The 57,671-nt window shown below is 39.0% G+C and carries 44 protein-coding genes and 1 tRNA gene (1 of these 45 running past the window's edge); 20 read left to right on the top strand and 25 right to left on the bottom strand.

The genetic code is table 11. The annotated features are described in order from the left end of the window. The 10 genes from BMY50_RS14635 to BMY50_RS14590 form a co-directional block, all read right to left on the bottom strand. Positions 1 to 742, bottom strand: the 5' portion of a protein-coding gene (locus tag BMY50_RS14635; protein ID WP_093326004.1) for a succinate dehydrogenase cytochrome b subunit. 32 nt of this gene lie to the left of the window's left edge; only the first 742 of its 774 coding nucleotides appear in the window; its start codon is at positions 740 to 742; its stop codon lies off the left edge, out of view. A 210-nt stretch (positions 743 to 952) separates the two neighbouring features. Further along, the gene (locus BMY50_RS14630; protein WP_093326001.1) at positions 953 to 2,509 is read right to left on the bottom strand and encodes a Do family serine endopeptidase; all 1,557 of its coding nucleotides are present in this window, start codon (positions 2,507 to 2,509) and stop codon (positions 953 to 955) included. 311 nt (positions 2,510 to 2,820) lie between these two features. Beyond that, positions 2,821 to 3,390 carry a DUF3109 family protein gene (locus tag BMY50_RS14625; protein WP_093326497.1) on the bottom strand — a complete coding sequence of 190 codons (570 nt, stop codon included), beginning with the start codon at positions 3,388 to 3,390 and terminating at the stop codon, positions 2,821 to 2,823. A 65-nt stretch (positions 3,391 to 3,455) separates the two neighbouring features. Then, a complete protein-coding gene (locus BMY50_RS14620; protein ID WP_093325998.1) occupies positions 3,456 to 4,235 on the bottom strand; it encodes a DUF3108 domain-containing protein in 780 nt (259 codons plus the stop codon). A 45-nt stretch (positions 4,236 to 4,280) separates the two neighbouring features. Beyond that, positions 4,281 to 4,796 carry a DUF2480 family protein gene (locus BMY50_RS14615; RefSeq protein WP_093326496.1) on the bottom strand — a complete coding sequence of 172 codons (516 nt, stop codon included), beginning with the start codon at positions 4,794 to 4,796 and terminating at the stop codon, positions 4,281 to 4,283. Between the two features lie 82 nt (positions 4,797 to 4,878). Beyond that, entirely contained in the window at positions 4,879 to 6,984 is a 2,106-nt protein-coding gene (locus BMY50_RS14610; RefSeq protein WP_093325995.1) for a peptidylprolyl isomerase, read from the bottom strand. Between the two features lie 139 nt (positions 6,985 to 7,123). Beyond that, the gene (gene lptC, locus BMY50_RS14605) at positions 7,124 to 7,729 is read right to left on the bottom strand and encodes an LPS export ABC transporter periplasmic protein LptC (RefSeq protein WP_093325992.1); all 606 of its coding nucleotides are present in this window, start codon (positions 7,727 to 7,729) and stop codon (positions 7,124 to 7,126) included. A 10-nt stretch (positions 7,730 to 7,739) separates the two neighbouring features. Then, positions 7,740 to 9,062, bottom strand: a complete 1,323-nt coding sequence (locus BMY50_RS14600; protein ID WP_093325989.1) for an outer membrane protein transport protein — start codon at positions 9,060 to 9,062, stop codon at positions 7,740 to 7,742. Positions 9,063 to 9,177: 115 nt separating this feature from the next. Next, positions 9,178 to 10,158 carry a DUF6427 family protein gene (locus tag BMY50_RS14595; protein WP_093325986.1) on the bottom strand — a complete coding sequence of 327 codons (981 nt, stop codon included), beginning with the start codon at positions 10,156 to 10,158 and terminating at the stop codon, positions 9,178 to 9,180. Between the two features lie 192 nt (positions 10,159 to 10,350). Further along, positions 10,351 to 11,199: a UDP-2,3-diacylglucosamine diphosphatase gene (locus BMY50_RS14590; RefSeq protein WP_093325983.1), complete on the bottom strand. Its 849-nt coding sequence runs from the start codon at positions 11,197 to 11,199 to the stop codon at positions 10,351 to 10,353. A gap of 409 nt (positions 11,200 to 11,608) precedes the next feature. On the opposite strand from BMY50_RS14590, the gene trhO reads away from it, so the two are divergent. The 9 genes from trhO to BMY50_RS14545 all read left to right on the top strand — a co-directional run bounded on the left by trhO (position 11,609) and on the right by BMY50_RS14545 (position 27,683). After that, the gene (trhO, locus tag BMY50_RS14585; RefSeq protein ID WP_093325980.1) at positions 11,609 to 12,574 is read left to right on the top strand and encodes an oxygen-dependent tRNA uridine(34) hydroxylase TrhO; all 966 of its coding nucleotides are present in this window, start codon (positions 11,609 to 11,611) and stop codon (positions 12,572 to 12,574) included. Positions 12,575 to 12,581: 7 nt separating this feature from the next. Next, positions 12,582 to 15,512 (top strand): ligand-binding sensor domain-containing protein, encoded by a 2,931-nt coding sequence (locus BMY50_RS14580; protein WP_238383777.1) that lies wholly within the window; start codon positions 12,582 to 12,584, stop codon positions 15,510 to 15,512. A 470-nt stretch (positions 15,513 to 15,982) separates the two neighbouring features. Continuing rightward, positions 15,983 to 19,009 carry a SusC/RagA family TonB-linked outer membrane protein gene (locus BMY50_RS14575; protein WP_093325977.1) on the top strand — a complete coding sequence of 1,009 codons (3,027 nt, stop codon included), beginning with the start codon at positions 15,983 to 15,985 and terminating at the stop codon, positions 19,007 to 19,009. Positions 19,010 to 19,013: 4 nt separating this feature from the next. Further along, entirely contained in the window at positions 19,014 to 20,537 is a 1,524-nt protein-coding gene (locus BMY50_RS14570) for a RagB/SusD family nutrient uptake outer membrane protein (RefSeq protein WP_093325975.1), read from the top strand. Between the two features lie 151 nt (positions 20,538 to 20,688). Continuing rightward, the gene (locus BMY50_RS14565) at positions 20,689 to 22,053 is read left to right on the top strand and encodes a glucoamylase family protein (RefSeq protein WP_093325973.1); all 1,365 of its coding nucleotides are present in this window, start codon (positions 20,689 to 20,691) and stop codon (positions 22,051 to 22,053) included. 38 nt (positions 22,054 to 22,091) lie between these two features. Next, positions 22,092 to 22,481, top strand: coding sequence for a hypothetical protein (locus BMY50_RS14560; RefSeq protein ID WP_093325970.1), 390 nt, complete (start codon positions 22,092 to 22,094; stop codon positions 22,479 to 22,481). A gap of 162 nt (positions 22,482 to 22,643) precedes the next feature. Continuing rightward, complete coding sequence (locus BMY50_RS14555; protein WP_238383776.1) at positions 22,644 to 24,254, top strand: family 43 glycosylhydrolase; 1,611 nt, start codon at positions 22,644 to 22,646, stop codon at positions 24,252 to 24,254. A gap of 169 nt (positions 24,255 to 24,423) precedes the next feature. After that, on the top strand, positions 24,424 to 26,748 hold the full coding sequence (bglX, locus tag BMY50_RS14550) for a beta-glucosidase BglX (protein WP_238383775.1): 2,325 nt from the start codon (positions 24,424 to 24,426) through the stop codon (positions 26,746 to 26,748). 221 nt (positions 26,749 to 26,969) lie between these two features. Beyond that, positions 26,970 to 27,683: a DUF4397 domain-containing protein gene (locus BMY50_RS14545; RefSeq protein WP_162276601.1), complete on the top strand. Its 714-nt coding sequence runs from the start codon at positions 26,970 to 26,972 to the stop codon at positions 27,681 to 27,683. 14 nt (positions 27,684 to 27,697) lie between these two features. On the opposite strand, the gene BMY50_RS28165 is transcribed toward BMY50_RS14545, so the two are convergent. The 3 genes from BMY50_RS28165 to BMY50_RS14535 all read right to left on the bottom strand — a co-directional run bounded on the left by BMY50_RS28165 (position 27,698) and on the right by BMY50_RS14535 (position 29,325). Continuing rightward, positions 27,698 to 27,850 carry a hypothetical protein gene (locus BMY50_RS28165; protein WP_162276600.1) on the bottom strand — a complete coding sequence of 51 codons (153 nt, stop codon included), beginning with the start codon at positions 27,848 to 27,850 and terminating at the stop codon, positions 27,698 to 27,700. 23 nt (positions 27,851 to 27,873) lie between these two features. Next, positions 27,874 to 28,278, bottom strand: coding sequence for a DoxX family protein (locus BMY50_RS14540; protein WP_093325964.1), 405 nt, complete (start codon positions 28,276 to 28,278; stop codon positions 27,874 to 27,876). Between the two features lie 150 nt (positions 28,279 to 28,428). Beyond that, positions 28,429 to 29,325, bottom strand: coding sequence for a S66 peptidase family protein (locus BMY50_RS14535; RefSeq protein WP_093325962.1), 897 nt, complete (start codon positions 29,323 to 29,325; stop codon positions 28,429 to 28,431). 124 nt (positions 29,326 to 29,449) lie between these two features. Between BMY50_RS14535 and metG the strand changes: the two genes are divergently transcribed. After that, positions 29,450 to 31,519, top strand: coding sequence for a methionine--tRNA ligase (gene metG / locus BMY50_RS14530; RefSeq protein WP_093325959.1), 2,070 nt, complete (start codon positions 29,450 to 29,452; stop codon positions 31,517 to 31,519). A 61-nt stretch (positions 31,520 to 31,580) separates the two neighbouring features. On the opposite strand, the gene thrC is transcribed toward metG, so the two are convergent. The 3 genes from thrC to thrA form a co-directional block, all read right to left on the bottom strand. Continuing rightward, positions 31,581 to 32,897, bottom strand: coding sequence for a threonine synthase (gene thrC / locus BMY50_RS14525; protein WP_093325957.1), 1,317 nt, complete (start codon positions 32,895 to 32,897; stop codon positions 31,581 to 31,583). Positions 32,898 to 33,095: 198 nt separating this feature from the next. Beyond that, positions 33,096 to 34,073: a homoserine kinase gene (locus tag BMY50_RS14520; protein WP_093325955.1), complete on the bottom strand. Its 978-nt coding sequence runs from the start codon at positions 34,071 to 34,073 to the stop codon at positions 33,096 to 33,098. Between the two features lie 117 nt (positions 34,074 to 34,190). Then, on the bottom strand, positions 34,191 to 36,638 hold the full coding sequence (gene thrA, locus BMY50_RS14515) for a bifunctional aspartate kinase/homoserine dehydrogenase I (protein WP_093325953.1): 2,448 nt from the start codon (positions 36,636 to 36,638) through the stop codon (positions 34,191 to 34,193). A 494-nt stretch (positions 36,639 to 37,132) separates the two neighbouring features. Here thrA and frr point away from each other — a divergent pair, with 494 nt between their 5' ends. Then, a complete protein-coding gene (frr, locus tag BMY50_RS14510; protein ID WP_093325950.1) occupies positions 37,133 to 37,696 on the top strand; it encodes a ribosome recycling factor in 564 nt (187 codons plus the stop codon). Positions 37,697 to 37,947: 251 nt separating this feature from the next. Next, complete coding sequence (locus tag BMY50_RS14505; RefSeq protein ID WP_093325948.1) at positions 37,948 to 40,317, top strand: S9 family peptidase; 2,370 nt, start codon at positions 37,948 to 37,950, stop codon at positions 40,315 to 40,317. Between the two features lie 63 nt (positions 40,318 to 40,380). On the opposite strand, the gene BMY50_RS28160 is transcribed toward BMY50_RS14505, so the two are convergent. From BMY50_RS28160 to gltX, 3 genes are all read right to left on the bottom strand, one after another. Beyond that, positions 40,381 to 40,533, bottom strand: coding sequence for a hypothetical protein (locus tag BMY50_RS28160; RefSeq protein ID WP_162276599.1), 153 nt, complete (start codon positions 40,531 to 40,533; stop codon positions 40,381 to 40,383). A gap of 178 nt (positions 40,534 to 40,711) precedes the next feature. Beyond that, entirely contained in the window at positions 40,712 to 41,632 is a 921-nt protein-coding gene (gene rsgA, locus BMY50_RS14500; protein ID WP_093325946.1) for a ribosome small subunit-dependent GTPase A, read from the bottom strand. A 6-nt stretch (positions 41,633 to 41,638) separates the two neighbouring features. After that, positions 41,639 to 43,162, bottom strand: coding sequence for a glutamate--tRNA ligase (gene gltX, locus BMY50_RS14495; RefSeq protein WP_093325944.1), 1,524 nt, complete (start codon positions 43,160 to 43,162; stop codon positions 41,639 to 41,641). 197 nt (positions 43,163 to 43,359) lie between these two features. Between gltX and BMY50_RS14490 the strand changes: the two genes are divergently transcribed. The 8 genes from BMY50_RS14490 (at position 43,360) to BMY50_RS14455 (ending at position 53,045) form a co-directional block, all read left to right on the top strand. Continuing rightward, positions 43,360 to 44,592: a sensor histidine kinase gene (locus tag BMY50_RS14490; protein WP_093325941.1), complete on the top strand. Its 1,233-nt coding sequence runs from the start codon at positions 43,360 to 43,362 to the stop codon at positions 44,590 to 44,592. Then, positions 44,573 to 45,091: a DinB family protein gene (locus BMY50_RS14485; RefSeq protein ID WP_093325937.1), complete on the top strand. Its 519-nt coding sequence runs from the start codon at positions 44,573 to 44,575 to the stop codon at positions 45,089 to 45,091. The genes BMY50_RS14490 and BMY50_RS14485 overlap by 20 nt, the downstream gene beginning before the upstream one ends. Next, on the top strand, positions 45,088 to 45,513 hold the full coding sequence (locus BMY50_RS14480) for a hotdog fold thioesterase (RefSeq protein ID WP_093325934.1): 426 nt from the start codon (positions 45,088 to 45,090) through the stop codon (positions 45,511 to 45,513). Before BMY50_RS14485 ends, BMY50_RS14480 begins: the two co-directional genes overlap by 4 nt. Positions 45,514 to 45,871: 358 nt before the next feature. Next, positions 45,872 to 47,146, top strand: a complete 1,275-nt coding sequence (locus BMY50_RS14475) for a sugar MFS transporter (RefSeq protein WP_093325931.1) — start codon at positions 45,872 to 45,874, stop codon at positions 47,144 to 47,146. A gap of 68 nt (positions 47,147 to 47,214) precedes the next feature. Continuing rightward, the gene (locus BMY50_RS14470) at positions 47,215 to 48,960 is read left to right on the top strand and encodes a DUF4091 domain-containing protein (RefSeq protein ID WP_093325929.1); all 1,746 of its coding nucleotides are present in this window, start codon (positions 47,215 to 47,217) and stop codon (positions 48,958 to 48,960) included. A 212-nt stretch (positions 48,961 to 49,172) separates the two neighbouring features. Then, the gene (locus BMY50_RS14465) at positions 49,173 to 50,024 is read left to right on the top strand and encodes a DUF2911 domain-containing protein (RefSeq protein WP_093325926.1); all 852 of its coding nucleotides are present in this window, start codon (positions 49,173 to 49,175) and stop codon (positions 50,022 to 50,024) included. A 45-nt stretch (positions 50,025 to 50,069) separates the two neighbouring features. Continuing rightward, positions 50,070 to 51,410 carry a signal recognition particle protein gene (gene ffh / locus BMY50_RS14460; RefSeq protein WP_093325924.1) on the top strand — a complete coding sequence of 447 codons (1,341 nt, stop codon included), beginning with the start codon at positions 50,070 to 50,072 and terminating at the stop codon, positions 51,408 to 51,410. Between the two features lie 96 nt (positions 51,411 to 51,506). Next, positions 51,507 to 53,045 (top strand): YifB family Mg chelatase-like AAA ATPase, encoded by a 1,539-nt coding sequence (locus BMY50_RS14455; protein WP_093325922.1) that lies wholly within the window; start codon positions 51,507 to 51,509, stop codon positions 53,043 to 53,045. A 163-nt stretch (positions 53,046 to 53,208) separates the two neighbouring features. Here the strand turns inward: BMY50_RS14455 and tsf are convergent, their stop codons facing one another. The 6 genes from tsf to BMY50_RS14425 form a co-directional block, all read right to left on the bottom strand. Beyond that, positions 53,209 to 54,048, bottom strand: coding sequence for a translation elongation factor Ts (gene tsf, locus BMY50_RS14450; RefSeq protein WP_093325920.1), 840 nt, complete (start codon positions 54,046 to 54,048; stop codon positions 53,209 to 53,211). 116 nt (positions 54,049 to 54,164) lie between these two features. Next, positions 54,165 to 54,989 (bottom strand): 30S ribosomal protein S2, encoded by an 825-nt coding sequence (gene rpsB / locus BMY50_RS14445; RefSeq protein ID WP_093325917.1) that lies wholly within the window; start codon positions 54,987 to 54,989, stop codon positions 54,165 to 54,167. Between the two features lie 18 nt (positions 54,990 to 55,007). Then, positions 55,008 to 55,394 (bottom strand): 30S ribosomal protein S9, encoded by a 387-nt coding sequence (gene rpsI / locus BMY50_RS14440; protein WP_093325914.1) that lies wholly within the window; start codon positions 55,392 to 55,394, stop codon positions 55,008 to 55,010. Between the two features lie 11 nt (positions 55,395 to 55,405). Further along, on the bottom strand, positions 55,406 to 55,849 hold the full coding sequence (rplM, locus tag BMY50_RS14435) for a 50S ribosomal protein L13 (protein WP_093325911.1): 444 nt from the start codon (positions 55,847 to 55,849) through the stop codon (positions 55,406 to 55,408). A gap of 214 nt (positions 55,850 to 56,063) precedes the next feature. Next, positions 56,064 to 57,404, bottom strand: a complete 1,341-nt coding sequence (locus tag BMY50_RS14430; protein ID WP_093325908.1) for an MATE family efflux transporter — start codon at positions 57,402 to 57,404, stop codon at positions 56,064 to 56,066. A gap of 174 nt (positions 57,405 to 57,578) precedes the next feature. Continuing rightward, a tRNA-Asp gene (locus tag BMY50_RS14425) sits at positions 57,579 to 57,652 on the bottom strand. Positions 57,653 to 57,671 lie beyond the last annotated feature (19 nt).

Below are 57,671 nucleotides of genomic sequence, written 5' to 3'. Positions count from 1 at the left end.
CAGCGAAAGCAATAGGAATGATAATTCCGAAGATCCATACAGCTAAGAACCGGATGATCGGTACATATTTTTTATGATCAAATCCCAGTGTTTGAAAAGCACTTCTAAATCCATGAATCAAATGGAAAGACAAGGCTGCCATCGCTAGCACATAAAAGGCAACCAATAAAGGATTTTGAAAAGCGTAAGACACTTGCTTATAAAGGTCACGTGCTTTTGTTATTTCCTCACCATCTTGCGTAAATTTCTGATAATCTATAAAATCACCCGCACTGATCTCTGTTGCTTGCGTTTCCAATGTACTTAGATCCGTCCTATATTCAATATAAGGAACTTGATCATTGTGGAATTTCCACCAGAAGTTTGCCATATGTGTTGCAATAAAAACTAAGAGCACCGTGCCTAAGATGCCCATGTTTCTTGAGTTCCATGTACTGTTTTTGTTCCCTGCATAGCTCGCATAAGCTACTGGACGAGCCTTCTTATTATATATGGTCAAGATCAAGGCATAAATAGCGTGGATTATAATGGATGCATACAGAAGATAAGATACCGCTTTAATAGGCGGGAAATGGGTCATGAAATAGGCATAGTCATTAAATGCCTTACCTGCATCATCCTTAAATAGTTGGAGGTTACCAATCAAATGTACTATCAGGAATGTGCATAAAAACAAACCCGTTAAACTCATGATCAGCTTCTTTCCTAATGTGGAAGTTAATGCTCGATTAAAACTACTCATTTTTGCGTTATTTTTTAATAATGGTAGGCAAAGCTATTTATTTGATTTTAGAATGACATAAAATATTGTGCTAATTAATCAATTTAGAATGGTTCTAATCTCGCCCTATAAAAACGCATTACGTATTCCTAAAGCGCATTTCTTTAAATCAAAAAAGGATTCCTATGTATAGGAACCCTTCTTTCGTTTAAAGGTTATTGTAAGGATTGTTTACTTTAAAGGAAAAGCAGATTTATATCGTACTCCATCTTGTGTGATACCACTTATTTGTACCATTTCATTTTTACTACTTCCCAAGGCGCTTTCTACGTCATCAACGTTATTCACCGGCCGACCATTTATAGAAGTGATGATCGATCCCTTTGGAACATCATAAGCGGCGAACAACCCGTCTTTCCGTACATCAGATACTACAACACCAGAAGAAATATTAAATTTCTTTTTAATTTGAGCATTCGCAGGGATAAATCCTGCACCGAGTTTATTGTAAAGTTCTGCTGTGCTTCGGTCGCTTCCGCCATTAGGCTTTTCTGATTTGTTCGCATCATCACCCTTTAGGGTTACCGTAACTTCTTTCTCTTTGCCTTCACGTTTATATGTTAATTTGACTTTATCACCAGGGCGTAATCTTGCCACACGTTCTTGCAGGTCAGGACTTGAATAAATTACATTGCCATCTATTTTGGTAATAATATCTCCCTTTTTAAGTCCCGCAGCGGCACCACCTCCATTAGGTAGTACACTGTTCACATATAATCCGTTAATATCGGTTACATTTAGCCCTTTAGCTACTTCTGCATTTAGCTCTTGGAAGGTTACGCCTACGTAACCTCTTTTGACGCTTCCAAATTTTACAAAATCATCCGCTATCTTTTTGACCAAATTCACCGGGATAGCAAATCCGTAACCAGCATAATAGCCACTCTGCGACATGATTGCTGCATTGATGCCAACCAATTCTCCATTTGCATTTACAAGTGCTCCGCCGCTGTTACCTTTATTGATTACGGCGTCTGTTTGAATAAAAGATTCCACTGCAGAGCTTGCAGGAACATTATTCGGATCTCCGCCATCCTGTCTCCATTGCTGATAAAGTTCTTGACGTTGTTGATCTGCTAAAATACCGATAGCGCGGCCCTTAGCACTGACAATACCCGCCGTTACGGTCGATTGTAAGCCTAAAGGATAACCAACTGCCAATACCCACTCTCCAATATTTACGTTATCTGAATTACCTAACTTTACAATTGGTAAGCTCGTAGCATTCACTTTAATTAAAGCCAGATCTGTATTTGGGTCTCTTCCAATGATTTTAGCATCATATACTTTTTTGTTCGTTAACTCTACAGAAATTTTATCAGCACCTTCAACCACATGATTATTTGTTACAATGTATCCATCGTTTGAAATAATAACACCTGAGCCTGAAGCCTGTGCAGGTTGTGACTGTTGTCTTTGACGTCCACGTGGCGCGCCGAAGAACTCCTCAAACATATCTTGGAAGGGGTCTTCTCCTCTTGAATTCGACGATCGCTCATAAGTAGTTTTGATGTGAACTACTGCCGGTGCGACAGCCGCCGCGGCTTGTGTAAAATCTAAATTTCCAGTAGAAGCGCTGATACTGCTAGGATTGCTAGCATAGTGAAGTTGTTGTCTTTCTTCAAAAGACAACTGAGCGCTTTGTTTTTTTTCCAATAATTTATAACCTCCAACAGCCACCGCTCCACCAATTAGGGCTGTTAGTAATGTTAATCCAATCTTCTTCATTTTTTTATTTCTAAATTTAGCGGTTGTTTAATACTTTAAGTGCCGTTTATAAAAACCTCATCTGGCTATATTATTTTCTAGTACTTTTTCTTCTCGAAAAGAATATTCGTCAAAAGAAAATCGCCCGTCTTAATAAGCGTTTTTAAACATACCCTCGTTTTGTTTTAATCTAAGTCTGCAAACGTTGTATTGACTATTTCAAAAGTAATACCATTTGTAGGTCAAAGCCAAATTTTTGGCTTGTCATTTCTGTTAAAAAATGTTAAAGAAAACTTAAAAAACAGGATTTATATGAAAATATTACAAAGGGCTTATATAAGAGGTGTTTTAACTGATTCTTCCAGTTCCCGGTACCATGCTTCTCCGTATTTTCTTATCAACGGATCTTTTAGAAAACTATAAACAGGCACTTTCAGCTCTCTACCTAAGGTGCAGGCGTCATGGCAGATGTGCCATTTGTCATAATTTAATACATCAAATTCAGGATATTTTGTAATTCTTATCGGATAAAGATGACAGGAGATTGGCTTCTTCCATGCAATCTTTCCTTGTTCGAAAGCTATTTCAATAGCACATTTTGTTATACCATTTTCCCATGTCACATAAGCACACTCTTCATTGCCATTCACACATGGTGTAGTTAAATCGCCATCTTCATCTATTACGTGCGTACCAACCTGCTCAATCGTTTCGATTCCCTTTTCGGTCATATAGGGCTTTACACTGGGGTAAATTTCTGCTAATACAGCTAATTCATCGCGATCAAGTGGTGCACCAGAATCACCCTCGACACAGCAGGCTCCTTTGCATTTATGAAGATTGCAGATAAAGCTTTCTTTTATTATCTCTTCATTAACCAGCACCTCTCCTATTTCTATCATCATGGTTTTTACTTTTAACTTTTTATTACGACAACTTGTCGTTTTTTGTGACAACTTGTCGGCTTTTATTTGACTTTCTTTAACGGATATTTCAATCCCTTAACTCCCGTGAGCTCCAAGGTTACCGCTCCTATTAGAATATCTACCTGGGCTTTGACTGGAATCCTGTTTTCGTCATCTGTTACCCATAAATGAAGTTTGCTGTCTTTTTTGAATACTCTCCCAGGTTCAAGCGATGGACTGAATCGAAGACACCGTAATGTTCCAAGAGGAGTTTTGATGTTTTCTTTTCCTAAATAAGTTATATATAAGTAGGATAGCGTATCTTTAAGAAAATAAGACAGTTTAAATGATTCACCTTCTTTAACTCCTGAAAGATCTAAGGTTCTGGAAAAATAATAAGCAGATAACAGATCAAAGGTTTGTGACTCCTTGGCATCAAAGTTACCTCTTGTGGCTTCAATTTTTTTCTTTTCCTGATAGAAACGTATTTTATCATTTCGTCGATATTTTCCTTCTTTTATGTTTTCACTAAAAAAATAAGGTAAATATGTTTTTTGATCTATATACGAATCATATTGATCTCTTATATTATAGAAGACGCTAAATGCTTTAGAAGTCTTTCCAACAGCATTTAAATGATAAGTTGGTTTATTATCAAAAACAAGATCAGATGGTAACACCTTCAATACTCCTTCGGCGGCAGAAATAAATCCATATCTTAATCGATAGGTAAGTTCCTCACCAGGTTCAAAAACGCCATTTTTTAAATAAGGCACCGTTTGTGAAAAAGCAACGTATTGCTGAGCGATTATTAATAGGAAGATGAAAGCTGTTTTTTTCATGCTGTTATATTGCCCTAATCTATCATCGATACATGAGCCGGTAAATTACGTTTTGCGTTTAAAAATTGGCACAGTAGAACAAGGCTCACCATACATGATGCTCTTTGCAACCTTCGATAATTTATAGGTAAAGTTCACAAAAGCGGACGTTGGAATTTTTACATCACCACAGCCTTTGACAACAACGCGTTGATCTCGAAACCTTTCTAGGTCGAGCTTTGCTAATGCTCTTTCAAATAAAATATCTTCAAAGGTACCCTCGTCCCCAAAAAATAGTTCATTCGCAAAAGGTTCTAACTTGTTTGCAAGTAACATGTAAGCCCAGGTTGGTATAATCGCATCAGCGCTACAGGTAATTAATACATTCTTCCCCTGATAACTCGACCAATCTTTTTCTTTAACAAAGTCTCTGAAATCTTTCTCACGTAATATAAGCCCTTGAAACAGGTTATCTTTTATATCGTAAATTGATATTGTTGCATTAGATTTCAATGTTGCCAAATCAAAGCTTAATAAACCACTGTTGGCCACCTTATTTATAATGTTCTCTTGGATTTCCATACCGCTTTCCATATCCTATTTAACAAAAAAATCCGGATAGGGTTTAAACCTTATCCGGATACAAAGGTATAAATAAATAACTTTAATAGAATCTCACCCGATTGTCAGTAATTTCCGCCTTATCTAATAAAGCTTGAAAAGCTTGGTTCGCCGCGCGTTGTTTTACCTGTTGCGAAACCTGTTGTTTTTGGCGGTTAATATCTGTTAGTGCCGGCGGGTTTACAAAGTCTGTTGCCTCCACTACATATACACCTTGAGTTCCCTCAATTGGTTTGGAAAGCTGCTTTGGTTGTAGCCCAAAAACAGTACCTACTACTTTGTTTTCTTGTGCTACTCCTGGTAAAACTGGATTGGCAAAAACAATATTTTGCTCTGCTTTAGCTGTCTTTCCAACTTTTTGGGCAACTTCATTGATAGACTTTGCACCCTTTAAAGCGCCATTTAATTTTTGCTCCAATTGCGCGGCTTTCACTTTATTTAATACTGCCGGCTCAATTTCCTTTTTTACATCTGCTAAAGATAATTGTCCTTTTGGACGTATGCTGGTTAATTTAGCCACAACGTATTGGTTGTCCAATTCATAAACCTTGTCCGTTAAGTCTCCCTTATCTGCTTTGAAAGCCCATTTAATTAATTCCCTTGGTGACTCCAGATTTTGAATGGAAGGTTGCATCGGTGCAATATTCTCTGCGTGATCAACTGTTAGGCCTGCTTTTTTTGCTGCTTCATTAAAATCTTTACCGTTAGCCTTTCCAAAGAAATCAGAGGCTTTGCTGTATGCTGCTCTTAACGTTTCATTGCTACTGGTAACACTCTTGTCAATTATAGCAGCTTTTACCACCTTTGACATTCCTTTCTGTGCATCTACTTTGATGATATGCACGCCATATTGCGTGTTCAAAACAAAAACATCTCCAGGTTTAGCATTAAAAACAGCGTCTTCAAATGCTGGGATCATACTGCCGCGTGCAAAGGTCCCCAATTCTCCACCATTATCCTTTGTTCCATCTGTACCAAATTCAACTGCCAACGCCGCAAAATTTCCGCCATTTACAATAAGGTTTTTTATAGAATCGGCTTTAGCTTTGGCCTTGTCAATACCACCTTCTGTAGCTGGATTGAGTAATATATGACGAGCTGTTACAGAATCTGGACTATTGCGCACATCAAGCACTTTAGCAGATTCATATACACCATTTGTATAAACGGGGCCTACTGTCGTTCCGGCCGCAGCGCTAAAAACTAATGAATCTAAAGCGGGGCTCAGTGTTCCTTTTTTAATGTAGGCTACTGGGCGTTTTTGTTCAGAGTTGGACGCAGCGAATAAAGAATCGTTCGTACTGGTGGCCAGCTCTTTAGTAAGTTTAGTAACGGTTTCTTTGGCCAAAACAGTATCTTGAGCGGTAGGTTTTGCATTAAATACTACATACTCAAATGATCGTGTTTCCGCCTCATTTTTGAAAGAAGTTTTATGTTCATCGTAGAACTTTTGATAATCCGCGTCACTTGGCTTTACGTCTTTATCTGGCAAAGATGCGTAATCTAACAGAACATAACTGAAATTGGCAATTTTGTTTCGTTGGTTGTAATCCTCATTGGCTTCTAGCGAAGTAACGTACACACTGTTCTGTATAAGGTTGTTGTATTTCTGCTGAAGTTTACCTTCTTTCATAGCCTTTAAGAAACCTTCCCATTGGTTGCCTAGCTCGCTATTAGCCGGTTCCTTCGCTACGTTAGATAAAAATTGATTCAACTGGGCCATATCCACTTGGCCTGTCTGTGGATTGCCGAAATTCTGTACAATCATGGGTGAAGGGTTTTTACCGGTCACCATATCTTGCAGTTCATTTTTTCCAACACTTAAACCAATGCGTTCAAGTTCTTTGTTCAACAACAGACGTCTTAAATTTTGATTCCAAGCGTCTTCCACTGCATAGGCGCTCATCTGTGGGCTCATATTACCGCCCATTTGCTGACGCATATTGTTTGTACTTTGTTCCACTTGATTGTTGAAATCCTGATAGGATATCGATTCACCATCTATACTTCCTACTTCATTTTGATGCGAAGCCCAGAAAGGTGTTCCAAAACGAATAACATCTCCTAACAAAAATGCTACAATTGCTAAACCGATAATTACCACTATGATTATTCCCGCACGGTTCCGCAAAAAGGTCATTAATCCCATATGCTCTTTATACTAATTGATTGAAGGTTTTAAGTTCTATATTTATTTGCTTCTTAAGTATTTAAAAAAATAACAAATTTTTTAAATGAGGGCGCAAGATACAATTTTTACTGATAAAAAAGATATTTATGATAGCAAACTAAAATACATCTTCGTCCTTCGGATTATATACCCCTCTTAACCCGTTTATTTTTCTGTCTTCAAAACTTTCATCTGATTCAAAATAATTTCCCTGGAAGACGTCCTTATTAGGTGTAGTGATTGTTAATGGCATCGTATTATAGAAAATACGTTTATCATTATCCCAAAACAGCTCTTCTGATTTAAAGATGGTGCCATCGGCCATCGTAACTATTACGTTATGTCTCAGTTCTACTAAATTTTTCTTTTCAAAATACAAGCCATAGTTAGCTGTTACCCGCCGTTCTTCTTTTTTATTCTTATCAAAAAAAATCAATAGAATGTCTTTCGGGAACTCATAAAACGGACTATCAACATTATGTTTAATCATCTTTGTGGAGATGAGTTTTGCTTTCACCACGGCAGAATCGCTGTAAATAACCGTAACGCCGTAGGAGATGTCTACAGGTTCTTCTGCATTTATATTGGCTATACGTTCAACGTCCTTTAAATCATTTTCACATGCACTCAATAAAAATAAGGCACAAAACAATCCAACCATAACCTTTTTAAAAGTTATGGTTGGAATTTTATTTATAATATGCGTAATGACATTACCCGCCATTTAATTACTACTAATCATATCTATACCGCATAAACCAGCGGTCGTTTAACATGAAGGAAACCGTGAAATTGATATAATTTTCTTTTACCAAAGAATTGGACAGCGTGCCCCGTTGCCCATATTCAGCTGAAAGATTTATCTTATAATAAGCGTTAATTCCCTGTTGCGCACGGATAGGAAGACCAAGGCCGATGCTAACAGCCATGTCTTTTATATTTTGGTTATTAATATTTAGATACGTTTTGTCGTATCTTAAACCAAATCGGTAATCTACTAAATTCAAATAATTTAGAGAGGTAATATCTGGTGTCCATTGACCGCCAATACTTGCGCCATAACTATTATCAAATTTATATTCAGCAGTGTTAATAGTGGCGTTACCGCTTGATTTGAAGTCCGACCAAGTAGCATAACGAACATCGGCTCCCAAAAGCCATTTATTTGCTCTATTAATGCTAATACCAAAACTATGACGCATAGGAAGAGTTAGTTTTTCTTCACTTCCTTCATAAGAATAAACAGAATCGAGTATTGAATTAATCGTTCCATCACTAACATTGCTGGAAATGCGGGTAACGACCTGCGATTCTATCGAGTTGAGTTTTGTTCCAAGGCTATTGGTATAACCAACAGTTAACAACGTTTTATCGTTTAGCGCAGTATGATATTGTACACCCAAGTCATAGTTGAAACCGTATATGTCACGTTTGTTTTCAATCCGGGTATTTGCTGTTCCTAACTGATTTGGAAATTCAATACCGCTGATATTGTTCAGTTTTCCAAATAGGTAAGAAATGTTAGCCCCAACACTGAAATTCTTGGCTACCTGAATACCATAGCCAATATATGCTTTGCTGATTCCTCCCTCACCTGCAAAAGCTCTATTTGCTTTAGCTGTATCTGCTGCACCAAAAGACATAGGTGTAGAATAATTATATCCCATATCTGAAAAAGGCATCAAACCAAAGCTGAATGCTGACTTTGGTGTAATGGGAATGGCAAAGTTAATATGGTTTAATGCGAAGTTTCCACTGGCCTCAGTTTTTCCGTCTCGCTTCAAGATGGTCCTATTCATATAGGCACCTATATCGAAGGTTGTCAAATGTATATTGGAATAAGATGCAGGATTTGCAATATTAATGTTACTATATCCTCCTAAACCTCGTACGCCGGCAGAGATCCCTCCCATCGATTTAAATTGTGGAAGCTGGTCTCCTCTTAAAAGGCCTAAGCCAAAAGCTGAATAGGGTGAACTACTATTTGATTGTGCACTAGCTGTTGCACTAATGCAAATGCCAACGATATAAAGGTATTTCTTAATGTTCAATCTCATGCGGATGTACAATTCATGCAGTATATGCTACTTTAAGTCTGCAAAGCTATTTATTTTTTAGTTGTGAAGCGCGGTGTTTTTGTTAAAAAAGGTTAAAAGACACTGTTTTAATCGCTTAGAAAAGTTGGAAATATAAAATGGCGATGAGTAATAGTGCATAAACGCTTTCATAAAACCATCGTATTCTAGCAAAGTTGAAATAATAAGCCATATAAATAGATATTGGTGGAGCACACATCAGAAAGTGAAATTCTGGCGTGTCGGTTTTCAAATAGAAGGAAATAATGCCAAATATAAACATGAAGAAAAGCAGTTGAAAAGACTTCCTTACATGTACTACGCTTTTATAAAAATTTTCCCGTAGTGTATTAAGAAATAAGGCCAATACCAACGCCAACGGTAATAATACCCAGTAGTCATAAATGTCTATATTAAAAGAAGTTGGAAAAGGCTTGGTTAAGGGAGTCCAAATGGCATAAAACTCATTTAGTTTATTATTCCAAAGATAGATGACACCCAAAATAAAATAAATTGTAGCAAATCCTAGTAAGCCCGAGATCCATTCACGCCAATCAAAGGGCCTGAAAATTATCAGCGCGATCCATAATAATGGAAACATAATAATGAATGGAAAGTAGAATAAGGTTCCGACAGCCACTAACATTCCCAAATCGAAAAGTGTTGATTTAACTTCCTTTCTATGGTAAGTTTTTAGAAGTTTATCTATCATCCATATCAGAAAGAAGTTACACAATAAGGTAGGCGTAAGTGCTAAGAAAGGTAAAAGTAAACTTGCTGTGGTAACATACATTAATGCTGGTAGAAAGGTTGGCCTCCCAAGAAGGTTATGGTTATCAACAATTCTATTTAATACCAATGCCTGCGTAACAGTAAGGAACAGTGTGATTAGCACATTTGACTGTGGAGTTAAGGTAACGGATTCAAAATTACCTAGAAAAGAGGTAATGGCTGGTTCAAATAATATTGGATGGAAAGCATTTGGCAGATGGATGAATGCCCCGATACAAAGAATCAGTGCTATGGCAATTAAAAAAGCCAGATTGGCGGGCGTAAACCTCCTAAATAAATTAATCATGCAAGGATGCTTTCCTCTATTTGTTAAAAAGTACAATATTAACACAAATGCTTGGAGAATGGAAATTTTGATGACTGGATAGGAGATATCTTTCCTAAATCTTTACAGGAGACTTTTGGAATACAGCCGAGCCATTACTATTTACATAAAAGAGTTGAGCGTGAATCGTATTATGTGTGCCTTAAATTACTATTAAGTCTCCGTTTTTAAGAGCTCGAGGAGTTTATTAATATTAAGTTTATCATTTAGATCTTCGTTTTCCAAAGGATCGAGCTCATCATTTTCGTCCTGAAGGGCTTCTTGATGGTTGTATCTGTATATACTCCAAGTATTATTAGCGTATTCTAGTGCGGTTAAATTTTCTACCCAATCACCTGAATTAAGATACGTAACTTTCCCTTTATCTGTAACGATCTCTTTAATTTCAGGCTGATGTATGTGACCACAGATTACATATTGGTATCCTTTATCAATAGCTAAATCGGCACAAGTAGTTTCAAAGTTATTGATAAATTTAACAGCATCTTTAAAGCTTGCCTTTATTTTTTTTGAAAAACTCATCTTTCCTCGTCCGAGTTTTGCTAAACACCAGTTGACAAAACTGTTTAGTAAAATTAGGGTATCATAGCCAATAGCACCCAAGCGGGCTAGCCATTTAGAATGCTGCATCGTGACGTCAAAAATATCTCCATGAAAAATCCAAGCCTTCCCCTTTGGCAAGGGAAGTACAAGTTTATTAAGAAGCTGTAAGGAGCCTAAATTAAAATCAGCAAATTTACGAAGCATCTCATCGTGATTACCTGTTAGGTAGTATACCGGCGTGCCTTCTGCAATAAATTTTAACAACTTTCGTACAACCTTCATATGGCTTTCGGGCCAATAACGCTTGCTAAATTGCCAGATATCGATGATATCTCCATTTAAGATAATCTTTTCAGGTTTAATGCTCTTAAGATAAGTCAAGAGTTCCTTGGCGTGGCATCCGTAGGTCCCTAAATGGACATCCGATATAACAACTAATTCTACGGGACGTTTTGACATCAAAGTTCAAACTTTGTACACAAAGTAAACTATTTGTTGTTAATTGATTGTTAAGTAGTTGTTATTTTTACTGCGCCTTTTCTATCCCTATATTTCGTGTTGAATTTATAGAAATATCTTTCACAGCGTGCCCTTTTTTATAGCTGTTCATACTATTAAAGATGACAACTGGCCTGAGGTTCCGTACCTTTACCATCTATAAGGACTGATTACTGTTGTAATGATACGAGCAATTGAAAGAAGAAACGTTTTGAGGGTTATAACGCACCTTGCCACAGGGAACTTAATGAAGCCAATTTTATGTAAATCATTTAAAGCTTCTTGTTAAGATGGCAAAGCTGTATTAAATTTTTTTATCTTTGTACCTTTTATAGCATTAAACGCCGTTTGCAGCGGTATCAATGAAAATATGAAAGCATATCAAACATTGCTATACTATTGTTATAGCCCTATCGAAAACGCAGAAGAATTTGCTGAAAAACACTTAGCGTTTTGTAAATCTTTGGAATTAGTTGGCAGGATCATTGTGGCCAATGAAGGTTTAAATGGAACGGTTTCAGGAACTAGAGAGGCCTGTGATGCATATATGCAAGCGGTTCATGCCGATCAACGTTTTGCAAAAACTGATTTTAAAATAGATGAGGTAGATGAACCTTCTTTTATTAAAATGCATTGTCGGTATAAAGCCGAAATTGTGCATTCTGGCTTAAGGGACCCTCAAATTATTGACCCTAATAAACGTACGGGGATACATTTGGAGCCCCAAGAGTTTATGGAAATGAAAGATCGAGACGATGTCGTCATACTAGATGTTCGTTCTGACTATGAACATAATGTAGGCCATTTTAAAAATGCCGTACGTTTGGATATTGAAAATTTCCGGGAATTTCCAGAGAGGATTAATGAGTTAGCGCAGTATAAAGATAAGAAAATACTTACCTATTGCACTGGCGGAATAAAATGCGAAAAAGCTTCTGCTCTTTTGCTGCATGAAGGGTTTGAGAACGTTTATCAATTACATGGCGGCATTATAAAGTATGGCAAAGAAGCTGGCGGAAAAGATTTCGAAGGCAAATGTTACGTGTTTGATAACCGCGTTTCCGTAGAAGTTAACAATGTAAACCCTTCGGTGGTCTCCACTTGTTTTAACTGCGGTGCTACAACAAGTAAAATGATTAATTGTGCAAATCCTGTCTGCAATGAGCACTTTACACAATGTGATGAATGTGGATGGAAAATGGACGGTTGTTGTTCAGAAAACTGTAAATCTCATCCCCGTAAAAGACCCTATGATGGTACCGGTTACTATGTGAAAATCCCACAAGCTGTTAACCTTAGTAAGCGTAAGTCTAAGAAGTTTGCTGTAAAGAACTAAACAAGGGATGCGCAGTAAACCGATCATAATACTGGGCTTTTTTATAACCTTGGTTTTTGTTTCGATGCCTGCGCATGCCAAGCTTGCGAACCCCTCAAACATCGCTTTTAATCAAGAAGGAACATCTTCCGCTCAAGAAAACATTCAATTTGCGGGCGCACCGTTGGTACAGAACTTTACTAAATCAGCATATGAGGCAGGCAATCAAAATTGGTCTGCAAGTTGCGGCTATAACGGTTCCATGTACTTTGCTAATAGTGATGGTTTACTATCATTTGATGGACAGCATTGGCAGTTGTCTACTATGCCGCGGAAAATTATTGTGAGAGCTGTTGCAGCTGGAAAAAAAGGTGGAATTTATTCAGGCGGATTCGGAGAATTTGGTGTTTGGGATAAGAATAAATTTGGGCAATTGGCATACCGCTCGTTAAGTGATCAGTTATCCGATAAAGATAAGCTTCATGATGAGATCTGGAAGATTTATGCGGATGATGAAAAAGTTTTATTCCAATCGTTCTCCGCTATTTATACGTACCAAAATGGTAAGATAAGCGTATTAAAAACAAAAGATCCTTTTCTTTTCCTTTATCAGGTGAATGGGAGGTACCTCATAGAAGTTATATCAAAAGGGCTTTTTGAATTTAGCAAAGGCAAGCTTATAAAGTTGGCAGATAAAGAGCAATATGGCAGTTCCATTATACTTTCTATTTTGCCGTTTGGCGCTAAAGGTCTCCTTATTGGCACCGCTCAAAAAGGACTCTTTGTCTTAGAAAATAAACAGGTAACGCCATGGGCCAATGAGGCGAATAATGAGCTTCAACAGTTTCAACTGAACAATGGACTAAAAGTTTTAGGTAATCATTATGCCTTTGGTACTATCCTGAACGGCGTTTACTTACTTAACGAGGAAGGTAAGCTGGTTCAGCATCTAAATAAAAGTAACGGGTTACAGAACAATACCGTTTTAAGTTTACAAAGTGATAAATTTCAAAATATTTGGGTCGGCCTCGATAATGGGATTGATCGTATCGAAATTAACTCCCCCATTTATTACTATGACGATAGAGCCGGTATTTTAGGGACAGTTTATACCTCGAAAATTTATAAAGGCAACATTTATATTGGCACTAATCAAGGTTTATACTATAGTAGTTGGCCGGCTACTCACAACCGATTTAACTTTCGTTTAATGGAAGGATCGCAAGGACAGGTATGGGATTTGTTTCAGGTAGGCGATGAACTGCTTTGCGGACATAATAATGGAACCTTTAGAATCAACGGTAGCAAGCTTGAGTGGCTGTCAACCGTTACAGGTGGGTATTCACTGCGCCCTATGCAAGATAGAGATGACCGCTTGATACAGGGAACTTATACGGGTTTAGCCATATTCAATAAGGTCCAAAAAGGATGGCAATTTGATAAAAAGATAGGCAATTTCAATGAGCCGGTGCAATATTTGGAACAATTAGCCGGAAATAGGTTATGGGTGAGTGGTTATAAAGGCCTTTTTTGGTTGCAACTTAATGCGCAGCAAGATAGCGTTAGGCAACAAAAGAAATATACAGAGAAGGAAGGTTTACCCAATAGTCCTTATATTAACGTGTTCGACCTCGCAGGGAGAACCGTGTTTGCAACCGATTCGGGATTCTATCTACACGATGAAATCGCAGATCGGTTTCATGCTTATACACAGCTCAATGAGCGATTGGGGACCTTTGCGAATGCAAATAAGGTAGTTGAAACGGGTGACGGAAAATATTGGTTTATAAGAAAGGGACATATTGCGCTTGTTAATTTTGGAGAAGGCGGAAAAGTGGCTATTGATTCTACGCGCTTCAAAGCTCTGAGTAATCGCATGTTGAGCTTCTATGAAAATGTGAACAGGCTAACACCCAATTTATCATTAATTAGTTTGGATGATGGTTTTGCCTTATATCGAAAAACTACTATACAAAATCAAGTTAAATTGGCCGACCCTTACATTCGGCGGTTTGAAGATATAGCAGACAGTACTGCCAGGTTGATTGCTTTTAACACGGCAGAAGAACTAATTTTAGAAGCCAAACAAAATAATATTCGTATTACTTATGCTTTGCCCTATTTCTCTAATAATGATGTACAGTTTCAATATCTATTAGCGGGCAATTCAAAGAATTGGTCTGCCTGGAGCACCCTCACCCAAAAGGAATTTACTAATCTGGATCCAGGGAAATACATTTTCAAAGTGCGCGCCAGTATTAATGGGCATGTCACGCCAGTGAATGAATTAACATTTGAAATTGCTGCTCCTTGGTATAGGAGTGTTTTGGCTTGGGTCATATATACAATATTAGCTTTAACAGCTTTATATGGTTTACGACGGTATTATCTCTATAAATTGAAAAGGCATCGTGATGATGTCCATCAAAAAACGTTGCACGAGCAAGAAGAGCGGTTACAGAAAGAAATGTTTGAAAATGAGCAGCGTTTGTTTAAACTGAAAAATAGCCAATTGGAGAAAGAATTAGCCAGTAAAAACAGGGAGCTGGCTAACTCAGCGATGAACATTGTGTATAAAAATGAATTGCTTAATAATGTACATGATGAGCTGCTACAGCTGAAGGATAATGAAGGGCGAAAATTATCTGGCGACCAATTAAAAAGAATAAGCAAAATCATTGACGATGCCAGAAGTGATGAGCGCGATTGGAATCTTTTTGAAGAAAGTTTTAATGAGGCACACGAGAATTTTTTTAAAAAACTGAAAAATAATCACCCTGAATTAGTACCTAATGATCTTAAACTTTGCGCATATTTACGGATGAACATGTCTAGTAAAGAGATTGCATCCCTCCTTAACATTACTACCCGCGGTGTTGAAATTAGAAGATATAGACTTCGGAAAAAACTAAACCTTGAACACGACCAAAATTTAACCGAATTTTTAATAGAGCTGTAGTGTAAATGTAGCATGGGTTGAATATTAATCCCGAAAGCGGATCAGCAAAGTTGTCGAAGTCAGTCTGAAAGTAAAACATCTATCACGCACCCTTTTTTCTCAATCATCCGTTCCTTTATTGAAAGGCTTTTTTCCTGTTGATTGAAAAATGACAGGAAAAATTACTACATCATTACCTCACTTTCAGGTATGTGTACTTAGTACACATATGATTCCTAAAATGAGAGGTTTTAATGTTTATCAACTATTTGTTTTACAGATTGTTATGGTTTTTTCTGTTTTTAATGAGCAGGTGTTTTGATAGATGATGTATAGATGTATAGGTTGTTTTTTTCTGTTTTTTAAAACAATAGAACACCTTTGCTCTGTTAACCATAACAAAGTGAGGGTGTACTCACTAACAGAAAACACAAACACACGGGATGTGTTAAAACTATATTAAAAATTTATAACCAATCAAACAAATTGCTATGAGGTACAAATTTACGTACTGCCTGATGGTTTTATTTATGTTCTTTGCTGCTGCATCCTTTGCACAGCAAGAAATAACCATACAAGGTAAGGTGGTTGACTCGCTCGATGGAAAAGGAATTCCGGGGGTGAGTGTTTTAGTAAAAGGAACCACCAAAGGAACGCAAACGGATGCGGAAGGTAATTACCGAATTGTCGCCCCATCGAATGCCACCTTAACATTTAGCTTTATAAGCTATACCCGTCAAGAGAAGCCCGTAGGCGGTCAGGCGATCATCAATGTAACACTTGCAAGCGCTAATGAACAGTTGGACCAAGTGGTGGTGGTAGGGTATGGAACACAGAAGAGAAGCCAGATTGTTGGTTCAGTAAGTTCTGTGAAATCAGAGGAAATAACCAAACAACCCGTGTTGACAGCGGCCCAAGGTCTACAAGGTAAAGCCTCCGGTGTACAGATTAATGCATCCGGCCAACCGGGTTCGCAACCGCAAGTGCGTATTCGGGGTGTGGGATCCGTTACAGGAAATCAAAATCCGATTTATGTTGTAGATGGTGTAATTACGGATGATATTACGAATATCAATAACTCCGATATCGAATCTGTCGAGGTTCTGAAGGACGCTTCAGCCCAAGCTATTTATGGTAGTAGGGCTGGTAATGGGGTGATCTTGGTTACAACGAAATCCGGCAAGACGGGGAAAATGAGTATTAACGTTAATAGTTATGCAGGTTTTCGTAGTATGACTAATAGTGTAGATCTGGCAGATGGACGATCACATGCTATATATACAAATGAGGCCATTACCAATACCAATCGACTAACTGGTCAAAGTGATCCGGTAGTTTTCGACCCGAATAACCTACCTACACAAACAACCGATTGGATGGATGAGATTACGCGACAAGGTCTGGTTCAAAATTATGACGTAAGTGTTAGTGGCGGAACAGAAAAGACAAACTATTATTTTAGTGGAGGTTACTTCGGAGACCAAGGAATATTAAATGGTGCCAAATACGATCGCATAACGGCAAGAATAAACAATGAGTATAAAATTGCTCCATACTTGTCTGTTGGGCATAATTTGACTGTGACGCATAATAAGAATGAGAACAAACCAACTAGCACATTCTCTTCTGCTTATCGGATGTCCCCATCAGCCCCTGTACGTAATGCGGATGGTTCATATGGTTATCTTAGTGCCCTTAACGTAGGCAATCCGGTGGCAGCCATTGATTATACGAACGATTTCTCTAATAGTACGCGTCTGCAAGGTAATGCATATGTGAATGTTAGGCCACTTGAAGGACTTACTTTACGAGGAGATTTCAATTTTGATAAGACGGATGGAAGTGGCAAAATATATGCTCCAGTGTATAGTGTGTTTAGTGCGCAACAAAACAATCGGTCTTCCTTAAATGTGATTAATCAGAACCGCTTTTATTATATCATGAACATGCAGGCGACATATTCGAAAACTTTCGCCGAGAAGCACGAACTTAATGCTACGGCGGGCTATTCGTTCGAAAGAGATCGTGCGGACCGGTCTAATCTCCGGATTTCGGATGTTCCTAATCAACGGAATTTGTGGTATTTAAATCAAGGAGATCCTAGTACATTAGTAATTGTTGAACCGGAAGCTAATACCGCCAATGGGGGAGATTTAATTAGAAGAGTATCGTACTTTGGTAGAATGACATATACTTATGATAACCGGTATAACATAAGTGGATCGCTAAGAAGAGATGGGTCTAGCTCGTTTCCGGTGAATAATAAATGGGGTACCTTTTATTCCATTGGTGGCTCGTGGAATATAACCAACGAGAGTTTTATGAAAGATCAAAATCTATTTGACAATTTAAGGCTGCGTGTTGGCTACGGACAAGTGGGTAATGATATCTCCATTGCCAATAACAATTTGGCAGTTTTACAAGGGCTGGCCCAAACAGGCTATTATGGCTTTAGTTATCCCGATTTTCCAATTTCATTGGGTCAAACATTTAATCAAAGCCGAGATGCGTTGGCATCATGGGAAACCACCAAAGGAATAGATGCAGGACTGGAGTTTGGGATGTTGGATGGTCGCTTATCCGGAAGCTTTGGTTATTACAATAAACTAACAGAGGCTTATATTCCAATCCGACTACCTGCCCTCGCTGGGGACGCAGATAATACGCTTTATTCTCAAGGAGCAAAGGTCAGGAATAAGGGCTTTGAGGCTGCATTAAATTGGGAAGAAAGAAAGAGTGATGACTTTTCTTACCGTCTTGGCTTTAATGTGACCTTCAACAAAAATATTGTCGATGAGGTAACTGGAAACTTTCAATTAAGAGGCGGTAGTCTTGGGAATGGAGAAATTACAACGCTTTCTAAAGTTGGTGAACCAATTGGAAGTTTCTGGGTGTATGAAACGGATGGATTTGATGAAAATGGTAATTTCCAATACAAAGATGTAAACGGTGATGGACAAATAACCGAAAGCGATCGCGTATTTGTCGGTTCTTATCAGCCCAAGACTTATTTCGGGTTCAATGCGGGAGTAAACTACAAAAAGTTCGATTTATCATTTGATCTTTATGGCAATCTAGGGAATAAAATTTTCAACGGAAAGCGTGCTGTTCGTTTCGGTAATGAAAACGTTGAAAATGAAGTTTTTGAAGGCAGGTGGACTCCAACTAATACAAATGCTTCACATCCCGCTGCTCTAAATACTATACCTAGACCTTCTACCTATTATGTTGAGTCAGGAAACTTCTTAAGAATAAATAACATCACACTAGGATATACATTCGATAATCAGAAGCTAGCTTTCTTGAAAGATAGCAAATTGCGGGTGTTCGCTACGGCGCAAAATCCATTCGTATTTACATCGTATAGTGGATACACGCCTGAAATAGCTGGTGCAGCCTCAAGCAATTCACCTCAAGGCTCAATCGCTACGTCTGGTTCAGCGATAAACTCCGGGATTGAGCTAAATGTTTATCCTATCTATTCGACCTACATGTTTGGTTTAAATTTGACATTCTAGTATCATGAAAAAAAATATTTTTGTTATTAATATAATAGCTGTTTTAGCGGTAATGATTATCGCTTCCTCCTGCAATAAGGAATGGCTAAATCCAGATCCGGAGAATATTGCTTCTGGTGAAGATTCAACCTATGCAGACCCAGCAAATGCGGCGCGCTTTGTAACAGCCGCTTATACTAATTTGCTCACGTGGGAGCAAAGCTCATTCGCGTGGATCGGTACTACGAGTATCATCTCTGATGACGCGGATAAAGGCAGCTCGCCGGGAGATTTAGGGACAGACAAAGACCAATTGGATAATTTTACTTTTACTGCTACCACACCATCATTTAAGGACGGCTGGAATAGTAATTTTTTAGGAATAAGTTACTGTAACCAAGCACTGGCAAATGTGCCATTATTTACTATTGAGGATGCGCTTAAAAACAGATATTACGCTGAAGTACGATATCTAAGAGCATTTTATTACTTCAATTTAGTCAGAATGTACGGAAATGTTCCTAAGCTTGATAAAGTTGTATCCGATGACGACGCTCAATCACCGGAGTTATTTAAACAATTGCCTCCCGACTCGATTTATGCGTTCATCAAAAGTGATCTTGAATTTGCGTTAAAAACATTACCGAAAAATACGGAATACGAACCAGGAAATATTGGACGAGCAACGCAAGGTGCAGCGGCCGCATTATTAGCGAAGGTCTCTATGTATCGCAAAGAATGGGAGAGGGCTTATTCTTTAACTGATAGCATCGTCAATGGAGCAGTTGGCAGTTACGCACTAGTAAACGACTACCGTACTATTTGGCGAGAAGTTGGAGAAAATTCATCGGAGTCGCTTTTCGAAATCCAAAGTACAGGGCAGCAGAATGGAAGCGTGCGGCAATATTCACAAGTACAAGGGATCAAAGAGGGGCAATTCAATGTTCCAACAAGTCAAGTGTTTCAGGGATGGGGATTTAATACACCGAGCGCTGATCTGTATAATGCTTACAGCGAGGGCGACGTGAGACGCGATGCCACCATCATCAGTGTGGGTAATACACTTTTTGACGGTGTGGTTGTGAATTCAGCATTCAACCCACGGTATAACTACAAGGCCTATGTTAGTATAAGACAGGAGACACAGGGTGGAAGTACAGACTTTAGTAATAAGAACATCCGGATTTTGCGAATGGGTGAGATTTATCTAATCCGTGCGGAGGCTGCAAATGAGTTAGGAATGTCAGCCGAAGCTTTAAATTCGCTAAATGCCATTAGAACACGGGCGAGAGGTGATAACCCCAATGCTGTTCCTAATATTACTCTTACAGATCAAGGACAGTTGAGACAGCTCATTTGGAATGAACGCCGCTTAGAACTGGGCATGGAACATGATCGCTTTTTCGACCTTGTAAGAACAGGTCGCGCAGGAGAGGTGTTGCGCGCACATGGGAAAAATTTTGTGGACGGAAAAAATGAAATTTTCCCAATTCCACAGGATGAAATTGCAGCCAGTGGAGGTGTTTTGGTGCAAAATCCAGGCTATTAATAATTCAAACAAGTCCTAGAAAGTCTAGATCGATCCTGGACTTGTTTTTTACGCTTCATATCAGATACAATGAAACTTGCATGAGCTTCCGTAAAAATCTAAATAAAGCACGGCTCATGCAAGCTACATTACCGCTAAAACAATTATTCGAATGAAAATTTATTCTTACATATTATTATCATTATTTTCTGCATGCATATTCTTCTCCTGCTCACGTTCTGCTTCTAATGGAGAAAATCAGCAAACCGAACAGCAAAAAGACACCCTCTCGAATGATTCTTTACTTACCCTTGTACAACAGCAAACCTTTCAATATTTCTGGGAAGGAGCGGAAAAAACGTCGGGATTAGCCAGAGAACGTATCCATATGGACGGCGTTTATCCCGAAAATGATCAGGATGTAGTAACTATCGGCGGGGGTGGTTTTGGTGTGATGAACATTCTGGTAGGCATCGAAAGAGGTTTTATTACGCGTCAGGAAGGAGCTCAACGACTAGAACAAGTTGTTAATTACTTAGAGAAGGCCGATCGTTTTCATGGTGCCTGGCCACATTGGTTACACGGACCATCTGGGAAGGTGAAACCCTTCGGTACAAAAGATAATGGTGGGGACTTAGTAGAAACAGCCTTTATGGCGCAAAGTTTACTGTGCGTTCGTCAATATTTTGCCGAAGGTAACGATCAGGAAAAAGCAGTTGCAGCAAAAGCGGATAAGTTGTGGAAAGATATCGATTGGAACTGGTACCGTAATGGTGGTCAGAATGTCTTGTATTGGCATTGGAGCCCTGAATATGGCTGGGAAATGAACTTTCCCGTTACCGGTTACAATGAATGCTTGATTATGTATGTGTTAGCTGCAGCTTCACCAACACATGGAGTTCCTGCCGAAGTATATCATGAAGGTTGGGCCAAGAAAGGGGCGATTAAATCTAGTGCAGAACAATATGGCTATCCTGTAGTACTTAATTTCAACGGAAATGAAGGTACCGTTGGTCCGATGTTTTGGGCGCATTATTCTTATCTCGGGTTGGATCCACGCGAGTTGAAAGATGAATATGCCGATTATTGGGAGTTGAATAAAAACCAAACATTGATTCAAAGACAGTATTGCATTGAAAACCCAAAACACTTTAAAGGCTATGGCGAAAATGCTTGGGGTTTAACGGCGAGCTACTCGGTGAAGGGTTATGCTGGGCATAGCCCAAAAGAAGATTTTGGTGTAATCAGTCCAACAGCAGCACTATCCTCTTATCCTTATACGCCTGAATATAGTATGCAGGTAATTCATTACCTCTATAACCAATTGGGTGATAAAGTATGGGGTAAGTACGGGTTTTATGACGCTTATAGTGAAACGGAGGATTGGTTCCCCAAGCGGTATTTGGCTATTGATCAGGGACCGATTCCGATCATGATCGAAAATCAACGTTCAGGATTGCTCTGGAATTTATTCATGAGTGCTCCAGAGGTAAAGGGAGGATTGAAGAAGCTGGGTTTTTCAAGCCCCAAGATCTAGAATGTTTGACCATGTATATAAACTTAAAAATTTGAATTATGAAAAATTTCAATCTGTTTATTTGTTTAGTATTTTTTATACTTACTTGTCCTACCGCCAATGCAAATAATATCGGTAAGATCAGCAAACAAGAAGACCTTGTGTCTATAAGGGGAAACAATTCTACTTCTGTTAATGTCAACGTTTTTTTAAGAAATGCAGTTACAGGGCAAAGCTATTCTTTTGTTGTGCCGGCTAACAGCTCAAACGTTGTACTTGGAGAACTACCTAAAAGCAATGATTATTATGACATTAATATGTGGTCATCGACTGCAGTACGGATGCGATTTTATTGGGCCGATTCGATAACGGCAACAACTGGTTTGATTGCAGAAGATGTTCCCGTGGCATCCTGCGATTCATGTCCAACTATCTACATAGGAAATTAATCTTACATGGTCAGGCATTTAAAAAAAATATTAAGTAATAAGAGGTATATAAAAAAGTCTCATTATATCGTATTTGTATTTCTTCTATTTAGTGTGATCACCGTTCAGTCCGTGTATGGGCAAATTACCTACTGCAACCCGCTAAATCTAGATTATACATACATGATTTATAATGCACATGACGATATCTCTTATCGTTCTGGAGCGGATCCTGCTGTTGTTAAATTTCGCGGAGAATATTATATGTTCGTTACCCGCTCAATGGGCTATTGGCATTCAACAGATTTAACACATTGGGATTTCATAGCGCCTGAAAAATGGTATTTCCAGGGGTCTAATGCGCCGGCGGCGCATAACTATAAAGATTCAGTGCTCTACGTTACGGGAGACCCCTCCGGGTCCATGAGTGTACTTTATACAGATAATCCAAAAAAAGGAGATTGGAAAGCCGTTCCAGCAATATTGAATGACTTGCAAGACCCTGATTTATTTATTGATGATGATGGCCAGGCCTATATGTTCTGGGGATCTTCTAATAAGTTTCCAATACGAGCTAAAAAGCTGGATAGGAATAAGCGGTTCCGTCCTTCAGAGAAAACATATGAGTTGTTTAATTTAGACGCTGCCAAGCATGGTTGGGAGCGTTTTGGCGAAAACCATTCGGATACCGTCCTTGGAGGCTATATAGAAGGGCCTTGGTTAACCAAGCATAAAAATAAATATTATATGCAGTATGCTGCGCCAGGAACAGAATTTAATGTATATGGTGATGGTGTATATGTAAGTGACCATCCATTGGGGCCCTACCACTACGCCCCTAATAATCCTATTTCCTATAAACCAGGGGGCTTTGCTAATGGAGCGGGGCATGGGAGTACCGTGCAAGGTCCGGCAGAGAAATTCTGGCACTTTGGCTCCATGGCGGTTTCTGTAAATGTGGGTTGGGAAAGACGTATATGTATGTTTCCAACGTATTTTGATAAAGATGATCTGATGTATACCGATACTTATTTCGGTGATTACCCGCATTACGCTCCTTCTTCAGATGAAACGAGTGGTCAATTTACCGGATGGATGTTGTTATCTTATGAAAAGCCTGTAACGGTTTCCTCTCAGGTAAAAGAATATTCCGCAGAAAATCTGGTAGATGAAAGCATTAAGACATTTTGGCTCGCTGAAGAAAATAACGATAAGCAATGGATTTCCATTGATCTGTTAAAACCAGCTGATGTACATGCCATTCAAATTAACTATCACGATTACAAATCGGATATGTATGGACGAATACCAGGTTTATACCACCAATATATTATCGAGGGTTCTATGGATGGGAAACAGTGGAAAGTCCTAATTGATAAAAATAGTAGCGATAAAGATACCCCAAACGACTATGTGGCCTTAGCTAATCCACAAACGGCACGGTATATAAGATATAAAAACAAGCATGTACCTACTCCTCATCTCGCAATTTCGGGACTTCGCATTTTCGGATTGGGATCCGGTAAGAAACCCCAAAAGGTTAAACAATTTGCAATAGACAGAAAAATCGATAGTAGAGATAGTCATATCTCTTGGGAAAGCCAAAAAAATGTGCAGGGTTATAATATACTGTGGGGTATTGCTCCAGATAAATTGTATAGCTCATGGATGGTATATGGTAAAAATGAACTGGAAGTAAAAAGTTTAACAGTAGGACAAACATATTATTTTGCAATAGAAGCATTTAACGAAAATGGTGTTTCTGAACGTACAAAGGCTCAAGAAGTAAAATAAAGATATGCAACACGAACAGTAAGGCATAAGAGTAAAACGAAAGCTTGTATATCATAGTAAATAGTCTGGGATATGAAGCATTTAATAGATCCTTAGCGCTACTAAGTTTCATTTTGGATGACGGCGCTATTGCGAATATCTTGATACTTTCATCTTGATACTAAAAAACATGAATAAATTAATAATACCAACAATGGCTGCTGTTCTCTTTTTGGCGATGCCAATGGAAACGCATGCGCAAAAAAAAATCACAAAGAAGTTAACGCTGTCTAAATCGGTAAACGAGACGGAAATGGATGCTTTTATAGCCAATTTAATGGCTAAAATGACAGTGGATGAAAAAATAGGGCAATTAAATTTACCAACAGGAGGGGAGGCCACAACGGGATCGGTCGTAAGCACGGATCTGGAGGGTAAAATTAAGGCAGGTCAAGTAGGGGGTGTATTTAGCCTAACAACGCCAGATCGGGTCCGAAAAACCCAGGAAATAGCTGTTACCCAAAGTCGCTTGAAAATTCCGCTCATTTTTGGACAGGATGTTATACATGGATACAAGACTTTGTTCCCCATCCCCCTAGGGCTGTCTGCTACCTGGGATTTGAATTTAATTGAAAAAACAGCGCGCATCGCGGCGACGGAGGCAAGTGCTGATGGCCTGAATTGGGCTTACTCGCCTATGGTAGATATTTCGCGCGATCCACGGTGGGGGCGTATTTCCGAGGGAAGTGGGGAGGACACTTATTTAGGTGCTAAAATTGCGGCAGCGATGGTAAAAGGTTTGCAAGGAGATGATCTGAGTGCCGATAATACCTTAATGGCCTGTGTGAAGCATTTTGCTTTGTATGGCGCAGCGGAAGCAGGGCGTGATTACAATACAACGGATATGAGCTTGCATCGCATGTATAATGAGTATCTTCCACCTTACAAGGCTGCGGTAGATGCGGGAGCGGGCAGTATTATGACTTCTTTCAACGATATCAATGGATTGCCCGCCACAGCTAATCCTTGGTTGTTGACAGATGTACTGCGTAAACAATGGGGTTTTAAAGGCTTAGTCGTAACAGATTACACGGCTATCAATGAGCTAATTGATCATGGTTTGGGCGATCTACAGCAAGTTTCGGCCTTATCGCTAAAAGCAGGTGTAGACATGGATATGGTTGGCGAAGGCTTTTTAACTACGCTTAAAAAGTCCTTACAAGAAGGGAAAGTAACGGAGGCCGATATCAACCGCGCTTGTAAGATGGTGCTGGAAGCAAAATATAAACTGGGCTTATTTGAAGATCCTTATAAATATTGCAGCGAAGAGAGGGCAAAGAAGGAGATTTTGTCGAAAGATCACCTCGCTTTTGCAAGGGAAGTTGCAGGACAGTCTTTTGTTTTGCTTAAAAATGAAAATAATACCTTACCGCTGAAAAAAACAGGAACCGTTGCCCTTATCGGCCCTTTGGCTAACACAGGAAGCAATATGCCTGGAACCTGGAGCGTGAATGCTGATTTAAAAAACACCCAATCTTTATTGGATGGTATGAAGGAGTTGGTGGGGTCGAAGGTTAAAATTTTACATAGTCTCGGATCTAATCTTTTGGATGACACGGCTTATCAGCAAAGAGCCACCATGTTTGGAAGGGAGATCCCACGTGATACTAGATCGGAAGATGAACTGATAAAAGAAGCAGTAGCGACGGCACAACAATCAGATGTGGTGATAGCCGCATTGGGAGAAAGCTCGGAGATGACAGGCGAAAGCTCAAGCAGGACCGACCTCAATATTCCGGCAGGGCAGCAGCGCCTCTTGGCAGCCTTATTGAAAACCGGTAAGCCTGTAGTGTTGGTGGTTTTTGCAGGGCGACCGCTTACCCTTACATGGGAGCAGGAGCATGTCCCTGCTATTTTAAATGTTTGGTTCGGCGGAACGGAAGCGGCAAAGGCTATTACAGATGTGGTATTTGGCGATGTAAACCCTTCGGGTAAATTAACTGCTACGTTTCCTAAAAATGTAGGACAGATTCCTATTTATTACAGCCATAAAAATACAGGGAGACCGTTGGCAGAAGGTAAATGGTTTCAGAAATTTCGCTCTAATTATTTGGATGTTGATAATAATCCATTATATCCATTTGGATATGGCTTAAGTTATACCACTTTTACTTACGGGGATATATCTTTGAGTAATAATAGCTTTAAAGCGGGCGATTCCATTACTGTTTCTGTTAAGGTAACCAATACTGGGCAGACGGAGGGCAAGGAAGTGGTACAATTGTATACGCAAGATCTGGTGGGCGGCATAACGCGACCGGTGAAAGAGTTAAAAGGCTTTCAAAAAATTTCGTTAAAGCCTGGAGAAAATAAGGAAGTAACGTTTGTTATTTCGGCAGAAGATTTAAAATTCTATAATGCCAATTTAGAATATGCAACTGAACCGGGCGATTTTAAAGTATTTGTGGGAGGTAATTCGAGGGATGTGAAAGAGGCGACGTTTACGCTCAATTAAATAGAACAAAAGAAAATAAAAGACAGTAATCAGCAATGGTTGCTGTCTTTTTGTTTTTAACCTGCTTGATTATGAGACATCTGGTGATTCGCTAACTTCAAATTTACTGCTAATAACCAATAGCGAACAACTAGTAACCAACCTGTAGCTTTTTCAAACTTATCTCCGTTAAAGTAGTTAGATGTTAAATGAAAAACTAAACAAATTTAAAAGATATGAAAATGAAAAACTACTTTATCCTCTTGATGATGGTGTTTGTGGGAGGATTCACTTTTACCGCATGTAATGACGATGATGATTATGTGCGTATGCCAACGGCTTATGTGAATTTTGTAAATGCATATGCAGGTGCTGATGCTTTAGGGATTAAATTAGATGCGAACAGTGTTGATCGAGGCGCTTCTCTTAAGTATGGAGATTATATCCCTTATGCTTATGGGTTAGCTTATCCGGGTCAGCGTCGCTTTAGCGCTGGAATACCCAATACTACAACGGCTATTGTTGATAGCACAATAAATTTACGAGATAGCGCATTTTATACATCATTTGTATATGGCTACCAAGACACGGTGTCTAGTATTTTGGTTGAGGACAAGAATCCTACAAATTATGACGCAAGTAAGCCATACATAAGATTCTTCAATCTTTCGGAAAATACACCTGCTGTGAAAGTTAATCTTCTTCAGAATGGTACACCAACTTTAGTTTTTAATGATAGGGTTGTTGATAATCAAACCTCTGCAAATGCCAATGCAGGCTTTATTGCTACAAGTCAAGGTTCTTACACTATACAGATAACTGATTCGAATGGGACACAATTAGCGCTTAGAGATGAAGCAATTACTTTAAATGCTGGAAGATTATATACGATATTAACAAGAGGAATCAATGGTAATAGTCAAAAACCTATTGTAATAGATGTCTTTGACCATTAGTTTGGTGTTAATTATCAATGAAACAAAGCATACAGCCATTCTCCTAACAAATAACCAAATCGAAGGGAGATGGCAATAATCACTAAAATAAGAGCCAATCCAAATGCATATTTGTAGATTGGCTTTTTTAATTCTTCCTTTAATCTTTCCGCGAATTGGTTTGCCATTCCTTTTCTCCCATTTTTTACCTTTATCGTTTATCAACACTGTATTTTCCAGGCCCCACCATTGCCAAACCAATAAATACTGCCAAGAGCTCAATAGGGTGCGAAGCCGCCATGAATCCTTCTGCTTTGTAATGTGAGAGCGCAGCAATTACCATAACGAAAGCGAGTAACAGCGCCGTTGGCCGGAATGCCAATCCAATTATTAGTAAGAAGCCACCCAAGGTTTCGGTAAGTGCCGCCAGAAAGCCCCAAACAACGGGCGTAAAGGTAATACCCACATGTCCCATAGCTGCGCCAACACCTTTCCACATTTCCGGGCCTCCTGTAATTTTAGGGTAGCCATACATAATAAACATCATGCCGAGCGCTATCCGAATAATCAGTAATCCAGTGTTTTTGTAATTTCCAAGAGTTGATAGTATTGCCATATATTAGTTATTAGTTGTCCGTTATTAGTTATTAGCAAAATGTTTATTGTCGGAAACGCGCTCGCTAAAAGTTTCAAGCGTTAAGTTTCAGCCTATTTATCATTCATCGCTCATAACTCATCATTCACATTAGGATAGATCTCTTACACCTTAATAAGTCAACACCACCTTATGCTTCTCTACTTTCAAAGATACATCCTTTCCTAAAATCAATGTATAGTTATTGTCGATATGTCCCGCAGGGAAGTCAAAAGCAATAGGATAACCGTATTCGCCGGCAATTTCTTTTACAAGTTCATTCATGCTCATTCCAAATGGTATTTTATTGTCTTTCAAATTAGTGAAACCACCTATAATTAACCCTTTTAATTTTGACAGTTTCCCTGCTCGTTTTAGTGTCCAAAGCATGCGATCCACCGAATAATAAAACTCGCCAACATCCTCAACAAACAAAATCTTACCATCATAATTCATATCAGAAACTGAACCCAGCAGATTCACCAACAACGCCAGATTGCCGCCAATTAATACTCCCTGTGCCTGTCCTACTACTTGTTCGCTTTCCGACTCATATTCATATAACGCCTTTTTTCCGAAAAGCGTATCATGCAAACTAATGAGCGATGCTTTCGTCGCATCGGGTATGGTAATGGGCATCTGGCCATGGATCGTGGGAACTCCGTACAGGGCGTGGATATGACTATGAATAACAGTGATGTCGCTGAAGCCGATAATCCATTTTGGTTTAACGGCGAAATTTGTAAAATCAACTTGGTCAATCATACGCACACAACCATAACCTCCCCTTGCAGCAAAAATAGCTTTAATGCTATCGTCATTTAACATTACCTGGAAGTCTTCCGCTCTCAGCTCATCGCTACCGGCATATTGCCGGTAACTGCTGTTAACGGTTTTACCGAGAACTACCTCCAAACCCCAAGAATTTAACAGGTTTACGGCATCTTGTAGGTTATCATCTACCTTCCAGGCAGGGCAAACAATTGCGACTTTGTCGCCCTTTTTTAAATACGCGGGTGTTTTCGTCATATCAATTTACTAGGAAAGCGCAAATTGATGTATCTTTGTGGGAATAACAAACATTTTAAAAAATTTGTGAGGCTTAGTTAGCCTAGGGCTAAAAACTAATACCTAACACCTAATACAGTATATATTGAAGACTAGAGACTTTAAGCGTTATACCATCACCTCAGCCCTACCATACGCAAATGGGCCTTTACATATCGGACACCTTGCAGGTGCTTACATTCCTGCGGATATATTTGTGCGTTTTTTACGAATGAATAATAAGGATGTAGCTTTTGTTTGCGGATCAGATGAACATGGGGCAGCCATCACTATCAAAGCGAAGAAAGAAGGCATTACTCCGCAGGAAATTATTGACAAATACAATACACAGATAAAAGAAAGTTTCGAACAATTTGGTATTTCCTTTGATATTTATCACCGTACTTCTGCGAAAATTCATCATGAACTCTCGCAGGAATTCTTTTTGAATTTATACCATAAAGGCGAATTTATTGAAAAGTTTTCTGAGCAATACTACGACGAAGAATATCACCAATTTTTAGCGGATCGTTATATTATAGGCACCTGCCCTAATTGCCATAATGAAGGCGCTTATGGCGATCAGTGCGAAAAATGTGGAACTTCTTTAAGTCCTACAGACCTTATTAATCCGAAATCAACCTTAAGTGGCAAAACACCCGTTTTACGTGAAACGAAACATTGGTATCTACCTTTGGATAAATATCAAAGCTGGCTCGAAAAGTGGCTGTTAGAGGGAAAGAAAGATATCTTAAAATCAAATGTATATGGACAGTGTAGCTCCTGGCTCAAATCGGGGTTACAAGCTCGGTCGATGACGCGTGATTTGGATTGGGGAGTAGATGTTCCATTGGAAGAAGCACAAGGAAAAAAACTATACGTTTGGTTAGATGCGCCTATTGGTTATATATCTGCGACTAAACAATGGGCTTTAGATAATGGCAAGGATTGGGAAAAATATTGGAAAAAACAAGAAAATCCTGCCGATGATGCTTGTCTAATCCATTTTATAGGTAAAGATAATATTGTATTCCATTGCATCATTTTTCCATCCATCTTACATGCACATGGAGAATATATTTTACCCGAAAATATACCGGCGAACGAATTCTTAAATTTAGAAGGTGATAAGCTATCTACATCAAGAAATCATGCGGTGTGGTTACATGAATATTTAGCAGATTTTCCTGATAAGCAAGATGAGCTTCGTTATGTATTAACCTCTATTTTACCAGAAACGTCTGATAGCGAGTTTACCTGGAAAGATTTTCAAGCAAGGGTAAACAACGAGTTGGTTGCGATTTTCGGTAACTTTATAAATAGAGTGCTAGTGTTATCACACAAATATTTCGATGGAACAGTTATGCCTGCATCGATGCTTACGGAAAAAGATAAATTGGTGTTATCAGAATTAGCGCGCTATCCGAAAGCGATTAGCACCTCCTTAAGTCAATATCGATTTAGGGAAGCCTTAGCTCAATTTATGAATGTGGCACGCCTTGGTAATAAATATTTAGCAGATGAAGAACCTTGGAAGCTTATCAAAACGGATGAAGAGCGGGTAAAAACGGTTTTAAATATCGGTTTACAGATAGCGGCGAACCTAGCTGTTTTAGGTCAACCTTTTTTACCACATACAGCTACGAAGCTGTTTGATATGCTAAATTTTCAAGAACGTTCTTGGGATGCTGCTGGGAAACCTCAATTATTGGTCGATGGTCATCAACTCGGGCAGGCGCAACTCTTATTTGAGAAAATAACAGACGAGCAGATAGATGCACAGTTGGCAAAACTTGTAGAAGCTAAAGCTGATAATGCCAAGGCTATCGTAACGGCTGAACCGGTTAAACCGAATATTTCCTTTGATCAATTTACACCGCTAGATATCCGTACAGGCAAAATACTAACTGCCGAAAAGGTGGCCAAAACTAAGAAACTGCTAAAGATGACCATCGATACGGGTATTGATCAGCGCACAATCGTGTCGGGGATTGCTGAATTTTTTAATCCGGAAGATATCATAGGAAAACAGGTTTCCATCCTGGTAAATCTAGAACCGCGTGAAATAAAGGGAATTCTTTCACAAGGAATGATTTTAATGGCAGAGGATGCGGACGGCCGCTTAGACTTCGTAGTTCCGCAATCAGCGATGAAGCCGGGAAGTATCATCAGATAGCTATACGTTTTAAGGTTATACGTAGTCGGTTAAAATAACTTACTACGTATAAATTGTCTCCTTATAACTTATTACTTAACAGCCAGGTTTTGAACGCTGGATAGGCAGTACCTAAGGACTCTTTGTGACTGGGTTTATTTTCCAGTTCTTTTACTTGTTCCGGAATGCTTATTGCGGCTATCTTCTCTGCGGAGAAAACCTCCGGAAACTTACATGGATGGGCAGTTGATAAAAAGACAGTGGTATATTGACCAGGATTTTCGACCATGTAGGCTTTAGCCGCCAGGTAGGCAATTGCCGTGTGTGGGCAAGCGATATAGTGATATTTATTATACAGGGTATCTATACCTATTCGTGTGTCTTCATCGGTGTATGAATAGGCCGTGACTATTTCTTTCAATAGGTTGCTATCGTTTCCAAAGAGATCCAATATGCGTACCCAATTGCTTGGATTACCTACATCCATAGCATTTGATAGTGTCTGTATCGATTGTTTGGGTTCGTATGTGCCTGAATTCAAGAAACGTGGAACCGTATCATTAACATTCGTGGCCGCTAAAAATTGTTTAATCGGTAAACCCATTTTATAGGCAAGCAAACCTGCTCCAATATTGCCGAAATTTCCGCTAGGAACAGCAAATACAACATCTTTTATTCCTTTTCTTAATAGTTGGGCATAAGCGTTAAAGTAGTAAAATGTCTGGGGTATAAGGCGAGCAATATTGATGGAATTGGCCGATGTAAGACGTAAATACTTGTTTAGCTCCTGATCGTTAAATGCTTCTTTTACCAATGCTTGGCAGTCATCAAAAGTGCCCTCTATTTCAATTGCCCGAATATTCTGCCCGTTTCGCGTAAGTTGTTGCTCTTGTATCGGGCTTACCTTTCCCTTCGGATAAAGGATTGTAACACGGGTTCCTTCAACACCTAGAAAGCCGAGGGCCACTGCTCCCCCCGTATCACCGGATGTTGCGACCAATACGTCTAAGACCTTCGGGTGCTGCTCATTTTTGGAGAAATAGGCCATTACGCGACTCATGAATCGGGCACCAAAATCTTTAAAAGCCAAAGAAGGGCCGTGAAAGAGTTCTAATACGGCTGTTCTATCATTTAATGAAACCACCGGCGCATCAAAGTTAATGGCTTCTTCAACAATCATTTTTAAGTCGGCGGAAGGGATATCTTCTCCAATGAGATGATTTGCCACTTCAAAGGCAATCTCCGGCAAGGTATATTTGTCAAGATTATTTATGAAATCTGCAGGCATCTTCGGAATAATCGAAGGCATATAAAGACCTTTGTCGGCCGGCAAACTATTGAATACTGCTTCTTTAAAGGAGACGTTTAAATTTTTGTTATTGGTACTGTATAGTTTCATTATAATAGTTATGAGTTATGAGTTATGAGTTATGAGTTATGAGTTATGAGTGTCTTTACGACTACTCGCTCACAAATCTGACTAATTAAATTGATCATGCTTTCTTACTTGTTTAAATAATATGCAGCTACGTGATAATAGCAGAGAGCATATCTTTCGAGACAAACAAGCTCACAACGGGCAACTGGTAACTCGCAACTAAAGTTCACGTGGCCCCTGTTCGTTAATTGCCGACACATAGCCGTTGCTATCAATTCCTTTGGATTGTAAATGTTGTACAATATTGTTGGTAATGTTCAATGCTGTTTGCTTACTCGAGGCGAAAGCAAAAACGGAAGGGCCCGATCCTGAAATGCCAAATCCAAGCGCGCCGGAAACCATTGCTTGTTCTCTCATCTCATAAAACTCAGGTATTAATATGGCGCGTGTTGGCTCTATCAAGACATCTTTCATGCTCCGACCGATCAAGGCGTGGTCATTCATAAAAAAACCACTTACCAAGCCAGCAATATTACCCCATTGTATAACAGCATCCTTCAGATCAATTTTCGATCGAATCATTTGTCTAGCTGCACGGGTGGGAACATCAACATGCGGAAATACAACTGAACAGTACAAATCTTTTGGTATAGGCAGTTGGATAACATCTAGCGGCTCATAACTTTTTATAAGTGTAATGCCTCCAAATAAGGATGGTGCTACATTGTCTGCATGCCCATGCCCACAGGCTAATTCTTCGCCCCTCATAGCAAATGGTAGCAGTTCATGCTTACTTAAGGGTTCTCCCAACAGCAAATTAATAGCATACAAGCCGGCTACTGTGCTAGCAGCGCTTGAACCGAGCCCGCTTCCAATAGGCATCTGCTTATGTAATGCTATTTCAACACCAATATCTTCCCTACCCAAGTGTTTTAATAACATTTGGACACAAGCACTCACGGTATTTTTGGCAGGGTCCAAGGGTAGTCTTCCATCATCTCCCGTTATTTTTAATAATCTCACTCCCGACTTATCCGAACGTTTCATCATAACTTCATCTCCCGGTTGTTCCAGGGCCAGACCCAAAATGTCAAAGCCGCATACTAAATTGGCAGCTGTAGCAGGGGCAAATACGCGTACCTGCTCTCGTTCTTTTCCGGCTTTCTCCGCCGGCTCTTTTTCTGTTTCTAATTCCATTCTTTTAGTATTAACCTTATTGCGTATCAAGATGCATGCAAGAACATATTTACAAAATTATCTTGCTACTCATATCTTATTCTTTCTAATAACGAATAACCAACAACGAATAACTAACTACGCGCCTACATTTACTAAATCAGCAAATACTCCCCCTGCGGTAACCTCGCTACCGGCGCCTGGGCCTTTTACAACTAATGGACGATCCTTATATCTTTCGGTGGTAAAGGAGATAATATTATCGCTTCCCGAAAGATTATAAAAAGGATGTTCTTCTCCCACGAGCTCCAAGGCAATGGAAACCTGGCCGTCTTCCATTTTACCAATATATCGAATCGCTTTGTTTTCTAGTTTCGCTTTTTCCTTAAGATTATTGAAATAACTATCTGCATTTTTTAGTTCCTGATAAAATTCTTCAACAGAAGGTGCACTTAAGCAAGCTTCGGGCAAGATTGCTCCTAGTTTTACTTCTTCCGCTTCTATAGTATGCCCCCCATCACGCGCCAAGATGAGCATTTTGCGCATAAAATCCGTTCCGCGCAGATCATCTCGGGGGTCTGGTTCTGTATAGCCTAACGCTTGTGCAGATTTTACAACATCATAGAAGGAGGTATCCCCATTGAAATTATTAAAGATGTAAGAAATAGTGCCCGATAGGATGGCTTCTATACGAATAATTCGATCGCCACTGGTCATTAAATCTTTTAAGGTGCGAACAATTGGAAGTCCAGCACCTACGTTTGTTTCATAATAAAAATCAACACCATGTTTTCGTGCTGTATCGCGTAAGCGTTTATATTGTTCATAGCTTGACGAATTGGCTATTTTATTACAGGTAACCACAGAGATGTTGGATTCAAAAATTTTCAAATAATGTTTTGTTGGTTCCGTGCTGGCAGTATTATCTACAAACACACAGTTAGGAAGATTGAGTTTTTGCATCCTGCTGATAAACTGTTCTAGATTGGCTGGTTCGCCTTTATTCGCTAATTCTTCTTGCCAACTGTCAAGTGTTATACCCTCTCCATTAAAGAGCATTTGACGGGAATTGCTAATGCCTATTATTTTTATTTGAATATCATTATGATCGCGTAGAAAATCTTGTTGTTCCAATAGCTGGCGAAAAAGAGTAGAGCCGATGTTTCCAGTACCTAAACTGAATACATGAAGTGTTTTCTTTAACGCTGTAAAAAAGGCATCGTGTACGGCATTTAAGGCCTTTGATAGATCTTCATGACTAATAATAACCGAAATATTGTACTCCGAGGATCCTTGTGCGATCGCTCTTACATTTATTCCATTACGACCAAGTGCATGAAATAGCTTACCCGACATACCCGGTGTTTGCTTCATGTTTTCGCCTACAATAGCTAATACAGATAGCTCTTCTTCAATAACTGGCGCTTCTAGTTTTTTTGCCAAAAGTTCTAATTCAAACTCTGTTTCGATAAGAAGTTTTGCTCGTAAGGCATCTGCTGGATGCACGGCAAAAGTGATACTATGCTCCGAAGAGGATTGTGTTATAAGAACCACATTGATCTGTTTACGGGCTAGTAAGGAAAATAATCGACCACTAAATCCAGCTTTACCAATCATACCACTGCCACTAAGGTTTATGACGCTTATGGCATTTATAGAAGAGATGCCTTTTATTGGAAATTTCGTTTTTCCACTGTCGTACTGTATAACTGTTCCTGGGAAACTTGGGTTAAAGGTGTTTTTAATAATAATGGGAACTTTTTTCATGAAAGCAGGAATCATGGTCGGCGGGTAAATAACTTTTGCACCGAAATAAGACAACTCCATGGCTTCTGTATAAGAAAGAATTGGAAGCGGAAATGCTTTTTTTACCATGCGCGGATCTGCCGTAAGCATTCCGTCTACATCGGTCCAAATCTCTATGGCTTCTGCCTGTAAGGCGGCCCCAAAAATCGCTGCGGTATAATCGCTACCGCCCCGCCCGAGTGTTGTAACGCGCCCACTATCATTAGAAGCAATGAACCCGGTAACAAATAAAAAATGATGATTGTGCTCTTGTATAAATTGACGAATTAGTAATTCACTCTTTTGAAGGTCTACACGGGCATTGCCGAAATTACTGTCGGTTTTAATGAGTAAGCTTGCTTCAACAAATAAGCTCTCCGGAAAATATTGTTCGGCAATCTTCGATATCAAAAAGGCTGAACAACGCTCACCATAACTCACAACAAGGTCTTTACTCTGTAAACTTAATTCCCTCAAATTAAGGACACCTTGTAGTAGATCTTCAAGCTCATTCAGAAAGATCTTGAGCTGGGTGAAAACAGGATTCTGATTCTTAATTTGAATTAATTGTTTTACAACGGCAAAATGTTTCGACTCTAATTCTTTAAGCGCTGCATTAAAGCTAATACCTTTTTCTGCATCTTCTGCCATCTGTGTTAACAGGTTTGTAACACCGCTCATGGCCGACAGCACTACTATCGGCTTTTCGCCCTGTGCATATTGCTGTTTTAAAATTTCTAATAATCCGTTGATGCTTTCTACTGACCCGACAGAAGTGCCCCCAAACTTTAGTACCTTCATTTAATTTATTATGGTTTAATTGCTATTAAAATATCATTAATTAAAAAGGGCGCTTTCTCTTTGAGAGAAGCGCCCTTGTATGTTTGCGAACCTTACAACATAAAGATTACTTCCCTCGGTGATATATCCCGGTGGTAATAATTGTGGATGTTGTAATGGTTGAACTTGTTGCCATCGTTTTTTGTAATTCGTAGTAAAGTAAAGTGTTTATTTTTAATTTATCAAGAGAATTTTAATATTTTTTAGATTTTGCTAATCCGCATACGGTTGATTAATCATAATAATAAAAAAAAATACGAATAGAGGATAGTAAACAATATAAGTATTTAAACAGGTGTAAAGTACATCCAACAGGATCTTTACTAATAAAAAAGACTATTACCCGTATATTTTCGGTAAGTTTCTCGTGGAACGTTGGATATAAAAATGGTAAATTCAACTTGTTTTGCCATTGAATAAAAAATCTTATTTTTGGGCAAAATCTTTGCAACATCATGAATGACCTAATAAAATTACAATTGGAAGATGCAAACGACGCTATGGAGAAAGCAATAGCGCATGCTGAATCAGAGTTAACTAAAATTAGAGCAGGTAAGGCTATGCCATCGATGCTTGATGGTATTAATGTTGACTATTATGGAACACCTACCCCTTTGTCACAGATAGGTACTATTAATACGCCAGATCCTCGTAGCCTAATTGTTCAACCCTGGGAGAAAAGCATGCTTAGCGTAATTGAAAAGGCAATCATAGATTCAAACATCGGGTTGAATCCGCAAAATGATGGTAATATTATCCGTTTAGCCGTTCCTCCTTTAACTGAAGAACGGAGGAGAGAGCTAGTCCGGAAAGTAAAAGATGAAGCTGAGAAAGGGAAAATTGCTATACGGAACATACGTAAAGATGCCAATGATAAAATTAAAAAGTTTAAGAATGATGGCATTTCTGAGGATGAGATTAAGGTAGGCGAGGGAGAAGTACAAAAGCTTACCGATAGTTTTATTGTAAGGGTAGATAAGTTGGCAGAAGTGAAAGAAAAAGATATCATGACTGTGTAAAGCAGTATCAAAACTTAAGTGTTAAGATATAAGATCGAGGAATCAAGACAATCATAAAAAAGTCCATGGCTCACAACCATAGACTTTTTTTATGATCTACCCATTTTGATTTGCTGATCTCTGGTTACTATTGAATCACTCAACTACTTAACTATTTAACCACTCAACAATCCGCTAACATCTAAATTGTTGCTTCAAAAACACTGCACCTTCAAAAAAATGCTTGTATTTTAGGCCAAAGTTTGAAATATATGAAGCGAATATTACTTTTCTTGCCCATTCTTTGTTTAAATACTGCTTTTGCACAGCAGAAACCTATTTTAACAGTAGAAAAAATTATGCGTGATCCAAGATGGATGGGATCTTCTCCAGAGAGTATTTCTTGGGGTGCCTTTAATGATCAACTATATTTTAGATGGAATCCCGAAGCAAAAGATTATGCGTCCCTTTATAGTATCGACGCGAAAGGGTATACACCAAAAAAACAAGCGGAAGAAGAAGTAAACAATTTCGTTAGTCAAGTCAGCTATAGCAAAGATGGTCAGCAAGCCATTTACGTAAAGCAGGGTGATCTATTTTTCCAGAATATTAAAACAAAAAAGGAAAAGCAGCTAACGAGCACGGTAGATAAAGAAGCTGCCCCACAGTTTAGTGTTGACGAAAATGCAGTTGTTTTTAAAAGAGGGAACAATCTCTTTACTATCTCTCTGTTGAATGGTGAGCTTAAGCAATTAACTAATTTTAGTATAGGAGCAGGAAAAAAAGAAGATGCTAAACTTTCAAAGCAAAATCAATGGCTTAAAGATAATCAGCTAAGCTTATTTGAGGTGCTAAAAGATCGCAGGAAACAAAAAGGAGTGCAGGATTCTTTAGAGAAGCTGCAAGAGGGGAAGAGATTAAAGGAACTTCCGATCAACGAAAACGAAATATTAAAAGAGGTAAAAGCAAGTCCCAATTTACAATATATCAGTTATCTAACGTATACACCTTCTAAAGAAAATAGAAATACCATAGTACCAAGCTTTGTAACCGAATCTGGTTATACAGAGGATATTCAAGCACGCGATAAAGTGGGCGACCAACAGGGGAAAACAAGCGCCTTCTTATATAACATCAAGCAAGATACGATTATACCCATTAATACCGCCCAATTAACCGGAATAAAAGATATTCCAACTTTTTATAATGATTATCCGGCAAAGAAAGATTCATTACTGAAGGTGAATGCAGAACGCCCTGTTAACATTGCGAATGTTTATTGGAGCCCTAAGGGAGATAAGGCCATTGTCACTATTTATGCGCAAGATCATAAGGATCGTTGGATCGCTTTACTCAATTTACAAACAGGAGATCTGGAAACGTTGGATAGACAGCATGACGATGCTTGGATCGCTGGTCCCGGAATTGGCGGAAGCTGGGGCGGTGCAACTGTTGGATGGCTGGACGGAGATCGGTTTTATTTTCAAAGTGAGGCAACAGGGTATTCGCATTTATACACGATCAATGTGCTCACAAAGAAGAAAAGCCAGCTAACAGAGGGGCCGTTTGAAGTACAGGATGTAATCTTGTCAAAAGATAAAAAAACCTTTTATGTTACGGCAAATAAGGAACATCCGGGCATTACACATTTTTATCGCTTGTCTGTTAATGGCGGCAATCTTGAGCAAATAACAAGCATGAAAGGGGGAAATGAAGTAACCTTATCGCCCGATGAGAAATGGCTAGCTATTCGTTATTCGAATAGCAATACTCCATGGGAGTTATATTTGCAGGAGAATAAGGCAGGAGCCAAAGCGATACAGATTACAGATGCTCGTTCTGATGAGTTTAAAAGTTACCCATGGCGTACGCCGGAAGTGATTAGTTTTGCAAATCGCTATGGAGATAGCGTATATGCGCGCTTATATACACCTGAAAAGGCAAAAGTAAATAAACCAGCTGTTGTATTCGTTCATGGAGCTGGATATCTGCAAAATGTACATTATTGGTGGAGTTCTTATTTTAGGGAATATATGTTCCATAATTTGCTGACCGATTTGGGCTATACAGTATTAGATATAGATTATACGGCAAGTGCTGGATATGGACGGAACCATCGCACAGGAATTTATCGGCACATGGGTGGAAAAGATTTGTCCGATCAAGTGGATGGAGCAAAGCTACTGGTGGACAAGTACGGTATAAACTCGAAAAATATCGGTATTTACGGGGGGTCGTATGGTGGATTTATAACCTTAATGGCGATGTTTAATGAGCCTCATGCGTTTGCCGCCGGAGCAGCTTTACGTTCGGTTACTGATTGGGCACACTATAACCACGGCTACACCTCCAATATTTTAAATGAACCCGTAAATGATCCTAAAGCGTATCAACAATCATCTCCCATTAATTTTGCCAGTGGCCTGCAAGGCCATCTATTGATGTGCCATGGAATGGTGGACGAAAATGTGCATTTTCAGGATATCGTGCGGCTCAACCAGCGGCTTATAGAACTTGGTAAAAATAATTGGGAGCTTGCGGTATATCCGGTAGAGGATCACGGCTTTGTGGAACCTAGTAGCTGGACCGATGAATATAAAAGGATTTTAAAACTTTTTGAGGAAAGATTGGTAAATGAATAACTATTAGCGCTTGCTACAGGGCAACCGCATTTACCATGAAATAGTGCTTGTATAAAAGAAGGATTAATTTATGCGCTGACTGCGCAGATCTTTTCCCACTTGCTGCGCCCATTGGCAAGGTGCTTTGGCTGGCTTGCTTCGTTGCAATCCGTGGCTTTCATGCCATTTCCGTTCTTCGGAACGTCTGTGCCTGCCAGCAACAGCTCTCCGTTCCATTTAAATATCGCCTAGGAAATTTGCGGTTTGCATGTTGATGTACTACCGTTGTAGCAAAGTTCCAAGCGATGAGTTTTTTTGAATACTTTTTTTGCGGAAAAAAAAGTATTTGGCGGTGTCGCTGCCATTAAGCGACAAATTAATCCTTCATTTTTAGAATGCGGTTTCTCTACGTGAGCTAACTTCTACTATCATTACCATGATATATACTGAGATAGCTGTCGTATCTACTGGGCTCGATTTCGCCTTCTTCCAAAGCAAATAACACAGCACAACCTGGTTCATTGATGTGTCGACAGTTGTTGAATCGACAGTTATGCATCAATTCGCGCATTTCTGGAAAAAAGTGACTGAGTTCTTGCTGCTCAATATCGATAATTCCTAACTCTCTAATACCTGGTGTATCTATAATGGAACCTGCTGTATCAAGATTTATCATTTCTGCAAAGGTTGTCGTATGTTTTCCCTTGTCCGACCAATCTGAAATTTTACCCGTTCGTAATGCAACTTTGGGGACTAAGCTGTTGATAAGCGTTGACTTTCCAACGCCACTATGACCTGATATTAAGGTTATCTTACCTAATAATGCAGCTTGTACAGCCTCCATATTTGTTTTTTTAAGCGCGGAGACTTGAAAACAGGGATATCCTATATTTTCATAAATATTGCGGTATTCTTGGAGTATCTCTAAACCCTCATCACTAAATAGATCGAGCTTATTAAAAATAATACCTGCCGGGATATCGTAAGCTTCTGCTGTTACCAAAAAACGATCAATAAAGCCTAAGGAAGTGGGCGGTGAAGCGAGCGTGACTACTAGAAAAGCTTGATCTAAATTTGCAGCAATAATTTGTGCTTGCTTGGAAAGATTAACAGATTTTCTGATCATATAATTTTTTCGATCAAACAGTTTTGTAATAACAGCCGTTTGTTGATCAGGTTCCATTTCTATTTCAACCCAATCGCCTACAGCAATTGGGTTGGTTGTTTTAATATCTTTCGTTCTAAATTTTCCTTTTATACGACATTCATAAGTAGCATTGCTGTCAACTTGGACAGTATACCAACTACCGGTAGATTTAGTGACAAGCCCTTTCATAAATGTTTAGGACAAAATCGCGGCTAAACCTTTCTTCATACGCGCAATGGTTTTTTCTCGCCCAAGGAGTTTGGCTATATCAAAAACATGGGGGCCAAATTTACCACCCACCAGCATAATACGGAAAGGAAGCATTAATTCACCCAATTTTAACCCGCTCGACTGAATGGCTAATTTATAAAAATGCTCTATCTCCTCTGTATGCCAAGGCTCAAACGCAGCTAAAGCTGGGATAATATTATTAAAAAAGGTGGTTTTTTCATCACTCCACTTTTTTTGTATCGCATCAAGGTCGTAATTTTCCGGCTCAACAAAGAAGAATGAAGCCTGCTCCCAAAAATCGGGAAGGAAAGTGAGTCGGTCCTTTACTAAATCAAAAATGAGCCTTAGGTAGTTATCATCATCAACAACTACTCCATGTGATGTTAAAATATGTTGAATAGAAGGAATAAGCTTGTTGGCGTCTTCGCGCTTTATCCATTCATGATTAAACCATTTAGCCTTTTCAAAATCAAATTTTGCTCCCGATTTGCTAATTCTGTCGATAGAAAATTTTTGAATAAGCTCATCTAGTGAAAAAAGCTCCTGATCTGTGCCATCATTCCAACCCAAAAGCGCCAGCATATTGATAAATGCCTCTGGTAAAAAACCTAGTTCCTTAAACCCTTTCGTGAGATCTCCCGATTTTGGATCTTGCCAGTTCATAGCATATACCGGAAAACCCAATCGATCTCCATCACGTTTACTTAACTTTCCATTGCCATCTGGTTTTAATATCAAAGGAAAATGTGCCCATTGGGGCATGTCTGTTTTCCAGCCTAAATATTCCCATAACAGGAGATGTACTGGAGCCGATGGGAGCCACTCTTCACCTCTAAAGGCATGTGTTATTTTCATTTGGTAATCGTCTACCACTACGGCAAGGTGGTACGTCGGCATACCGTCTGCTTTTAATAAAACTTTATCATCTACCGATGAAGTTTCAAAGCTTACATGTCCGCGAATCATATCATTAAGACTTACTGTCTCATCAACAGGCATCTTAATACGAATGACATAGGGAGTGCCGTTTTCTAATAACGCTTTAACAGCTGCTTCATCAAGGTTAAGGGAGTTTCTTAACTGGTCCCTATTTTCATGACTATATCGAAAATTTGGCGTTAGTTGTCGAAGTTTATCAAGCTCCTCAGGTGTGTCAAACGCATAATAGGCATAACCATTAGCTATTAATCGTTCTGCAAACTCCTGATAGCGTGCCTTGCGTTCACTTTGTCGGTAAGGGCCATATGGGCCTCCAGTTTGAGGACTTTCATCAGGTACTAAACCACACCATGCTAAACAGGAAGAAATGTATTCTTCTGCGCCCGGAACAAAACGACTTTGATCAGTATCTTCTATTCTCAGTATAAAATCACCATTATTACTTTTTGCGAAAAGATAATTGAATAAAACGGTGCGTACACCTCCCAAGTGTAAACCTCCGGTGGGGCTGGGAGCAAATCGAACCCTAACTTTTTTATCTGCTGACATGCTGCAAAGATAGCTATTTGTGTTTAGCCTGAAAGCGAATGCTTGTTCTTAATTATATAAAATTGTACTTTGCGCCTTTGTAGTTATTGGTTGCTCGTTGTTGGTTATTGACTGTACGTTTTGTTGGGTCAACCTTCTCCTTGCATCATTTAAGTAAGAAGGCGAACAACTAATAACAAAGAACTAATAACGATTAAATGAACCCATATCAATATAACCAGCGATGGAAGTTTTTATTACTCATTTTTGCGGCAATAATTGCGGCGGCTTCCTTATGGTATACAAACTATCTGGTACAGAATTTATCGGAGGCAGAACGAACCAAAGCTTCTGTTTGGGCGGTTAGCACAAAAAATATGTATGCCATGCCTGATGTGAATGATGAGTATATTACTTACATCTATAGCGTGCGCGATAGTTTGAAAGTGCCTGCAATTATTACTGATTCAAAAGATAGCATTATTTACTATCGAGGCCTTGATTCCACAAGGACTCTTTACGATATGGGGGAAAATGAATCGCAGGGATCTAATCTCGCCAAATATGATCCTGAATATTTTCAGTATCAATTATCGGTCATGAAAGAGCGTCACCCACCCATTGTGATAGACCTTTCCGGCGGCGAAAAGTGGTATGTATATTATAAAGATTCATTATTGTTAACCCAGTTACGGGTATTTCCTTATGTTCAACTGACTTTAATAGCCATATTTTTGGGAATTGCTTATACCGTCTTTAATGGCATGCGTAAATCGGAACAGAATCAAGTATGGGTAGGGCTGGCAAAAGAAACAGCTCACCAATTAGGCACACCTATTTCATCATTAATGGCTTGGTTAGAACTTATAAAGGTGAAATTCGATGCCGAAGAGGACCCGCTTTTAGGAGAAATGGAGAATGATGTGAAACGATTAGAAATTGTTGCCGATAGGTTCTCCAAAATAGGTTCAAAACCTATACTGGAAAAACAAGCTGTATATCCGGTAATAAATAATTTCGTTCGTTACTTTAAGGTGCGTACGAGCGATAAGATTAAATTTACTGTTTCTGGTGATAAAACGGTTGAAGCACAACTAAGTGTTCCTTTGTTCGATTGGGTGATAGAAAATATTCTCAAAAATGCAGCAAATGCCATTGAATCTGCTGGAGAGATAAATATAATAATTAGTGAAAATATTGCTAAAGAGCAGATATTTATAGATATTAGCGACACAGGTAAGGGTATCCCGAGAAATAAATTTGATGCGGTATTCCAACCAGGCTATACCACGCGAAAAAGAGGGTGGGGATTAGGCCTTTCATTAACAAAGCGTATAATTGAGAATTATCATAAAGGACAAATTTTTGTGAAAGATTCTGAATTGGGAAAAGGAACCACATTTAGAATTATATTAAAAAGCAGTTTAACATATGAGCCAGCTAAAATCTGATGAATTTCCAGCCTATTACGCTACTTACATCGATACCGTTTTGGGGGACGTAATGCATGTCCTTAATGAACAGATTACTAGCTTTCCAGCTTTTTTAGAGGCAATACCTGCCGGAAAATCGGAATACGCGTACGCGGAAGGTAAGTGGACAATAAAAGAAATTGTAGGCCACTTGATTGATACAGAAAGAATTATGGCTTACAGGGCGCTCAGATTTGCCAGAAACGATACAAAAGCGCTTCCTGGTTTTGAACAAGAAGACTACGTTCTGAATGCGCGCTTTAAAGAACGAAATTTAGCCTCGCTTGCGGAAGAGTTTGTTTTATTAAGAAAGTCGAATATGGCACTTTTTAATTCATTCAATGATATAGAACTTAATAGAAAGGGCTTGGCTTCCGATCGGCTGATCAGCGTTAGAGCCTTTCTTTACATCGTTGCAGGACATTTAAATCACCATAAAAATATTATAAAAGAACGCTATCTTGAAACGGTGTTATGATCTGGAATAGGGCATATACTTTAGAAGAGCTGAATAATAGGCCCACTAACAATATGGGAGGCTTATTGGATATAAAATTTGTCGAGATTACTGATCAAAGCTTGGCAGCGACTATGCCGGTAGACGATCGCACCAGACAGCCCATGGGTATTTTACATGGCGGAGCTTCCGTAGTACTAGCTGAAACCGTCGGAAGTGTAGCGTCAAATCTGATTATAGATGAAAATGAATATGCTGGTGTTGGACTGGAAATTAATGCGAATCATTTAAGACCCGTTAAGGATGGGCTTGTAATGGCTATTTGTACACCGCTACATATTGGAACGAAAACACATGTCTGGGATATTAAGCTATATAATAGTCAGCACAAACTAACATGCGTAAGTAGGTTAACTGTTGCTATAGTGCCTAAATATACATAGTAATCCCAAATAGTATCATAGAGAAACATTTTTTAAAACTATTTAAAACTTTCTTTTGTTTTACAAATATCAATAAGGCCAGGTAATGGTTTTGTGATAAGGTTTAGGTTTTTGGAGGCGCCGCGATGAGATATCGAGGCGTTTCTTTTTTGTGTTTTTGATGGGTAAATGAAATTTTCCGTTACTATTTTTTTTCCATGAAGTCATTTTTTAAGTAAAAATCACAAATTAAACAAACGGTTGCGCTCATGTTTTAGTTTAAAATGTGGAAATATTTTGTTAGCCTTGTAAAGGCATTATTAAAATATTGTTATATTCACAAAATTGTCTTTTGAGATACTTAAACTAACAATTTCGCATGAACCAACATTCCAGTACCGACAATATCGGGAAGAGCGCTATTAATCCTATTGTAATTATAGGCGCATTATTTTTTATTTTTGGATTTGTAACGTGGTTAAACTCCGTACTCATACCTTATTTAAAAATCGCTTGTGAGCTTAATCATTTTCAATCTTACCTAGTAGCCTTTGCTTTTTATATTGCTTACTTTGTAATGGCCCCTCTTTCAACAAGAACGTTGAAGATTTTTGGTTTTAAAAATGGAATGTCAGTAGGGTTAATTATAATGGCCATTGGAGCATTAATTTTTATTCCTGCTGCGATGACACGCACCTACGCTTTATTCTTGTTAGGATTGTTTATTCAAGGTAGCGGTTTAGCCATTTTACAAACAGCGTCTAACCCGTATATAACTATTCTAGGACCTGCAGAAAGTGCCGCTAAACGAATTAGCATCATGGGTATCTGTAATAAGTTGGCTGGCGGACTGGCGCCTATTATATTAGGGACTGTGGTTCTCAGTGATGCGGATGCACTCACTGCTCGCATTGAGTCATTGCCGGAGGCGGCTAAAATAATAGAACTAAATGAGTTGGCTTCGAGGGTTATATTTCCTTATGCCTGTATCATTCTGGTTTTAGTTGTGCTAGCCTTTTTGATTTACCGTTCTAGCCTTCCTGAAATTGATACCGATAAAGAAGATGCAGATGCCGTATCTTCAAATGAAGGAAAAACAAGTTTATTTAATTTCCCTCATTTGATGTTGGGATTTTTAACGATGTTTCTATACGTTGGTGTTGAAGTAATGGCAGGAGATACCATAATCAGCTATGGCTCTTCTCAAGGCATTAAATTAGAAGTGGCTAAATATTTTACTATGGGAACTATGTCGTGCATGATTTTAGGGTACGGTATGGGTATTTTATTTATCCCAAAGTATATTAAACAGGAAAACGCAATGAAAATATGTGCTTTACTGGGAATACTTTTCAGCCTGGGTGCTATTTATACCGATAGTTACGTTTCTGTGGGTTTTATTGCTTTACTGGGTTTAGCTAATTCATTAGTTTATCCTGCAATATGGCCTTTGACAATTGTTGGCTTGGGAAGGTTTACCAAAGCGGCGTCTTCTTTGTTGGTTATGGGATTGGCGGGAGGTGCAGTATTACCTGTAATCTATGGCGCGCTAGCTGATGCCTGGAATCCGCAGCAAGCATATTGGATTATGGTGCCCTGTTATCTCGTGATCTGGTATTACGCTGTCGCAGGGCATAAATTGGGCAAAAAATAAAGATTAAAAAATTATCCCGCAGCTTGATTTAGGCTGCGGGTTTTTTATTGCATACAATTATAAAAATTATGAAGAGGGTTATTTTCTTATTACTGGTACTTGCTACGCGCTCAACTTTTGCTCAATTGCCCGAATTTACTACTGTAAAGGAGCTGCCAGATCCTTATCCAGTTGATGCTAATACGTGGAACAACATTGATAAGGGTTTAAAAGCCAGTTTTGTGTCTATAGATGAGTCATTTTTGAAATCAGCGGCACCAAAAAGCGAACAATTGCGTATTAGTTGGAAGGATAAGACTTGGAAGGGTGAGAAAATTCATACGCAAGTGTTGCTGTGGTCAAAGTTTAAGGTAGAAAACGTAAAATTAACACCCTCAGATTTAATTGATGCAAAGGGAAACATCATTGCTAGTAAAGATGTTTCTGCTAATTTTATAAGGTATGTGTTAACAGACCATGCGGGAGATTTAAAATCTGGATGTGGGATTCCCAAAGGCTTGGACACTTCATTAACTGCCGACTTAATTGATGATATTACTGTTTTGCCTATAGAGGCTAAAACAAGTAGGCCTGTATGGCTTAGCCTGAATGTTCCCAGAGATGCAGCTGCAGGTGTTTATAAAGGAACTTTAACTATCTCTGCAACTAATGAGCATTCAATTAGTTTGCCATATGAAGTTGAAGTGCTGAACCACACCCTGCCGATGCCAGAAAAATGGTCTTTTCATTTAGATATTTGGCAAAACCCTTACTCCATAGCAAGGGTTCATGGTGTAAAAGTATGGTCAAATGAACATTTCGAAGCGATGAAGCCGTATATTAAAATGCTTGCTGATGCCGGACAGAAATCTATTACGGCAGATATAATATATGACCCCTGGAATGGACAAACATATGATGTATATCAAGGAATGGTGAAATGGGTGAAGAAAAAAGACGGAACCTGGCACTTTGATTATTCGAATTTTGATAAATGGGTTGAATTTATGGAAGGATTTGGGATAAACAAATTTATCAACTGTTATAGCATGATCCCTTGGAATCTTAAGTTCTATTATTACGATGAAGCAGCCGGAAAAAATGCCGTGTTAACTGCAAAGCCGGGAGAAGAAGCTTATAAGTCGCACTGGAAAAATATGTTGATAGATTTTGCTCAGCATCTTAAGAAAAAAGGATGGTTTGAAAAAACCACAATTGCTATGGATGAGCGTGAAATGGAAGATATGAAAAAAGCTATCGCCATTATTAAAGAAGCAGATCCTGCATTTAAAATTTCATTAGCCGGCAATGATCATCCGGAATTGTACAACGATTTGGTAGACTACTGTGTGGCATTGAGGTACGAACTAAACAAAGATTTAATTAAAGAAAGGCGGGAAAAAGGTTTTACCACCACTTTTTATACTTGTTGCACTGAACTTTATCCAAATACTTTTACTTCTTCTAAATACGCAGAGGCCACCTGGCTTTCATGGTATGCGCTGAACAAGGATTTTGATGGTTATTTACGGTGGGCTTATAATTGTTGGGGGCCAAATCCACTTCAAGATACGAGGGTTGGAACATGGCTTGCAGGAGATGGCTGGTTTGTATACCCAGGAGCTAGAACTTCTGTAAGATTTGAACGATTAATAGAAGGAATACAAGATTTCGAAAAAGTGAAAATCATAAAGAAACATCTCCTAGACCAAAACAAAAGTGATGCGCTGAAAAAGCTCGATGATGTGATAAGCTCGTTTGAATTTGAAACGGTAAATAAAGACAATGCCTCCATTTTTGTGAATAAAGCAAAAGAAGTGTTAAATAGTTTATAAATCAAACAACTAATTGATCTAACATATTAGGCTATATGTGGATTCTTTTTTATCTTCGAGCAATGAACCTATTAAATATTTGGTGTAAACCGACCCACCAACTGGTGAGTCATTCATACCTTAAAAAAACAACCAGCAATATCAATAAACCGCCGAAGGCAGCATGAATGCAATAAAAGGCAAACACAATATGAATAAACAAAAATAAACAGATGAAGAGAATATTTTTAAGTTTAGCTATAGTCTTACTGCTAACGTCCGTTTTGAACATAAGTCAAAGTGCAGCACAAGGATTAAAACTTCCGGCAGCAAGTAGCAAACAGGTGATCACTCAAGATTTAGGCATTAGCCAGATAACACTGACCTATGCTAGACCAAATGTTAATGGGCGTAAAATTTTTGGTGGTTTAGAGCAATACGGAAATGTATGGCGCACGGGTGCCAATGGTGCCACCACCTTATCGTTTAGTGGGGATGTAATTATCAACGGAAAAACATTACCTGCAGGTACGTATGGTTTATTTACGATTCCTGATAAAAATGAGTGGACAGTTATTTTGAATAAAAATAGTGAGCAATGGGGGGCATATGAATATAAGCAAGCTGATGATGTGTTGCGTTTTACTGTAAAACCAGAAAAAACGGCAACAAAAGTTGAAACATTTACAATCAGTTTTCCCGCGGTTACAACCACTACTGCCAAACTAAGTATCGCTTGGGAAAATACTGCTATTTCATTTGATATTAAGGTAGATCAGGATGCCGAGATTATGGCATCTATTGATCAAGCTATGCAAGGGGATAAAAAACCGTATTTAGCAGCTGCCCAATATTATCTTAATAACAATAAAGATCTTGACAAAGCTTTATATTGGGCTGACGAAGCGGTAAAGGCAAATCCTGAATTGCCGTACCCATATTATTGGAAAGCGCAAATTCAGTTGAAAAAAGGCGATAAAGCGGGCGCTAAGGCTTCCGCCACGTTGGGAAAACAGGTCGCAGAAAAGGCAAAGAGTGATGAATATATAAGGTTGAACGATCAAGTTTTAGAGAAGGCAAAATAATTCACTATCTTTGCAATCCGTTTAAAAACAGAGAATAACAATACAATGTTCGATAATTTACAGGATAAGCTGGATAGGGCCTTTAAAGTTTTAAAAGGCCAAGGAAATATTACGGAGATTAACGTCGCGGAAACTATAAAAGAAATCCGTAAGGCGTTATTAGATGCCGATGTTAATTACAAGACTGCAAAGGCCTTTACAGACGATGTAAAGCAAAAAGCGTTAGGAGAGAATGTACTTAACAGCATTTCTCCTGGGCAATTGCTTACAAAGATAATGAACGATGAGCTGACACAGCTTATGGGAGGTTCGGTAACGGAACTTGAAATAGGGAAAAACCCTACTGTTATCTTAATAGCTGGGTTGAATGGTGCTGGTAAAACCACTTTTACCGGAAAACTAGCTAAGTATCTAAAAGAAAAAAGAGGCAAAAAGCCCTTACTAGTTGCGGGTGATGTTTATCGCCCCGCTGCTATAGACCAATTGGAAGTACTGGCTCAGCAAGTAGATGTGCCCGTTTATACCAATCGTGATTCTAACGATCCTATTGCCATCGCGGAGGAAGGAGTGGCCGAAGCTAAAAAGAATGGTTATAATGTCGTTATTGTCGATACCGCAGGTAGATTAGCTATCGACGAAGCCTTGATGAATGAAATTACCGCGGTGAAGGAGGCTACTCAACCACATGAAATCTTGTTTGTAGTGGATTCCATGACCGGACAAGATGCGGTAAATACAGCTAAAACATTTAACGATCGCTTAGATTTTACGGGTGTAGTTTTAACGAAATTGGATGGGGATACCAGGGGTGGTGCAGCCTTATCTATTAAATCAGTAGTTAACAAACCAATTAAATTTATCGGTACGGGGGAGAAAATGGAAGCGCTAGACGTTTTTTACCCCGATCGTATGGCTTCCCGTATCTTAGGTATGGGTGATGTGGTATCTTTAGTTGAGCGTGCACAACAGCAGTTTGATGAGAAAGAAGCTGCAGCACTTCAGAAGAAAATACGGAAGAATAAATTCGATTTTAATGACTTTGTTAGCCAGATCCAACAGATCAAAAAAATGGGTAACATGAAAGATTTGATGGGAATGATTCCTGGCGTTGGAAAGGCTATAAAAGACGTTGATATAGATGATGATGCCTTTAAACCAATAGAGGCTATTGTTGGTTCGATGACTCCCTTTGAGCGTGAAAATCCAGATGCTATTGATCAAAAACGACGCATGAGAATAGCAAAAGGTTCTGGAACGGATATTAATGATGTCAATAAACTTATGAAACAGTTTAATGATATGCGAAAAATGATGAAACAATTTTCCAATCCAGCTGCCGCTGCCAAGATGATGCGAGGTATGCCTCGAACTCCTTTTGGGAAATAAGGAGCGCAACGAATAATAATATTTAAGCGGTATCGTAGGAAGATACCGCTTTTTTTGTTAATTTGGGGTTCCTTAAGAACTATAAACCTATTATCTATGTTAATCAAAACGTTTAGCAGCGCTGTTTATGGAATAAATGCTACCATTATCGCAATAGAAGTTAATATTTCAGCAGGGACACAATATTTTATTGTTGGTCTTCCCGACAGCGCAATTAAAGAAAGTACTTTTCGGGTAGAAAGTGCTTTACAGAACGCTAACTATAGAATGCCCCGACAAAAGATCGTCATTAACCTGGCTCCTGCTGATATTAAAAAAGAGGGGTCTAGTTATGATCTGGCCATGGCAATTGGCATTTTAGCCGCATCAGGACAAATAAATTCCGACAAGCTTAAAGACTATCTTATCTTGGGAGAGCTTTCACTAGATGGGGGATTACAGCCTATTAAGGGGGCATTATCTATTGCTGTTCAGGCAAGAAAAGAGGGATTCAAAGGGATCGTTCTGCCTGCTTCAAATGCTCGCGAAGCGGCTATCGTGGATAATCTGGAAGTATATGGTTTATCAAATATTACAGAGGTGATCCAATTTTTTAACGCCGAAAAAGATTTTGATATCGTAAAAATTGATACAAGGGCTGAATTTCAGAAAAATATTAATAATTATGAATTCGATTTTGCTGATGTACACGGACAGGAGAACATTAAGAGAGCATTGGAAATAGCAGCTGCAGGCGGCCATAATGTCATTCTTATCGGTCCTCCTGGCGCGGGAAAGACCATGTTGGCAAAAAGATTACCCTCCATTTTACCCCCTTTGAATCTCCATGAATCACTTGAAACGACAAAAATCCATTCCGTAGCGGGTAAAATTACTGCAGCTAGTTCTTTAATGACTATTAGGCCTTTCAGAGCTCCTCATCATACTGTAAGCGATGTAGCGTTGGTTGGCGGAGGAGGGAACCCACAACCTGGAGAAATATCTTTAGCACATAATGGCGTATTGTTTTTAGATGAACTGCCTGAGTTTAAGAGGTCTGTATTAGAAGTATTGAGGCAGCCACTGGAAGAAAGGCAGATTACTATTTCACGGGCTAAGTTGACGGTCGACTACCCTGCAAGTTTTATGCTCATCGCCTCTATGAACCCCTGTCCTTGCGGATACTATAATCACCCCGACAAAGATTGTGTATGCTCACCCGCTGTTGTTCAGCGTTATCTTAGTAAGGTTTCCGGGCCATTATTAGATCGCATAGATCTACATGTTGAAGTAACACCGGTGGATTTTCAGAAACTTACCGGTCACTTGGTGCAAGAGAATAGTCGGGATATAAGAGATAGGGTCGTTATGGCGAGAGGATTTCAGGAAGAGCGATTTGAAAAAAATGAAAAGATCCATAGTAATGCGCAGATGGGATCGAAAAAAGTGAGAGAAATTTGTACGGTGAGTCTAGAAGGACAAACACTCTTAAAAAATGCAATGGAGAAGCTAGGTCTCTCAGCGAGGGCCTATGATCGCATCTTAAAAGTGGCAAGAACAATTGCCGATTTGGGAAAGAGTAGTAGTATAGAGACGGAACATCTCGCGGAAGCAATACATTATAGAAGTTTGGATAGAGAGAATTGGGCGGGATAAGAGAGTTGCGAGTTGCTAGTTTTGAGTTGCGGGGACAGATTAGAAAAAGGCAAGGGAATTCGATACAAAAAAGCTTCCCAAAAATTTTTGGGAAGCTTTTTTAATGAGAACATCGTGGAGTTAATGAGTACTCATAACGCACAACGCGTAACTCACAACTAGACTAAGCGCCTAATTGTACGCGTTTAAATGCTGTTACTGTTAGGCCTTTAGAAACGCCATCAAGGAACTGAGCAACACTTTTAGAGCTATCTTTAACAAATTCTTGATTCAATAAAGTAGAATCTTTATAGAATTTGTTCAATTTACCTTGGGCAATTTTTTCCACCATGTTATCAGGTTTTCCTTCAGCACGGATTTGTTCTTTAGCAATCTCTAGTTCACGTTCAATAGTGCGTGTATCTACCCCATCTTTATCTATAGCAACAGGGTTCATTGCTGCAATTTGCATAGCCACATCTTTTCCTGCCTCGTCTGCACCTTCAGCTACTGCGCTTAATCCTACCAATACACCTAAACGGTAGTTGCCGTGGATGTAAGGAACAACTTTTTCAGCAGTAATAACCTCGTATTTAGAAACCTCAATTTTTTCGCCGATTTTACCAGTTTGCTCAATTAACAGATCAGCAACTTTAGATCCGTTGATTTCCAATGATTTTAATTCCTCTACTGAAGAAGGAGATTCGTTAATGGCAGCATTCGCTATACTTTCAGCAAAAGCAATGAAGTCAGCATTTTTTGCAACGAAATCCGTTTCGCAATTTACCTCAACAACAACACCGCGTTTTCCATCAGCAGTTGTTTTTGCAATTACAACACCTTCGTTCGAATCACGATCTTGACGGCTTGCAGCTACTTTAGCGCCTTTTTTGCGTAAGTAATCAACTGCAGCTTCGAAATCACCATTAGCTTCAACCAAAGCCTTTTTACAATCCATCATACCAGCACCTGTTTGTTGGCGCAATTTATTTACGTCTGATGCAGAAATTTGTACTGTAGACATTTTATTTTCCTTTTTATTTTAATTTGCTTTATAAATAAGTGATGGGTTATGGATTACCAAAGGTGAATAAATATATACTATCCACTAAGTAACCCCTAACCCATTACCGGATTTAATTATTCTCCGTCTTTAGCTTCAGTAGCTTCGGCTTTACGTTCACGCTTAGGAGCAACTTCAGCAGCAGGTTCTTCACCGCTGTCTACTTTTGCTTTTGAAGCAGCAGCTTCTTTTTCTGCTTCTTCTTCTTTATCACGTTTGCGTTCTTCTAATCCTTCAATAATTGCCTGTTTAATTACATTCGTAATTAGGGTAATTGATTTAGTAGCATCATCATTCGCCGGAATAGGGAAATCGATGTTTGTAGGATCAGAGTTAGTATCTACCATAGCAAAGGTAGGGATGTTCAATTTCATTGCCTCACTTACAGCGATGTGTTCTTTCTTTACATCGATAATGAATAAGGCAGCCGGTAAGCGGTTTAAGTCTGCAATACCTCCTAATAAGGTTTCCAACTTAATACGTTCCCGTTGAATCATCAATTTCTCTTTTTTAGATAATACATCGTACGTTCCGTCTTTAGTCATTTTGTCGATGTTCGACATTTTTTTAATAGACTTACGCACAGTAGCAAAGTTAGTTAACATACCACCTAACCAACGTTCGGTTACGAAAGGCATATTTACTGCTTTAGCTTGTTCGGCAACAATGTCTTTTGCTTGCTTTTTAGTAGCTACAAATAATACTTTGCGACCTGATTTTACGATTTGTTTGATCGCCGAAGCCGCTTCTTCAAGCTTCGACAAGGTTTTATTTAAATCGATAATGTGGATGCCATTACGCTCCATGAAAATGTACTTCGACATTTTCGGATCCCATTTGCGGGTAAGGTGACCAAAGTGTACACCTGCATCCAGTAATTCCTGATATGTTGTTCTAGCCATTGTTTGATCCTCCTTAAATTAACGTTTACTAAATTGAAATCTTCTGCGCGCTTTACGACGTCCTGGTTTTTTACGCTCAACCATACGGTCATCACGAGTCATTAAACCTTTAGCACGCAAGGCAGGTTTCACTTCTGGGTTTAGCTCAACCAAAGCTTTAGCTATCGCTAAACGCACAGCTTCTGCTTGACCTTTAACGCCTCCTCCAGCTACGTTAACTTTTACATCAAAGTTACCAGCAACACCGGCAACCTCTGTACTTTGAGTAACAATATATTGCAATGGCAATGTAGGGAAATACTCCTTGTAATCTTTACCGTTTACGGTAATGTTTCCGCTTCCTGCTGATAAATAAATACGAGCAACAGCGGTTTTTCTTCTTCCTGAAGTGTTAGTTGTTGACATTTCTTTTCTCCTTAGAATTTAACTGTTTTTGGATTTTGCGCTGCATGCGGGTGCTCTGGACCAGCATATACAAATAGATTTTTGTACAAAGCGCGACCTAGACGGTTTTTAGGTAACATACCACGTACCGCTTTTTCTACAATACGGGTAGGGTGCTTAGCCAATAACTCTTTTGGAGAAATGAAACGTTGACCACCAGGATAACCAGTGTAAGAAACATATTGCTTTTCGCCTAATTTGTTTCCTGTCAACTTAATCTTGTCTGCATTAATAACAATTACGTTATCTCCGCAGTCTACGTGTGGGGTGAATGTAGGCTTGTGCTTTCCTCTGATTACTTTCGCAATTTCAGATGACAAGCGCCCCAAAATCTCATCTTCCGCGTCAACAACGATCCACTCTTTGTTAACGGTGCTTTTGTTGGCTGAGACAGTTTTGTAACTTAACGTATTCACTTGCTTGATTTTGAATTAATTAAATAATATACTTTTATCCCTAATTAAAGGACTGCAAAGGTAGATAGAAAATTTAATATTTGAAAACTATTCTTAAAATATATTTGATAATGAGGATGTTTTCAGCTTTTCGAATATATTTTAATCGCGTAAAATTTAATCGTGTCATTAAATAAGCAACGGTTTATCTAAAAATAAGCTGAGGCGAACTATTTCATAGATTCCGGTTCAATTTTAAAAATCGGATTGTCAGAAAAATTGAAACTAAGCTAAGTCCGATGATGAGACCTGTCCAAATACCTGGCGCACCCATATCGAAATGAAAAGCCAGTAAATACCCAATGGGTAAACCTACTGCCCAGTAGGCAATACCTACTAAAAGTGTTGGAACCTTAACATCTTTCGCGCCACGGAGCAATCCTACACCAACTGCCTGCGTGGCGTCAGAAATTTGAAAAATGGCTGCAAAGATCAATAAGTAAGAGGCGAGTGTTACAACCGCTATATTATCGTTAAAGATTCGGGGTAGAAAATTATTAAAGGAGATAAAAACAATAAAACAGAGGATGCCATAAGCTAATGCCGTTAACATGCTGCTTTTTCCGATGGTGAGAATATGTTTCCAATCATTTCTGCCATAAGCATTGCTGACACGAATAGCACCTCCCTGTGCTAAACCCATAGACACCATAAATGTAAATGCTGCGCAATTCATGGCTATTTGGTGGGCCGCTTGCTCAACGGCACCAATCGTTCCAACTAAAATTGCAGAAACAGCAAAAACGCCTACCTCCATGCCGGCCTGTAGGCTGCTCGGAATACCGATTCCTAATAGCTCTTTTATAGTCGACCAGCTAAATTTCCAGTTTGCTCGACCGGCAGCAATATATCGCCTAAAAGTTTTATGTTTAAAAATAATAATCGCCAAGGCTATGAAGATGAGCGTGCGGGTAATTAAAGTACCCCAAGCAGCACCAACCAACTCAAGTCGTGGAAAGCCCCAGTTTCCAAAGATAAACAGCCAGTTTAAGAACGCGTTTAAAGGTAAGGCAATTAAAGACAGCGTCATGGCGGTGCGGGTGTACTCCAGCCCGTCTGTAAACTGTTTTAATGTCATGAATAGGATCATCGGGATGATGGATATCCCTATAATTCTTAAAAATGGAATCGCCATCTCCGCCACCTCGGGGTCCTGCTTAAGGTGAAATAAAATACTTTTGCTGCACTCTAATCCAATAGAAATAATAATCGCAGCAACTGCACATAATAAAAATCCATTATATAGGTAATGGGATACTTTTTGTGCATCGTTGCGACCATGAGCCATGGCAACCATTTGGGAAACGGACATAGTTAAACCTATTCCAAATACAAAAGGAATATTAACTACACTCATTACCAAAGCGGCAGCGGCAAGCTGTTTATAACTGACCGATCCCACCATCGCAGTATCAATCAGACTAAGGGCCATCTGTGCTAATTCTCCTAATATGATAGGACCCGCGAGCTTCAAAGTCTTGCCCGCCTCATTACGAAGCAATCCTAATCCGTACATGTGCTATAGAAAAAGAAACAACCCGCCTATTAGAGCAGGTTCAGTTTATGAATATAGTTTAATATAAGTTTCGATAATCCAAAAATCTTGATATCTAAGGAACGTAAGACCTATTCAATAACAAGAAAGGAGAAAAAAAAATCTCTGCGTAAGAAACCAGAGATGTATAAAAAGCGGTCCGGACGGGACTCGAACCCGCGACCCCATGCGTGACAGGCATGTATTCTAACCAGCTGAACTACCGGACCAATTTTTTATGTTTAAGAA

This window comes from Olivibacter domesticus (assembly GCF_900109575.1).
Taxonomy (GTDB): Bacteria; Bacteroidota; Bacteroidia; order Sphingobacteriales; family Sphingobacteriaceae; genus Olivibacter; species Olivibacter domesticus.
This window is presented reverse-complemented; position numbering and strand designations above follow the sequence as displayed.

What these genes read in the sequence shown, in the direction of transcription:
- BMY50_RS14565 (WP_093325973.1), top strand. Translation starts at nt 20,689, where the DNA reads ATGAAAATTTATTCTTACATATTATTATCATTATTTTCTGCATGCATA.
- BMY50_RS14540 (WP_093325964.1), bottom strand. Translation starts at nt 28,278, where the DNA reads ATGGCAATACTATCAACTCTTGGAAATTACAAAAACACTGGATTACTG.
- BMY50_RS14555 (WP_238383776.1), top strand. Translation starts at nt 22,644, where the DNA reads ATGATTTATAATGCACATGACGATATCTCTTATCGTTCTGGAGCGGAT.
- BMY50_RS14455 (WP_093325922.1), top strand. Translation starts at nt 51,507, where the DNA reads ATGTTAATCAAAACGTTTAGCAGCGCTGTTTATGGAATAAATGCTACC.
- rsgA (WP_093325946.1), bottom strand. Translation starts at nt 41,632, where the DNA reads ATGAAAGGGCTTGTCACTAAATCTACCGGTAGTTGGTATACTGTCCAA.
- BMY50_RS14465 (WP_093325926.1), top strand. Translation starts at nt 49,173, where the DNA reads ATGAAGAGAATATTTTTAAGTTTAGCTATAGTCTTACTGCTAACGTCC.
- BMY50_RS14615 (WP_093326496.1), bottom strand. Translation starts at nt 4,796, where the DNA reads ATGGAAATCCAAGAGAACATTATAAATAAGGTGGCCAACAGTGGTTTA.
- BMY50_RS14560 (WP_093325970.1), top strand. Translation starts at nt 22,092, where the DNA reads ATGAAAAATTTCAATCTGTTTATTTGTTTAGTATTTTTTATACTTACT.
- thrA (WP_093325953.1), bottom strand. Translation starts at nt 36,638, where the DNA reads ATGAAGGTACTAAAGTTTGGGGGCACTTCTGTCGGGTCAGTAGAAAGC.
- thrC (WP_093325957.1), bottom strand. Translation starts at nt 32,897, where the DNA reads ATGAAACTATACAGTACCAATAACAAAAATTTAAACGTCTCCTTTAAA.
- BMY50_RS14490 (WP_093325941.1), top strand. Translation starts at nt 43,360, where the DNA reads ATGAACCCATATCAATATAACCAGCGATGGAAGTTTTTATTACTCATT.
- BMY50_RS14625 (WP_093326497.1), bottom strand. Translation starts at nt 3,390, where the DNA reads ATGATAGAAATAGGAGAGGTGCTGGTTAATGAAGAGATAATAAAAGAA.
- BMY50_RS14470 (WP_093325929.1), top strand. Translation starts at nt 47,215, where the DNA reads ATGAAGAGGGTTATTTTCTTATTACTGGTACTTGCTACGCGCTCAACT.
- frr (WP_093325950.1), top strand. Translation starts at nt 37,133, where the DNA reads ATGAATGACCTAATAAAATTACAATTGGAAGATGCAAACGACGCTATG.
- BMY50_RS14485 (WP_093325937.1), top strand. Translation starts at nt 44,573, where the DNA reads ATGAGCCAGCTAAAATCTGATGAATTTCCAGCCTATTACGCTACTTAC.
- BMY50_RS28160 (WP_162276599.1), bottom strand. Translation starts at nt 40,533, where the DNA reads ATGGAACGGAGAGCTGTTGCTGGCAGGCACAGACGTTCCGAAGAACGG.
- trhO (WP_093325980.1), top strand. Translation starts at nt 11,609, where the DNA reads ATGAAAGCATATCAAACATTGCTATACTATTGTTATAGCCCTATCGAA.
- BMY50_RS14580 (WP_238383777.1), top strand. Translation starts at nt 12,582, where the DNA reads ATGCGCAGTAAACCGATCATAATACTGGGCTTTTTTATAACCTTGGTT.
- BMY50_RS14620 (WP_093325998.1), bottom strand. Translation starts at nt 4,235, where the DNA reads ATGAAAAAAACAGCTTTCATCTTCCTATTAATAATCGCTCAGCAATAC.
- BMY50_RS14610 (WP_093325995.1), bottom strand. Translation starts at nt 6,984, where the DNA reads ATGGGATTAATGACCTTTTTGCGGAACCGTGCGGGAATAATCATAGTG.
- ffh (WP_093325924.1), top strand. Translation starts at nt 50,070, where the DNA reads ATGTTCGATAATTTACAGGATAAGCTGGATAGGGCCTTTAAAGTTTTA.
- gltX (WP_093325944.1), bottom strand. Translation starts at nt 43,162, where the DNA reads ATGTCAGCAGATAAAAAAGTTAGGGTTCGATTTGCTCCCAGCCCCACC.
- bglX (WP_238383775.1), top strand. Translation starts at nt 24,424, where the DNA reads ATGAATAAATTAATAATACCAACAATGGCTGCTGTTCTCTTTTTGGCG.
- BMY50_RS14520 (WP_093325955.1), bottom strand. Translation starts at nt 34,073, where the DNA reads ATGGAATTAGAAACAGAAAAAGAGCCGGCGGAGAAAGCCGGAAAAGAA.
- BMY50_RS14480 (WP_093325934.1), top strand. Translation starts at nt 45,088, where the DNA reads ATGATCTGGAATAGGGCATATACTTTAGAAGAGCTGAATAATAGGCCC.
- BMY50_RS14600 (WP_093325989.1), bottom strand. Translation starts at nt 9,062, where the DNA reads ATGAGATTGAACATTAAGAAATACCTTTATATCGTTGGCATTTGCATT.
- rpsB (WP_093325917.1), bottom strand. Translation starts at nt 54,989, where the DNA reads ATGGCTAGAACAACATATCAGGAATTACTGGATGCAGGTGTACACTTT.
- rpsI (WP_093325914.1), bottom strand. Translation starts at nt 55,394, where the DNA reads ATGTCAACAACTAACACTTCAGGAAGAAGAAAAACCGCTGTTGCTCGT.
- BMY50_RS14575 (WP_093325977.1), top strand. Translation starts at nt 15,983, where the DNA reads ATGAGGTACAAATTTACGTACTGCCTGATGGTTTTATTTATGTTCTTT.
- BMY50_RS14590 (WP_093325983.1), bottom strand. Translation starts at nt 11,199, where the DNA reads ATGTCAAAACGTCCCGTAGAATTAGTTGTTATATCGGATGTCCATTTA.
- BMY50_RS14535 (WP_093325962.1), bottom strand. Translation starts at nt 29,325, where the DNA reads ATGACGAAAACACCCGCGTATTTAAAAAAGGGCGACAAAGTCGCAATT.
- BMY50_RS14595 (WP_093325986.1), bottom strand. Translation starts at nt 10,158, where the DNA reads ATGATTAATTTATTTAGGAGGTTTACGCCCGCCAATCTGGCTTTTTTA.
- BMY50_RS28165 (WP_162276600.1), bottom strand. Translation starts at nt 27,850, where the DNA reads ATGGCAAACCAATTCGCGGAAAGATTAAAGGAAGAATTAAAAAAGCCA.
- tsf (WP_093325920.1), bottom strand. Translation starts at nt 54,048, where the DNA reads ATGTCTACAGTACAAATTTCTGCATCAGACGTAAATAAATTGCGCCAA.
- BMY50_RS14475 (WP_093325931.1), top strand. Translation starts at nt 45,872, where the DNA reads ATGAACCAACATTCCAGTACCGACAATATCGGGAAGAGCGCTATTAAT.
- BMY50_RS14545 (WP_162276601.1), top strand. Translation starts at nt 26,970, where the DNA reads ATGAAAAACTACTTTATCCTCTTGATGATGGTGTTTGTGGGAGGATTC.
- BMY50_RS14430 (WP_093325908.1), bottom strand. Translation starts at nt 57,404, where the DNA reads ATGTACGGATTAGGATTGCTTCGTAATGAGGCGGGCAAGACTTTGAAG.
- BMY50_RS14570 (WP_093325975.1), top strand. Translation starts at nt 19,014, where the DNA reads ATGAAAAAAAATATTTTTGTTATTAATATAATAGCTGTTTTAGCGGTA.
- lptC (WP_093325992.1), bottom strand. Translation starts at nt 7,729, where the DNA reads ATGGCGGGTAATGTCATTACGCATATTATAAATAAAATTCCAACCATA.
- BMY50_RS14630 (WP_093326001.1), bottom strand. Translation starts at nt 2,509, where the DNA reads ATGAAGAAGATTGGATTAACATTACTAACAGCCCTAATTGGTGGAGCG.
- BMY50_RS14505 (WP_093325948.1), top strand. Translation starts at nt 37,948, where the DNA reads ATGAAGCGAATATTACTTTTCTTGCCCATTCTTTGTTTAAATACTGCT.